The sequence below is a fragment of the Actinoallomurus sp. NPDC052274 genome (genome assembly GCF_040679475.1).
GTDB lineage: Bacteria > Actinomycetota > Actinomycetes > Streptosporangiales > Streptosporangiaceae > Actinoallomurus > Actinoallomurus liliacearum.
In genome coordinates this window covers 56,796-114,466 of the sequence record NZ_JBFAUT010000009.1, presented here as the reverse complement: position 1 = coordinate 114,466, position 57,671 = coordinate 56,796, and the positions used below count along the sequence as shown (strand labels likewise).

Below are 57,671 nucleotides of genomic sequence, written 5' to 3'. Positions count from 1 at the left end.
TACCTCGTCGCCGGCCGCGTCCTCGCCTGGCTCCTGCGCTGGTGACGGCCGGCCCTCCGGCCGGGGCCGTGGTCCGCAGCGGGCCACGGCCCCGGATTCGCGGAACTTGACCAATCCGTGTCAGGTTCGCCGGAAATCTCTGGCTCGGGGTGATCTGGCGCTGTTAGCTTCCCGGCCATGACCGTTACCGATGACTTCATCGACGCGCTGCCCAAAGTGGAACTTCACGTTCATCTGGTCGGTTCGGCGTCCGTGCCCACCGTGCTGGAGCTGGCCCGGCGGCACACCGGCCACGACGTGCCGACGAACGAGGCGCCCCTGCGGGAGTTCTTCGAGTTCCGCGACTTCCCGCACTTCGCCGAGGTCTACTTCGCGGTCAACGGCCTGATCCGGGAGCCCGAGGACGTCGCGACGCTGGTCACCGGCGTGGCCCGGGACCTGGCCGCGCAGAACGTCCGCTACGTCGAGCTGACCGTGACGCCGTACTCCCACGTGTCGGTCGGCATGACGATGCCCGCCGTGACCGAGGCGCTGGACCTCGCCGCCCGGGAGGTGGCGGACCGGATCGAGGTCGCCTACGTCTTCGACATCCCCGGCGAGTTCGGGGAGGACGCGGACCGCAAGACCCTCGACCACGCGCTGAACCACCCGCCGGAGAAGCTCGTCGGCTTCGGCATCGGCGGCGTCGAGCAGGATCGGCTCTCGCACCAGCAGTCGATCCGGGACGCGTTCCGGGCGGCGGTCGCCGCGGGGCTGCACAGCGTGCCGCACGCCGGGGAGATGAGCGGTCCGGAGACGATCTGGGAGGCGATCCGGGAGCTGAAGGCCGAGCGGATCGGGCACGGGATCAACTGCCTCGACGACCCGGAACTGGTGGCGTACCTGCGGGAGACGCAACTGCCGCTGGAGGTGTGCCCGACCTCGAACGTCTGCACCAAGCAGGTGCCGGACATCGCCGCGCATCCGCTCCCCCGGATGCTGGCCGAGGGCCTGTACGTGACGCTGAACAGCGACGACCCGCCGATGTTCAACACGACGCTGACCAACGAGTACCGCGTGGCGGCGCGGGACCTGGGGCTCGGCCGCGCGGAGCTCGCCGACCTGGCCCGGAGCGGCGTCCGCGCCTCGTTCCTGGCCGAGGACCGCAAGCGGGCGATCCTCGCCGAGATCGACGCCGTCCAGCCCGCCTGAGTCGTCGCCGTGGCGGGCCGCCGGCGGGCGCGGGTCCGCGCCCGCCGGCGGCGCCCGGAGCTCAGGAGTCGGTGAGGGTGTTCAGGCGCTCCATCGTCTCGACGTACTCCTCGATGAGGTCGTAGATCACCTGGGAGGCGGTCTTGACCTGGTTCATCGAGCCGACGATCTGGCCGACCGGGAAGGTCGTCAGCTCGCCCGCGCCGGCGCGGTTGATCCGCCGGAGCGCGTCGGAGATGAGCATGAACTGCATCGGCATCGGGAGGGTGCCGGGCGACTCCGGGGACTCCCAGGCGTCGGTCCAGGCGGTCTTGAGCATCCGCGCGGGCTTGCCGGTCCAGGAGCGGGAGCGGACGGTGTCGCGGGACGTCGCGGCGAGGAGCCTGTCGCGGGACGCCTCGGGAGTGTCGGCCTCCTCGACGGTGAGCCAGACGGAGCCGGTCCAGACGCCCTCGGCGCCGAGCGCGAGGCCGGCGGCGAGCTGGCGGCCGCGGCCGATGCCGCCCGCGGCCAGCACGATGGTGTCGGGGCCGACGGCGTCGGCGACCTCGGGGATGAGCACCATCGTCGCCACGTCGCCGGTGTGCCCGCCGGCCTCGGTGCCCTGGGCGACGATGATGTCGACGCCGACCTCGACCTGTTTGCGGGCATGGCGGGCGTTGCTGGCCAGGCCGGCGACCTTCACGCCGTGCTGGTGGGCCTGCTCGACGACGTCCGCCGGGGGCGGGCCGAGCGCGTTGGCCAGGAGGGCGATCGGGTGCTTCAACGCCACCTCGACCTGGGGGCGGGCGGTGGCGTCGGTCCAGCCGAGGAGGTAGTGGCCGGCGCCCTCCTCGGTGAGCGGGTCGACGCCGTGGCGTTCGAGCAGGTCGCTCACGAACCGCCGATGGCGTTCGGGGATCATGCCCTGGAGCTTGGCGAGCAGTTCTCCGGCGTCACCGAGGTCCGCGCCCTCGTACTTGGCGGGCATGACGACGTCGACGCCGTACGGCTTTCCGCCGACGTGCTCGTCGATCCACGCCAGCTCGGTCTCCAGTTGCTCGGGGGTGAAGTAGAGCGCGCCGAGGACGCCCATCCCGCCGGCGCGGCTGACCGCGGCGACGACGTCGCGGCAGTGGCTGAAAGCGAAGATCGGATACTCGATACCGAAGAGTTCCGTTACCCGTGTCCGCACAGTCCCGACCATAGGGGCCGAATCAGTCAACTGCAACATGTTCTAGTTAGGTTCTTCCAGAAGCCCAGGCCGCTTCTCGGTCGCGCACGCTGTAACACGTAGCAGCAGACTTTAGGTTTATATCCCGACCAGAGGTGTTGACGGCGGTATGGGCGGTTGTTAGCTTGCCCCCGGTCGGGGCTCTCACGCTGGGAGCGGTGCCCGGAGGCCAGCACAGATGACCGATCCGTTCGGATCAGCCAATGGAACGGCCGCCCGGCCGGCGGCAACGCGGCCACCGGTCAGGGGACCGTCTCCGCCTGCCCTGGTGCACCGCGAGCCCCTCCTCGCCCGTGCCCGCGCCCACCTCGCCGGGGGCGGCAGCGTCGTGCTGACCGGCCCGACCGGCATCGGCAAGTCCACCCTGCTGGCGACCCTGGCCGCCGAGTTCACCGACCACCAGGTGCTGCGCTGCTCGCTGTCGGCCACCGAACGGCACCTGCCGTTCCTCGGCCTCATCGACCTGCTCGCCGAGACCGAAGACGACCTCCTCCAATCGCTCCCGAAGCACCAGCGGGCCGTCCTGGAGGCGGCGCTGCTGCGGCGCGACGACCCGGTCGGCGAGCGCGACGTCCTCGGCCTGCGCGTCGCCGTGCTGGCGGCGTTCCGTACCCTCTGCGCCGCCGGGCCGGTACTCCTCGTCGTCGACGACGCGCAGTGGCTGGACGCGCCGAGCGCGGAGCTGCTCGCGTTCATCGCCCGGCGCGCCGGCGGGCTGCCCCTGCGCGCCCTGGCCGGCCTGCGCGCGGGCCCGGGCGAGCCGCAGGACCCGCCGGACCTCTGCCCGCCGCCCGTACTGACGCTGCCGGTGCCCGCGATGACCGCCGCGGAGGTCGGCGGGCTGCTCGGCGACCTGCGGCTGCCGCGCGCGGTCCTGGCCAAGGTGCACCGGGCCAGCGACGGCAACCCGTTCTTCGCCCTGGAGCTGGGCCGGGCACTCGCCGACCACCGCGAACCGCTCGATCCGGCGGCGCCGCTGCCGGTGCCCGACGGGCTGCGCACGCTGATGATGGACCGCCTGCTGGCGCTGTCCTCCGGCGCGCGGCGGACGCTGCTCCTCGCCTGCGCGGCGGCCCGGCCGACGCTCGCGCTGCTGCGCGCCGCGGGCCGGCCGGAGGCCGCCGCGGACATCGCCGAGGCGCGGCACGCCGGGATCGTCGCGCCCGGGGACGTCATCCGGTTCACGCACCCGCTGCTGTCGGCGGTGCTGTACGCGGAGTCGGCCGAGCGGGACCGCCTCACCGCCCACGCGGCCCTCGCCGACGTGGTCACCGACCCGGTGGAGCGGGCCCACCACCTCGCGGTCGTCGCCCCGGGCCGGGACGCCCAGGTCGCCGAGACCCTCGGCGAGGCCGCCACCGCCGCGCGCCGGCGCGGGGCCCGTGCCGCCGCCGCGCGGCTGGGGCTCCTGGCCGCCGAGCGCACCACCAAGCCGGAGGCGGAGCCGGGGCTGCGGCTCACCGCCGCCGAGGACGCGCTCGCCGCGGGCGAGTTCGCGATGGCGCGCCGCATCGCCGAGGACGTCCTGGCTGCGGCCGTACTGCCCGCCGAGCGGGTACGGGCGTGGATCGTGCTGCTGGACTCCTGCGGACAGGCCCTCGCCGAGCTCGACGAGGTGTTCCCGCGCGCGCTCGCCGACGCGCGGGACGATCCGGCGCTGCTCGCCCCGCTGCACTACCGCCTCGCCTGGCGGGCCTGGCTCGTCAAGGGCTCCGCGCCGAAGGCCCGCACGGAGGCGGCGACGGCGGCGCGGCTGGCGGCGGAGGCGGGCGACCGCAGCACCGAGTTGCTGGCCCTGACCAAACAGGCCCTGGCGGAGTTCCACATCGGGTCACCGGAGGCGGAGCGCACGATGGCGCGGGCGCTGGCCGGGCCTTATGATCCGGCGATCCGGCTCGGCCACAACGGCCCCGTGTACCTGCGCTACCGGCATCACCTCCTGCACGACCGGCTGGAGGAGGCGCGCGGCGAGCTGCGGTCGCTGACCTACGCGGTGCGCCAGCGCGGCGCGGTGGAGAGCCTGTTCATGTGCCTGTACGGCTCCGCGCAGGTCGAGACGGCGCGTGGCCGCTGCGACCGCGCCCTCGACCTGGCCTACCAGTGCCTGCGGCTGGCCCAGGACAGCGAGCTGAGCCAGGGGCCGGCCTGGTGCGCGGTCGCGTTCGCCGAGGCCGCGGGCGGCTCACTGGACCGTGGCCTGGCCGCCGCCGAACGCGGCGTCGGGCACAGCGAGGACGACGGGGACCTGCTGTTCCTGCCGACGACGCTGCACGCGCTGGGGCACATCCGGCTGCTGCGCGGCGACCCGGCCGGCGCCGCCGACGCTCTGCGCCGGGTGCGCGTCCTGGAGGCCGCGCAGGGCCTGGCCGAGCCCGGACTGCGGCGCTGGCACGCCGACCTCGCCGAGGCGCTCGCGGCGATCGGGGCGGTCGCCGAGGCGGAGGAGCTGATCGAGGAGACGAGGCGGCAGGCCACCCGGCTCGGCCGGCCGAGCGTGCTGGCCGGCCTGGACCGGGCCGCCGCTCTCGTCCTGGCCGCGCGCGGCGACCCGGCCGGGGCCGTACCCCTGCTGGCGCGGGCCGTCCGGGCGCAGGCGGCGCTTCCCTATCCGGTCGAGGAGGGCCGGACGCGGCTCGAGCTCGGCCGCCTGCACCTGCGCGCGGGAGACGTGCAGGCGGCGCGGGAGGCCCTGCACGGGGCGCGCCGGGTACTCCTGCACGCCAAGGCCGCGCCGTGGATCGCGGCGGTGACCGCCGAGCTCGACCGGCTGGACCTCGGCGTTCCGGCGACGGCCGGCGACGACGATCCGCTGCGGGCGCTGTCCGGCATGGAACGCCGGGTGGCCGCGCTCGTCGCCGACGGGGCGACGAACCGGGAGATCGCCGCCCGGCTGTTCGTGAGCATCAAGACGGTCGAGGCGGCGCTGACCAGGTCGTACCGCAAGCTCGGGGTGCGTTCCCGGGTCGGCCTCACCCGGGCCGTCACGAGCTCGCGCGCGGCGAACCGCTCGGCGTAGGGATTTCCCTACGGCTCCTTGAAGGGTCTTTTCAGCTTCCCTTCGGAACCGGACACTCTGCGCAAGGTCCTCCGAATCGGAAGGCCGAGACCCTGCCCCTTCCGCCTGCCCGCCACGCGCGGGCCCACCCCCTTGGCGAAAGGATTCCTCCGCCCATGTCCAAACGACGCATCGCGACGGTGTCGGCCACGGCCGTCCTCGCCGTCGCAGGCGGACTGCTGACGGCTCCGGCCGTCACCGCCGCCCCGTCCCAGGTCCCCGCCAAAGCCCCTGCCAAACCGCAGCCGGCGGGGCGTTCGGCGTTCACGCCGAGCGATTTCACGGTGAACCCCTCCCCCACCACCCGCAAGCGGGTCGTCGCCGACGCCCGCAAGGCCCTCGCGGCGCACAAGAGCGCCGGGCACGTGAAGTCGGGTGACGCCTTCACGCCGCGCACGGTCGTGGTCGACAAGAACGGCGCGGCCGACGTGCGGTTCGACCGGACGTTCCACGGTCTGCCGGTCTACGGCGGCGACCTGATCGTGCACCTCAAGCCCGGCGGCGCGTACCGCGCGCTGAACACGGCCACCCCCGCCGCGGCCGTGTCCACGACGCCGCACGTCGCCGCCGCCGACGCGGCCCGCGCCTCGCGCGGGCAGCTGGCCGGCACGGTGTCCTCGGTCGGCAGGCCGCACCTGGCCGTGTGGGCCACCGGCCGGTCCTCCCAGCTCGTCTGGGAGACCGTCGTACGCGGCGTGCGCGCCGACCGTACGCCGAGCGTCCTGCACGTCCTGGTGGACGCGACCAAGGGCAAGGTCGTGACCAGGCGGGACGAGATCGACACCCTCCTGTCGCCGGCCCAGCAGGCCGCCGCCGAAGCGCGGGTCAAGGCGGCGCCGAACGGGGGCGTCGGCCCGCTCACCGCGGGCACCGGGAACGCGATCTACAGCGGCACGGTGCCGATCGACCTCACGCAGTCGGGCAGCACGTGGTCGATGAAGGACCCCTCGCACGGCAACGGGTACACCACGAACCTGAACCACGCGACGAGCGGTACCGGGACGACGTTCAGCAACTCGACCGGGACGTTCGGCAACGGCACCAACAGCGACCCGGCGTCGGCGGGCGTGGACGCGCACTACGGCGCGGCCGAGACGTTCGACTACTACAAGAACGTCCAGGGCCGTAACGGCATCTTCGGCAACGGCGCGGGCGTGCCGTCCCGTACGCACTACGGCAACGCCTACGTCAACGCGTTCTGGGACGGCTCCCAGATGACGTACGGCGACGGCTCCGGCAACGCCCGTCCCCTCGTCGAGCTCGACGTCGCCGGCCACGAGATGAGCCACGGTGTCAGCGGCGCGCTCACCGGCTGGGACGAGACCGGCGAGACCGGCGGCATGAACGAGGGCACCAGCGACATCTTCGGCACCATGGTGGAGTTCTACGCGAACAACGCCAAGGACACGCCCGACTACACGATGGGCGAGCTGATCAACATCAACGGCGACGGCAAGCCGCTGCGCTACATGTACAACCCCTCGCTCGACGGCAACTCGCCGAACTGCTACACGAGCAGCAACGGCTCGCTGGACCCGCACTACTCCCTCGGCCCACTGACCCACTGGTTCTTCCTGCTGGCCGTCGGCAGCGGTGACCACGGCTACGGCAACAGCCCGACCTGCAACAGCTCCACGGTCACCGGCATCGGCAACGACAAGGCCGGCAAGATCTGGTACAAGGCGCTCGCGTCGTACGCCAACAGCAGCGAGAACTACGCTCAAGCGCGCACCGACTCGCTGAAGGCCGCCGCCGACCTGTACGGCACGCACTGCACCGAGTACAACACCGTGAACGCCGCCTGGGCGGCGGTCAGCGTCACCGGTTCCGACCCGGTCCCCGGCACCTGCCCCGGCCAGCCCGGCGCGCCGTCGGTGACCAACCCCGGCAACCAGACGAGCACGGTCGGCACCGCGGCCAGCGTGCAGATCCAGGCCAGCGACCCGAACGGGCAGACGCTGACCTACAGCGCGACGGGCCTGCCCGCCGGGCTGTCGATCAACGCCTCGACCGGCCTGATCTCCGGCACGCCCACGACGGCCGGCACGTCCTCGGTCACCGTGACCGCGAAGAACACCTCCAACCTGACCGGCAGCACGACGTTCACCTGGACGGTGAACCCGGTCGGCGGCGGGTGCTCCTCGCCGGGCAACAAGGTGAGCAACGGCGGGTTCGAGAGCGGCACCTCACCGTGGACGACGACCTCCGGCGTCGTCTCGGCCAACGGCAGCGGTGAGACCTCGCACTCGGGCAGCTACTTCGCCTGGCTCGACGGGTACGGCACCACTCACACCGACAGCGCCACCCAGTCGGTGACGATCCCGGCCGGCTGCAAGGCCTCGCTCAGCTTCTACCTGCACATCGACACGAGCGAGACCGGCAGCACGGTCTACGACAAGCTGACGGTCAAGGTCGGCAGCGCCACGCTGGCCACCTACAGCAACGTCAACGCCGCCTCCGGATACACGCAGAAGACCTTCGACGTGTCGTCCTACGCCGGCCAGACCGTGACGCTATCGTTCAGCGGCACCGAGGACTCGGGTCTGCAGACGAGCTTCGTGCTCGACGACGTCGCCATCAACGCATCCTGACCGTGATCCATCGGGGCCCCGCGCGTCTCCCGCGCGGGCCCCTCTTCGTCACCAGGAGTTCCTCTTGAAGAAGGCTTTGCTCGCGCTGGTCGCCTCGGCGGCGACCGCGCTGACCCCGGTGGGCGCGGCCCACGCCGCCACCCCGCACCCGGCCACCGCCGCCCTCGCGGACCCCGTACGGACGCCGGCGACGCCGTCGTACACGGTGAACCTGACCAGCAACTCCAGCGGTTCCACGTGGACCGGGCACGAGAGCGTGAGCTTCACCAACGCCTCGGCCACCCCGCTCACCGAGGTGTACCTGCGGCTGTGGGACAACTACCACGGCAGTTGCCCGTCGACGCCCATCACGGTCTCGAACGTGACGGGCGGCACCGCCGGCTCCCTGGAGGTCGGCTGCACCGCGCTGAAGGTCACGCTGCCGAGCCCGCTGAACCAGGGCCAGACCGGCTCGATCGGGTTCGACCTGAGCATCGTCGTCCCGGCCGGCGTCGACCGGTTCGGCCGCGACGGGTCGTACAACTTCCTCGGCAACGCCCTGCCGGTCCTGGCCATCCGGGACGGCTCGGGCTGGCACCTGGACCCGTACACCAACAACGGCGAGTCGTTCTACACCCTCGCCAGTGACTTCAACGTCACGCTCGACCACCCGAGCTCGATCAGCGTGCCGGCGACCGGGACGTCGGTGGACACGCCCGGCTCCTCCGGCCGGACCGTCACGACGGCGACCGCGAAGCAGGTCCGTGACTTCGCGTGGGGGGCCGGGCCGTTCGGCCTCGTCTCCGGCACGTCGCCCGGCGGCGTGAAGATCAACGTCTACCGGGTGAGCTCGATCAGCTCGAGCTCGGCGAACTCGATGCTGAGCGTGGCGGAGTCGGCGATCGACGCGCACAGCGGGCGGTTCGGCGCCTACCCGTACGGCGAGGTCGACGTCGTCCTGGACAACGGGTACTGGTTCGGCGGCATGGAGTACCCCGGCTTCGTCCTCGACCTGGTCAGCTCGACCGCGCTCGCGCACGAGCTGGCGCACCAGTGGTGGTACGGCATCGTCGGCGACGACGAGTACAACAGCCCGTGGCTGGACGAGGCGTTCGCCGACTACTCCACGGACCTGTACCAGGGCCTCAGCGGGACGGGCTGCTGGAACAACGTCTCCTGGGCGTCGTCCGCCGAGAAGATCACCAACTCGATGGCGTACTGGGACGCGCACTCGAGCCGGTACAGCACGGTCGTGTACTCCTACGGCAAGTGCGCGCTCCACGACCTGCGCCGGCTCATCGGCACGACGGCGATGACCAACCTGCTGCGCACCTACGCGCAGTCCCACTGGTACGGCGTGTCGACGACGGCGGAGTTCAAGGCGGCGGCCCAGGCCGCGACCTCGACCGACCTGACGTCCTTCTGGACGCAGCACCGCATCGACGGCTGATCAGTCACCGGAACGAGGGCGGGCGGCCTGGCGCAGGCCGTCCGCCTTCTTCGTGTTCCCGTTCTCCTCGGCGGAGTCGGGCAGCGGGATGATGGTCTGGCGTCCGGGGACCGCCAGCACGAGCCCGACGACGAGCAGGACCAGGCCGAGGGCCGCGCCCCCGATCGGGACGACCGTCCGGACCGCCATGATCTTCACCGCCTGGTCCTTGTTGACCTTGGCGAGGGATCTCTGGCTCGCGTCGGTCATCTTCAGGTCCAGGTCGGCGGCGACGAGCCGGTCCACGCCGTCCTTGGTGCGCAGCGTGGTCCGGACCTTCTGCTCCTGGTTCACCTGGCCGCCGGTGCGCGGGTCCACCCAGAGCGTGACGGTCGCGTCGTAGACGCGGTCGACGGCGACGTTCCCGGTCTTCTTGTCATAGCCCGGGAGCTTCTTGGGGTTCTTCACCTTCAGCAGCGAGGCCGGCAGGCCGCCCTTGACGGACTCGGTGGTGGTCGGGGGGACCCGCTGGACGAAGCGGTACACGGTGATGCCCTGGATCCGCTCCTCCCCGGCGAAGGCCGCGGGCCAGGTCCGCTTCGTCGAGAGGTCGAAGTACGGGTAGGAGCGCTTGTGCACGCCGATGGGCCAGAACGTCCCGATCCCGGACTGCCTGACACCGGTGTCGCTGCCGACCGACGCGCCCTTGATGTTGTAGAGCGTCCCGGTCCGGCGGTCGAAGGCGGCGCGCTGCTGCTGGATCTCGATGCTCTTCTTCGTCGCCGGGTCCTCGATGGAGGTGAAGGAGTCCCAGACGGCGATCTTCGTGGTGGCCGCCCGGGCGTCGCCGCGGACGGTGTTCACCGCCCGCAGGCGCACGCCCTTGCGCATCTTCAGGGTGGCGGTGTCGAGGTAGGAGGCGTCGGTCGCCTCCAGGGTGGACTGCTGGAAGAAGTTCGCCGGGGCGGCGATCACCTGGTCCGCGACGTAGAACCGCACCAGCGCGGCGAGTGCGAGGAAGAAGGCCGCGACCCCGACCAGGACCAATCCGACATTGCGCCGCACACTTGACCTCCCACTCGACGTGCACCGCATCGTAGAGGACAAAAAGGGCGATGCACCCTTGGCTGAACAGCCGTGATGAGTACGTTACCGAGGCGTAGGATTGCCGTCTCGCCGTCCCGGAGGTTCCCCCCTTGCCGCCCGTCTCCCACCGCGCGACGCTCACCCGCTCGGTACGCCTGCTGCGGGCGTTCCGCGAGGAGCAGTCCGACCCGGAGGGGTTCTACCGGCTGCTGGCCGCCGACACCGTCGCCCAGCTCGGCCGGTACACCTCCCTGGACGGCGCGTCCGTGGCGGACGTCGGGAGCGGCCCCGGGTTCTTCACCGCCGCGCTGCGCGAGGCGGGCGCCCGGTGCGTCGGCGTCGAGTGCGACGCCGGGGAGCTGACCCTCCACGGCCCGCCGCCGCCCGGCACCGTGCTCGGCACCGCGCTGAGCCTGCCCCTCGCCGACGGCTCCGTCGACGTGTGCTTCTCCTCGAACGTGCTCGAGCACGTGCCCGACCCGTGGCGGATGGGCGCGGAGATGATCCGGGTCGTACGGCCCGGCGGGGTCGTCTTCCTCGCCTTCACCAACTGGCTCTCCCCCTGGGGCGGCCACGAGACCTCGCCCTGGCACTACCTCGGCGGGCACCGGGCCGCCCGGCGGTACGAGCGGGAGCACGGCCGGCCGCCCAAGAACCGGTACGGCCACAGCCTCCATCCCGTTTCGGTCGGCGCCGCCCTCGCCTGGGCGCGCGGCCGCGACGACGTCACGATCCAGGCGGCGGCCCCGCGTTACCTTCCCGGGTGGGCCGCCCCGGTGGTCCGCGTCCCCGGCGTCCGGGAGTTCCTCACCTGGAACCTCCTTCTGGTGCTGCGCAAGACGCCATGACCACGACGCGCGCCGAGGAGCGGACGCCGGACCCGCCGGCCGAGCCGCCCAGGATCTCCGGCCACCAGGACGCCCTGGACGGCGTCCGGGCCGTCGCCGCGCTCGGGGTGCTCCTCTTCCACGTCGCCGCCGACACCGGCCACACCTTCCGGAGCGACCTGACGGCCTGGCTGCTGTCCGGGGCCGGGATCTGCGTCCCGGTCTTCTTCACCCTGTCCGGCCTGTTCCTGTACCGCCCGTGGGTCGCGGCGCTGCTGCTCGCCGGCCACGACCGGCCCCGTACGGTCCGCTACCTGTGGCGGCGCGCCGTCCGGATCCTGCCCGCGTACTGGCTCGTCGTCGCCTTCGTGATGGGCACCATCCTGACGGCCCACGCGGGCGACCCGTGGACCTGGCTGAAGCTGCTGACCCTCACCTACACGTACGACCCGCACCCGTGGTGGCACACCTACCTCGGCCCGTCCGGCCTCGGCCAGATGTGGAGCCTCACGGTCGAGGCCGCCTGGTACGCGCTGCTGCCCGTCACCGCCGCCCTCCTCGGCCGGTACGCCCGGCGCGGCGGCGCGGACACCGGCGTACGAGCCCGGCGCCTGCTCCGCGCCATCGCGGGATACGCGGCGGTCTCGTTCGTCTTCACGGTCTTCATGTTCACGCCGCGCATGTCCATCCAGCTCGGCGTGTTCGTGCCCCGCTACTTCGCCTGGTTCGCGATCGGCATGGCGCTGTCCGTGGTGACCGTCTGGGCCCGTACGGGCGCCGCGGCGCCGGTCCGGTTCTGCCGCACGATCGCGCACTCGTGGGGCACCTGCTGGGCCATCGCCGGGGTCCTCTACTGCGTCGCCGCCTCCCCGCTCACCGGCCCCACCGACCTGGTCACCCTCGACACGACCTGGACGGCGGAGCTGCGAATCCTGCTGTACGGCCTGGTCGCGGCCTTCTTCGTCGCTCCGGTCGCCCTGGCCGGGCCGGGCGACTCCGGTGTCGGCCGGATCCTCGGCAACCGCGTCGTGAGCTTCCTGGGCCGCGTCTCGTACGGCGTCTTCCTCTGGCAGCTCGCGGTCTCCGTCACCTGGTTCCGCGTCACCGGTCACGCCGCCTTCACCGGCGGCTTCCTGACCGCGTTCCCCGTCATCACCGCCCTGACCGTGGCGGTCGCGACCCTCGGCTTCTACGCGGTCGAGAAACCCGCCCTCCGCCTCACCCGCCGCTGAGCGACCCGCGACCGCCGGGAAAGGGCGCGGCTTGGCGCAGCGCCCTCCCCGGCCGGTGATCAGGCGGATTCGGTGGGGAGACCCGCCGCCACCCAGTCCTCGATGCCCTCGCGGTACTTGCGAACGTTGGTGTAGCCGAGGGCCGTGAGCCGGTCGGCGACCTGTCCGCTGTTGGGGCACGCCGGGTTGGAGCAGTAGGTGACGATCGCGGCGGCGCGGTCGGGAAGCAGAGCGGGCGCCTGGGCGTCGACCTGGTCGCGGGTCAGCGCGAGGGCGCCGGGCAGGTGCTGCTTCGCGTAGTACTCGCCGCCCAGCGCGTCGACGACGGTCACGGTGCCCGCGTCGATCGCGGCCTTCAGTTCGTCGCGGGTGATGAGTGCGGTCATGTCAGTACCTCCAAGAGTGGACTATAGTCCGGTTGTGGTCGATGACAGTACCGGACCGAAGTCCGCTTCTGCAATGCCGTTGGAGCTGCTGCGCACGCCGCCTCGCAAGGAGCGGGCCGACGCGGCGCGTAACCGGGCCGCGGTGCTGGAGGCCGCCGCCCGGCTGTTCGCCGAGCGGGGCGTCGACGCGGTCTCCATGGATCAGGTGGCGGCGGCCGCCGGCGTCGGCAAGGGCACCCTGTTCCGCCGGTTCGGCGACAAGTCCGGGCTGGCCGCCGCCCTGCTGGACGCCCGGGAACGTGTGTTGCAGGAGGCGATCCTGAACGGACCGCCGCCCCTCGGCCCCGGGGCGGCGGCCGACGAGCGGCTCGCGGCGTTCGTCAACGCCTACTTCGACTACCTGCTGGAGTACCGGGACCTGCTCCGGATGTCCGAGACGGCGACACCAGGTGCCCGCTACCGGATCGGCGCCTACCGATTCTGGCACCGCCACACGGCGATCCTGCTCGGCGCCGTACCCGACCCGGAGCACACCGCGCACGCCCTGCTCGCCGCCCTGTCGGCCGTGCACGTGTCCGCGCTCCTGCCGGAGCTGGGCGAGGAGCGGATACGGGCCGATCTCCTCCGCCTCGCCCGCTCGGCGACGCGACTGTCATGAGGCGGCCTGTCGCCGTCCGCGCGTCGAGCCGAGCACGTCCGCGACGGCCGCCAGCAGCGCCACGCCGACCAGGACGGCCGAGATGAACAGGCCGCGTCGGACGGCGAGGGAGGAGTCACCGTGGGAGGCGGCGAGCGTACCGAGGAACGCCGATCCGACGACGGCGAGCCCGAACGCCGATCCGATCCGTTGCGCGGTCTGCAGGACCGCCGCCGCGGTGCCGCCCTGGGTCGGAGGGACGCGCTGAAGGGCGAGTGTCAGGTTCGGTCCGATCACCAGCCCGCTGCCCAGGCCGGCGACCAGCAGGGGTCCGCAGAGCACGAGCCACATCGGAGCCCGGTGGTGGTGACGGACCAGGAGACCCATGCCGACCAGCGCCAGCGCCACGGTGAAGGTGCCCACGACGACCAGCGGACGACCGAAGCGGTGCGTCGCGCGGCCGCCGAACGCCGCGCTGATCGATGAGCCGATCGAGAACGGCGCCCCGGCCGCGCCCGCCGCGAGCGCGGAGTACCCCAGGCCCCGCTGGAAGTACAGCGACAGCACGAAGACGAGCCCGGTGTACCCGGCGAAGTAGACCACTCCGATGAGAGTGCCGATCGCGTAAGGCCGATGGCGCAGCAGGTGAAGGTCGACCAGCGCCGAGCCCTTCCTGCGGCGATGATGCCGCTCCCAGCCGACGAAGCACGCCAGCAGCACGGGACCGAGTCCGAGCAGGGACCACCGCACGTGCCCCCGCCCGTCCTCGGCCCGGATCAGCGGCAGGATGATCGCGGCGACTCCGGCCCCGAGCAGTACGACACCGGCCAGGTCGAGCCGGGCCGCCTGGCGCTGCCCGCCGTCCTGCGGGAGCAACCGGAACGCGAGCGCGAACGTCACCACGCCGATCGGCAGGTTCACGAAGAAGACCCAGCGCCACCCGTCCGCCGAGCCGGCGGCGCGGAGCAGCAGGCCGCCGACCAGCGGGCCGACCGCGGTGGCCGCCGCGACCATCGCACCGTAGAACCCGGCGGCCCTCCCGCGTTCGCGCCCCTGGAACAACTGCTGCATCAGCCCGACGACCTGAGGTGTCAGCATCCCGCCCGCGACGCCTTGGCCCAGCCGGGCGCACACGAGCCAGGTTCCGGAGACGGACACCCCGCACACCATGCTGAGGACGGTGAAGGCGGCCAGCCCGGCCAGGAACATGCGACGACGGCCGAGGCCGTCGCCGAGCCTGCCCGACGGCACCAGGGCCAGCCCGAACGCCAGCGTGTAGCCGGCCACCACCCAGGACAGCTGCGCCGACGACGTCCGCAGACCGGCCTGTACGGACGGCAACGCGACGTTCACCACGCTGACGTCGAGCAGCGTCATGAACCCGGCCAGCAGGCAGACCGCGAACGCCCGCCAGCGGTCCGGGTCGGCTCCCGGTACGGGCTTCGATCGAGGCATCGGCTCTCCTCCAGGCATCTCATCGACTCATGTGCGGTCCCAGTGCAGCGGCACGGGAGAGCAGCCATCAACGAGCAAGAACGCCGTGGAACAATCACCGATGGGAATCGGTGGAGGGCATGCGATGGAGATTCGCCAGCTTCGTTACTTCGTCGCCGTGGCGGAGATCGGCCACTTCGGCCGGGCGGCGGAGTCGCTGCACATCGTTCAGCCGGCCGTGAGCAAGCAGATCGCCGCACTCGAACGCGAACTGGGGCTCATGCTGTTCGACCGATCGCGCCGCCAGATCAGGCTCACCGCCGACGGCGAGGCGTTCCTCCCGCACGCCCGTCGTGCCCTCCGTGGCATCGACCGCGCCGAGAAGGCGGCCGCCGAACTCGCCGCCGGTGGAGCGGGCATCCTGCGCGTCGGCAGCGCCCGGGGACTGGGCAGGCGCCTGGAGGACATCCTCGCCGCCTTCCGGGGGACGCATCCGAACGTCACCGTCGAACTGACGAACAGGTCGTCCGTTCCCGGCAAGCTGGCCGCGGTCGCCGCCGGGGACCTGGACGCGGCGTTCGTCTCCGCCCCGCCGCGCACGCCGGGTGTCGCCGTCCACCACCTGTGGGATGAGCCGTTGCTGGTCGCCGTCCCCACGCGGCGGTCGGCCACCGCCGCCGACTTGGCCACGCTGGCCGACCTGCCGTTCGCTCGCGGGCCGCGCGAGGAGGACCCCGGAACCTTCGACCTGATCACCCGAGCCTGCCAGGCGGCCGGTTTCACGCCTCGGCCCGGCCCCACCCTCATCAACGCCCAGGACATCCTCGCCGGGCCCGTCGCGGCCGGGGACTGCTGGGCGCTGCTCCCCTCCGGCGCGCTCCGAGCGGACTCGGCGGCGGTGTCGTTCGTCGCACCGACCCCGCCGATCCTCGGGTCCACCGCACTCGCGGTCCCCCACCCCACCCGGCGCACGCTGGTGACCGCCCTGCTCACCGCCGCGAAGGCCGCCGTCCGCGGCCCGCTCTAGGCGCTCGAAGGACAGGAGCGGGTGGCCGGGCGCACCGCCCGGCCACCCGTTTCGTACGGCGGCGGCCTGGATCGGCCCGGCCATGACCGTCGGCCCGTGAAGACGAACTCCGGGTCCGGGCAATGACCGGTGACCTCGCAACCCCACGGAAGGCACCAGATGCATGGCCGTTGCACCCTCATCCGCGCCCGGAACCGCGCGAATGCCTGCTGAGCCCACCGACGCGGAAGTGATCGAGAGATCCCGGGACGAGCCCGACCGGTTCTCTGTGATCTTCGATCGGTACTACGCGCGGATCCACCGATACGTGTCCTCTCGGCTCGGCCCGAGCGCCGCCGACGACGTCGCCGCGGACACCTTCCTTGCCGCCTTCGACCAGCGCCGGCGATACGACCTGACACGACCGGAGGCGAGCGCCTGGCTCTTCGGCATCGCCACCAACCTCATCGGCCGTCATCGGCGATCCGAAGTACGCCGGTACCGGGCGATGGCGCGGATGGACGCCCATGACGACGGCGACTCCCACGACGACAGGGTCGCCGACCGGGTCAGCGCCGAACGCATGCAGCCACGGCTGGCCGCCGCGCTGGCCGCCCTGTCCAAGGGCGACCGGGACGTGCTCCTCCTCGTCGCCTGCGGGCAGCTCGCGTACGACGAGGTGGCCCGCGCCCTCGGCATTCCGGCCGGAACCGTCGGCTCGCGGCTCAACCGCGCCAAGAAACGACTCCGCACGATCCTCGGTAAGGAGATGTACGTCAATGGATGAGATGTCGATGCTGCGCGACCACCACGATGCCCAGCCGGCGCCCTCGCCCGCCGCGGTCCGCGTGGCCCGGGAACGGCTCGCGGCGCGTGCGCGCTCCCGCCGTCCGCTGGTGCCCCGTCTCGGCCGGCTCTCCCTGGGAGTCGGTGCCCTCGGCCTGGCGGCGTGCACCGGCCTCGTCGTCGTTCAGGCGATCGATGACGGGGATCAGGGACGCACGCTGAACGCCGCGCCGGCCGCGGTGCAGGTCCTGGATCGGGCCGCCACGGCCGCCCGCGGGCAGCGTGATCCGCATCCCCGCGCCGATCAGTACGTCTTCGCGGAGTCAGTGGATGGCGGCTACGCGTCCGGCCCCGGGTATTCGCCCAGGTGGCAGGGCATGCGACGTAAGGTCTGGCTTCCCGTGGACGGTAAGCGGAACGGACTCCTGCAGGAGCGTGAGACCGCCGGCGACGGACCCGCCAAGGGCGGATGGAACACCACGGTGCTGAAGCAGCCGGGCGGCGGGCCTCTGGGCGACCCGAACGACTACGCCTCGCTCGACCGGCTCTCCCGCGATCCCGACAAGCTGCTCGCGCAACTCCACCAGAGGTATCCAGCGCGGCACAGCTCCGATCCGGCTCGTGACCGGAGCGCCGACGAGCAGGTCTTCAACGGAATCACGGGAATGGTGGCGGAGAGCTACCTGCCGCCTTCACTGCGAGCGGCGCTGTTCCAGGCGACCAAGAAGATCAAGGGCATCACTCTGGTCGGCGACTCGACCGACGCGGCGGGGCGGCACGGCGTCGCCGTGGCCCTCAGCTTCCGGGAGGGCATCCGTGAGGAGATCATCTTCGACCGGACGACGTACGCTCCCCTCGGCTCCCGCACCGTGCTCGCCGACGCGGCCGCGTACAACCGCCTCTTCGCCGACATGAAGGGCGTCCCGCAAGGCCGAACGCTGTCTACGGCCGCCATGCTGAGCACCAGGATCGTCGACCGCCCCGGTCGCCTCTCCTGACGACGAGCCGCCCGGCAGGCGGTGGTGGTCCCGCCGCGTGCCGGGCAGGTGTTTCGCGGCTGATACGGACCGGCCCCCTGCCGTCCCGTCGGCCGGAGGGGGGTCAGTCGCGGCAGAGGCGGACGGCTCTCGGGTGGGACAGGCGGGCGTCGGCCGTGAAGCCGGGGAGGGCGTCCGGCTGGAGGACGGCACGGCCGCGGGTGACGATCGCGCAGGTCACGCCGTAGCGATCCGCGATGGCCAGCCGGTCCAGGGGCGCGGTCCCCGTGGCGAAGAAGGCGGTGGTGTCGCGGGCGCGGACGTCCTCATCGACGAAGGGGTACGGCCACCCCGGGGCGACCGTGTCGGCGCCGCGGGCGTTCACCAGGCGGGCGACGGTGAGGTCGTCGGCGATGACCACCTCGCCGGGGCGGATGCCCTTGAGCACACGGTCGTACGAGGGGGGCGGCGGCGGTGCTCCCCAGGCGCGGAGCGTGGCCGGGGTGACGTTCCCCCAGTAGGCGCGGATCAGGCCGCCCGACTCTCCGTACAGGCCGACGCAGCAGGCGACGAGGGTGATCGCCGCGTAGACCGTCCAGCCCTTGGCGCGCTCGGCGAGGTACGACGCGAGCGCCAGGTGGAGGGGGAACATGGCGACCGGGATCACCCGCGCCAGTCCGTACGAGCCGACGGCCGCGCCGACGGCGACGACCGCGACGGCCAGAACGAAGAGGATCTGCAACTCCCGGCCGAGCGGGCGGCGGCCCCCGGTGACGAGCGCGGGCAGGCCGACGAGGGCCAGGCCGTACGTGGCGAGGCCGCCGTCCTTGACCACGTCCGTGAGCAGCACCTTGTGGATGGCGTCGAAGCTGCCCGCCGCCCCGAAGAGGGTGGAGACGTCCGACCACGGCCACACCATCACGAGGACGAACGCCACCACGGCGCCGATGGCCAGGTGGAGGGGCCGGGCGCGAACCGTCGCCCGCGGATCGGCCAGCACGAACGCGACCAGGCCGATCACCATGTTCACGGCGGTGAACGGGTGGATGAGGACGACCAGCGTGCCGAGCAGCGCGACGGTGGCGACCGTGCCCACGCCTTCCGGCCGTGCTCGGTGGCGCAGGTAGGCGTCCCAGACCAGCAGCATGAGCGCCGTCCCGATCAGGCTCGGGTAGCTCATGGTGAAGGAGACGGAGTACAGCCCGAGGAAGCCGCTCCAGGCGACCGGGTCGATACCCCACAGGAGGAGGGCGAAGACCAAAGCCAGCGTCGCCACGAGCGGGCCGCGCCCGAGGTTGCGGCAGAAGCGGCGCAGGGCGAAGATCAGCAGCCCGACGTTGGCGAGCCCGGCGGCTTCGAGCACCGTACGGGCGGGCGCCCCCGTCGTCGCCTTGATCAGGCCCAGCAGGACGGTGTACGGGGAGTAGTAGGGGCTGCCGGAGGACGCGCCGACCATGGGATCGGACGGGCTCCACAGGTCGCGCGCCAGGGTGTTCACCGTCGCGAGGTGCAGCAGGAAGTCACTGACCCAGGTGTGCTGGAGCGTGACCAGGAGCGCCCAGAGCCCGACCGGTACGGCGACGATGAGGTACGGGTCGCGCCACCACCGGGCGCGGGCCGGCGGTCGGCCATCAGGGGAATCGGCCGGCTCCCGGCTCACCTGGTCGGATCCGGCGATAGGGGGACCGTGATACATGGGCGTCTTCTCGTGCGGGGGGAGGGAGGTTCTCTGCGACGGCTCGCGGGGTGCGGGCCACCGTGAGTTCCGATGGCCGGGGTCGCCGGACGACCGTCAGTGGCGGCGGCCGGTGAGGCTTCCCACGCGGTAGGCGACACCCCATCCGGTGACGCGGCGGAAGGCCTCGACGATGATGTCGCGGCTCATCTTGGAGTTGCCGCGCTCCCGCTCGACGAAGGTGATCGGCACCTCTGCCACCTGAAGGCCGCACCGGACCGTCCGCAGCGTCAGGTCGACCTGGAAGCAGTAGCCCTGGGAGGTGACGTCGTCAATACCGATCTTGCGCAGCGTGGTGGCACGGTAGGCGCGGAACCCGCCGGTCGAGTCGCGCACGGGGATGCCCAGCATCAGCCGCGCGTAGGTGTTCGCTCCTCGCGAGAGGACCTCACGGTTCTTCGGCCAGTTCTGGACCTCCCCGCCCCGTACCCAGCGGGACCCGATGGCCAGGTCGCTGTGCTCGAGGGCGCCGAGCAGTCTCGGCAGTTCCTCGGGCTGGTGGGAGCCGTCGGCGTCCATCTCGACCAGAACCTCGAAGCCGTGCTCCAGCCCCCAGCCGAACCCGGCGACGTACGCCGCGCCCAGTCCCTCCTTGCCCTGGCGGTGCAGCACGTGGACCTGCTCGTCGCGGGCGGCGATCTCGTCGGCGATCTCGCCGGTGCCGTCGGGGCTGGCGTCGTCGGCGATCAGGATGTCGACCGTCGGCACGGCCGCGCGGACCCGGTCGACAATGATCTCCAGGTTCTCCCGCTCGTTGTACGTCGGGATGATCACCAGAACCCGTTGGAGGTCGCCCACACTGTCCACCCTTCACTCCCGCCGACCGCCGTCCTCGACCTGGCGGACCGCCGCGAAGGATCGAGAGGCTCGCAAAGAATACGCGACATGCGGTGCGCAAGTGATGTTTGGGTCATAAGCATTACCCCAGGCGGAACTGGAAGAACTACCCGTCCAGGCGACCGTTTCGTTCATCGCCACTCGAGGTGGCCTGATCCGGATCGAGCTGCTGGATGACCTTGGTGAGCGCCGTTCGCAGGTGGCGACGTTCCTCTTCGGTGAGGGTGGCGGTCGCGTGCTCCTCCAGGCGGCGGCGGGCCTCCTGGATGGGCTGCCGGGCGGCACGGGCGCGGTCGGTCAGGTAGAGGCGGACCAGCCGGCCGTCGTTCGGGTCACGGCGGCGGGTGAGCAGGCCGGCGGCCTCCATGCGCGTGGCGGTGTTCACGATCGTCGGGGTGGTGATGGGCAGGCGCGCCCGTGCCGCCACCTCGCCCGGCGTCAGGCCGTCGGTCTCCCAGAGCGCCTCCAGGATGAGGTTCTGGCCGATCCGCACGCCGTGTCTGTTCATCGCCTCGTCGGAGGCGGCCTGTAGCAGCTTGTGCGTCCGGACCAGCAGCGTCAGGAAGTCGTCCACCTCTCGATCCTAAAGGTCGATTGCATGCTAACGAGTTGCCCGCTACCGTCTCATTAGCAAGCTAACGATCTTCTTGGAGAACCACGCATGATCCTGATCACCGGCGGGCTCGGCTTCATCGGCTCCCACACCACCCGCGCGCTGCTCGACCTCGGCGAGTCCTGCGTGCTCACCCGGCACCGTACGGCCCGGATCCCCGCCTTCCTCGAAGACGAGGTCGGCGGCCGCCTCTTCGTCGAGCCGCTCGACGTCACCGACGCCGACGCGGTCCTGGACCTCGGCAAGCGTCACCCCATCACCGGCATCGTGCACCTCGCCGCGGTGTTCTTCGGCACCCACTCCCCCGTGGACGAGGTGCGGGCCAACACGCTGGGGCTGCTGAACGTGCTGCGAGCGGCCACGGAGTGGGGGGTGCCGCGCGTGAGCCTCGCCAGCACGGTCGGCGTCTACCTCGGCGTGAACGAGACCGTGCTCCGTGAGGACGTTCCCCTTCCGATGACCGCCACGCACCCGATCCCCGCGGCCAAGAAGAGCACCGAACTACTGGCGGGCACGGTGGCCGAACGGGTGGGCTTCGAGGCGGTCAGCCTGCGCATCGGGGCGATCTGGGGCCCGCTCGGCCGCCCCGAGTCACCGTTCTTCCCGGTGCCCCGCCTCGTGCACGCGGCGGTGAAGGGCGAGGCGGCCGACTTCTCCCCGCCGCGCCGGCCCGCGTACGCCGACGACGGCGGCGACTACTGCTACGTCAGGGACTGCGGCCGCGCCATCGCCATGCTGCAGACGGCCGAGCGCCTGAACCACCGCACGTACAACATCGGCTCCGGCCAGGTGACGAAGCACACCGAGATCGTCGAGGCGATCCGCACCGTCATCCCCGACGCGGCGATCGACCTACCCGCCGGTCGCGGTCCCGGCGCTCCCGCCGAAGACCCGTACCTCGACATCACCCGGCTCCGCCAGGACACCGGCTTCACTCCCGCGTACGACCCGAAGCGCGCCGTCCACGACTACATTGCCTGGCTCAACGCCGGCCACGAACGCTAAGGAACGGCCCCCTAGGCGACGAAAGTGAACCGGCGGTCAGACGCTGCGCACGTCGCTGCAGTCGATCACGGCGACCTCGACGCAGGTACCACCCTCCTGGCCACTGTGGGTGCTCTTTCGCCAGCCAGGGGTTGGTGAGTCCATGTCGGGTCACGTCCCTTCCATGAGGGCTCGGATCAGATCGGTCGATGCGGCCGCAGACAGCGCGGCCGATCTGATCAGGTCGAACATCACCTTAAGACCCTCGATCGGCTTATGTTGCTCGATCAGGGGGCCGTGACCGTTAACGGCCTCGGCGTAGCCCAGGTCCGGTGCTTCGTCGAAGCTGAAGATCGTGAAACCCCCAGACGGATAGACCGGGGCGTCCTCCGGTAGTACGTGAATCGTGATGTTCGGCCGCTCTGCCAGCTCAAGCAGCCGCGCGTACTGCTCGCGCATCACGTCGGGGCCGCCCACGACGCGCCGAAGCGCCGACTCCGAAAGGACGAAGACCAGCCACGGCGCGTCCTCTCGATCGAGGATCTCTTGGCGGGCCAGCCGGGCGGCGACGAGTTGTTCCAACTTGTCGTCCGGCTGCCCTGCCCGCAGCACCTCCCGCGCGTAGGCCTCAGTCTGCAGCAGGCCCGTGATCAGTAGCGGGTCGAAGAGGCGGAGGGAGGCGGCGCGGGCTTCGGCGGCGACGTAGTCGCGGAACCAGCTTGGGGTCTGTTCGCGGCGGACCTGCCACCAGAGCTCTTCGAAGTAGGCGTCGAGGCCGAAGAGCTTGTCGAAGCCCTTGGACATCTCCGGGGTGGTCGGTCGTTTGGCGGTCTCGATGTGGCCGATCATCTGGCCGGTCACCCCGACTCGTGATCCTAATGCGTCTTGGGAGAGATTGGCCTTTTTCCGGTAATGCCGGAGGCGATACCCGTACTGCGCGATCGCCGAGACGCGCGGATCGAGTTCCCGTTCTCGTCCCATCGATTCGATCTCCCTTGTCGGTGGTTGTGATGTGTAGCGACGAAATCGTATCGACGGTAAACGCCCCGCGACACGCTGGGGAAGCGATCCCTTCAGCGACCCGCGAGGGGTAGGAGAAATCGTCGACCGCGGAGGAAGTCTCGTGATCGAATCGCGTCTTCCGTATGAAATATCTCTCAGCCCGAACACGGCGGCGGCGCCCTGCGCCCGTCTCGTGCTCAAAGACCGGCTGCGGGAATGGGGCCTGACGGACCTGCTGGACGATGCGAGCACCGTCACGGGTGAGCTCGTCGCCAACGCGGCCCGGCTCGGCCAGGTCTTCACGGTCCGGCTGATCCCCGAGGACGGCGCCCTGCTGGTCGAGGTGGTGGACTCCTCACCGGACGAGCCTCAGATCAGGGACGCGTTCGGCGACTCGGACGCGGAGGGCGGGCGGGGTTTGCTGATCGTGGCGGCACTGGCTGTCGGCTGGGGCGTACGCCGGGAGGGCCGGCGGAAGGTCGTCTGGGCGCGGGTGGCGCCATGACGACCGACCTATTCAGGCCGCCGTGAATAGGTGCAATATCGGACGATGCACCGCTGGCCACGCAGTCATCTTTTTTTGGGCTGTCTACTGTGGCGAGAATTTTCTCGCCACAGTAGACAGCCCAAAAAAGACGCCCCAGCCGGCGCCTCGGAAACTGAGGGCAGCGGCGGTCACTCGGAGGAGCACCCACGGCGGCCTTATGGCGATCTGCCCCATCTGCGACCTCGCCGCCGAATCTCGGGCGAACGGAACGCTCGGTATAGGCCGCATCTAGGCGGCGCTCTGCGACGTTATATCCGTGTTCACGACCGCGGTTACCGAGCATTTGGTACGCGTCCCCGGCGGGAAGCGGTTCCACGTCCGCTCGGCGGGCGACCGATCCTCGGTTCGGTGCCGGTACGGCCGCCGGGAAGGCTCCGCGAGCATAGTTCGGACGGCACACGCCGCCCGTCGACGGCGTCGGCACGTTCCGGCGCTTCGCCGGAGGGCCGGTCTCTGGAAGAATCACACCCGATCTGACAGACACTGGTGTTCTTTTCAGATGGGGCGCTCACCCATGGATCCTCTGCAGGTCGGCGATCCGCGACAGGTCGGGGCGTATCGCCTGCTCGGACGGCTGGGTGGCGGCGGGATGGGCCAGGTGTACCTGGCCCGCTCTCGCGGAGGCCGGCTGGTCGCGGTGAAACTCGTGCGTCCCGAGTTGGCGAGCGACGCGTCGTTCCGCCGCAGGTTCGCCCAGGAGGTCGCCGCGGCCCGCAGGGTCGGCGGCTTCTACACCGCTCCGGTGGTCGATGCCGATCCCGGCGCCGATCCACCGTGGCTGGTCACCGCCTTCATCTCCGGCCCGTCACTGCAACAGGCCGTCGACACCCATGGGCCGCTGCCCGCCCAGGCGGTCGGTGTGCTGGGGGCGGGGCTGGCGGAGGGGCTGGCCGCGATCCACGCCGCAGGGCTGGTGCACCGTGACCTCAAGCCCGGCAACATCATCCTCGCGGCCGACGGTCCCCGCGTCATCGACTTCGGCATCGCCCGGGCGCTGGACGCCGTCCAAGCCTCGACGACCGTGCTCGGAACGCCCGGGTTCATGTCTCCTGAGCAGGCGGGTGGGCTCCGAGTAGGGCCGCCCAGTGACGTGTTCGCGACCACCTGTTCGGCTTGGTCAGCGCCTGCCTGGCCAAGAGCCCGGAGGAGAGGCCGAGCCTCGCCGAGATCCTGAACCGGCTCGCGGGCCCCGCCGAAATGGGCGGTCCGTGGCTGCCGCCCGCCGTGACCGCGATGATCGGCGAACGCGACCGTGAACTGCGGCACCAGAACCAGGACCGTGGGCCGAGGCCCGGCACCAGGGCGCTGACCGCGAGGTCGGACGTTCGCGGGTGGCGTCCGAGCCGCCGCGACTTCATGGTGGCCGGGTTGGACGTCGCGGCCGTTCCGGCCGTTCCGGCGGCCTCCATGCTGCGCTCGGGGAACACACGCCGGAGCCCGGCTCCGAAGCCGAACGCCAGCGAAAGGCCCCTCCGGCCCGGACCTCCGGTGACGCTCCTCGACGGCGGCGGAGAGGTGCGATCGGTGACCTTCAGCCCCGACGGCACAATGCTGGCCGGTGTCGGCGACGACGGTAAGGCCAGGTTGTGGGAGGTGGCCGCCAGGACATCGGCCGGGACCTCTCACCACACGGTCACCAACCCGTGGGGCAGGCCCCTCGCGAAGGTCACCGCTTTCAACCATGAGTTCACGGCCACCCTGTCCGCGGCGTTCAGCCCGGACGGGGCGCGCCTGGCGGTGGGCAACGGCGACGGAACGATCAGTTTGTGGGACGTCGCCACCGGTGCCGTCGCCGCCCTTCCCCACCAGGACCCCGTCGAGTGGAACGGCTCCCTGAGTTGCGTGGCGTTCGACCCGGCCGGCGCGACGTTGGCGACCGCGTACGACGCCCCGGCCGTCCGACTGTGGGATCCGGCCACCCGGACGAACAGCGCGACCCTGCACACCGGCGACGGCCACTGGGTCGCGGCCTTGGCTTTCAGTCCCTCCGGAGGCGTCCTGGTCACCGCGAGCGGCAACTGGGACATCACCCGCCGCGAGAGCGTCGCCGTGCTCAGTACCGGCGACGACGCGAAGATCAACTGTGTCGCCGTCAGCCCCGACGGCACGACCGTTGCCGGCGGTGGGAGTCGTCTCACGATCTGGAAGATCGGCTGACCGCGCGGCAGCCGTCGACCTGAACCGGCTCGGTCGACGCGTAGGCGCCGGGGTCGTTCGAGCCGACGGCCGGCCGATGGTCACCCAGGGGAAGTCCTGCCTGTGACGCGCGTCATAGGCCGGTGCCGTCACAAAGGTCGCGGCGTCGGTGCCTTGTGGGCGAACGAACCACCGCAGCAAAGGAAACGTCATGAACCTCGCGCTCTGGATCTGCGCCGGACTGCTGGCCCTGGTCGCCCTGGCCGGCGGGATCAGCAAGACCTTCGTCCCCAAGGAGAAACTGGCCGCGGCCCACGGCGGGGGCTGGACCGACGCCGCCAGTGTCGGCTTCGTCAAGACCCTCGGCGTCCTTGAACTCCTGGCCGCGGTGGGCCTGATCCTGCCCGCCCTGGTCGGCGTCGCACCGGTCCTGGTGCCGGTGACCGCCGTCTGCTGGATCCTGCTGATGGTCGGCGCGATGGTCACCCACGGGCGACGCGGCGAATTCGCCCTCGTGGTGCTGAACCTCGCCTATCTCGCCTTGGCCGTGTTCATCGCGTGCGGCCGGTTCTGAGCCCTGGCCCGTCGGCTCAGGGTGATCCCGTCCGGTCGGTTCGCGGCCCGAAGGCGCCGGCCTCCCAGAGGCTGCGGACGTGGGCGATCACCTGCGGGCCGAGGGCGCTCAGCCCCTCGACGTCGTTGTCGGCGACCGCCCTGGTCACCAGGGTGCTGGTCGCCGCGACGACCATCTGGCAGGTGAACCGGCCCGCGTCGTCGGTGACCCCCATCAGGTCCGCGAACACGGCGGTGATGGCGTCCTGCAGCTCGCTGCGGCGCCGCATCGCCGCGGGACCGGCCGCGTACACCTCGATCAGGAACAGCCGCGTGTAGGGCAGTTCGATGGCGAGTGCCGCGAGGTAGGCGGTGAACGCCCGCTCGAAGCCCCCCAGCGGGTCCCCGGTCGCGTCCGGACCGGGCATGCGGTGTTCGTCGGCGCCGACCATCTCCAGCAGGTGCTGCAGCAGCAGGTCGGCGGCGACGTCGAAGGCGGCCATGAAGCAGTCGAGCTTGTCCTCGAACAACTGGTAGAAGCTCTGCCGCGACACGCCCGACCGCTGCAGTACGTCGGCGACCGAGGTGGCCACGTACCCTTTCTCGGCCATCACCTCGGCCATCGCCGCGCACAGCCGCGAGCGCTGGATGCGTCCCACTTCCTCCCGCGAGAGCGCGTAACGCCCGCGGGGCAGCCGACGCGGCGATGAATCCGACACCCGTTCACCATAGATGTTCACGGCACCGGCCGAGACGGGAGGAGCGCGAGGTCGAGCCGCCGGAGCCGCGCGGGATCGGCGACGATGTCGTACTCGGTGACCCGGTCGCCCGCCACCGTGATCACGAGCGCGAGCAGCAGCCGGCCGTGCGGGGCGATCACGACGCCGACCCTTCCGTCGACGAGCGCCGGTTCGGCGAATCTCGCGCGCCGCCCGAAGACCAGCGTCTCCCGCGCCACGGTGTCCGCCCCGCGCGCCACCGCCGGCCGGCCCGGCGTCAGCACGACCGCGTCGGCCCGCCGTACGACGTCCGGGGCGAGCACGGCGAGCAGCGCGGTGAGGTCGCCGTCGCGCGCGGCGGCGAGGAACGCCTCGACGACCCGTCGCTGCCGGGACAGCTCGGCGGTGGGGAGCGCCGTGGCGCCGCGTACCCGGTGCCGCGCCCGGCTGGCGAGCTTCTTGGCGGCGACCGGAGTGCGGTCGACGATGGGGGCGATCTGGTCGAACGGCACGGCGAACAGGTCGTGCAGCACGAAGGCGACGCGCTCGGCGGGCGGAAGCGTGTCCAGCACCACGAGCATGGCGCGGCCGACCGAGTCGATGAGCACGGCCTCGTCCTCCGGGTCGTCGTCCCCCGCCTGCGCGGACACCTCCCATTCGAGAGTGTCCTCCCGGCGCGAGGCGCGCGTCCGCAGCATGTCGAGGCAGAGCCGGGACACCACCGTACGGAGCCATGCCTCCAGGTTGTCGATGCCGCCTTCATCCGTGCGGCTGAGTCGCAGCCAGGTCTCCTGGACGGCGTCGTCCGCCTCGTTCGCCGAGCCCAGCATCCGGTAGGCCACCGCGCGCAACCGCTCGCGGTGCGCTTCGAAGCGCCGGGCCAACTCCTCGTGCTCGTTCATCGGTCACCTTCCGCCGTCGGGCTCCGTCTGTTTCGTGCCACCGAGCAGCGAGCCGACAGGAGAAGAGCGACCGATGATTCGACAGCAGCAGGATAACGAGTTCGACGAGGCCCGGCCGTTGCTGCGGCCGGTGGCCCTGGGGAACCTGCGGCTGCCCAACCGGGTGGTGATGGCACCGCTGACACGGTGCCGCGCCACCAACGAGGACCTGGTCCCGACCGACCTGCACGCCGCCTACTACGGCCAGCGGGCCGGCGCCGGCCTGATCGTCGCCGAGGGCGCCTGGGTGAGCGCGGAGGCGATCGGCCTCCCGAACGTTCCCGGGATCTACAGCGAACGGCAGGTCGCCGCGTGGCGCCGGGTGACCGGCCTCGTCCACGCCCTGGGCGGCCGTATCGTGCTGCAGCTCTGGCGCCCGGGCGACGACTCCCGCCCCGTCCGGGAGATGAGCGTCCCGGACCTCGACCGCCTGATCGCGGAGTTCGGCGCCGCGAGCGGGAACGCGCGCCGGGCGGGGTTCGACGGAGTAGAGATCGCCGCCAACGGCACCCATCTGCTCGCGCGGTTCCTGAACCGGCGGCTGAACCGGCGCACCGACGGATACGGCCTCCCCGGGCACCGGCTCCTCCTCGAGATCGTCGACGTGGTCACCGCCGCCTGGGACGGCCGGCGGGTCGGGGTGCGCCTGTCGCCGTACTGGAGCGTCGCCGACGCGCCCGCCGCCGACCGGTCGCGCGCGGACTACCCGTTCACCGGTGACGACCGGACGCTCGCGGGCTATGACGCGCTCGTGGCCGAGCTCGGCGAACGCCCGCTCGCCTACCTCCACCTGCGCGGCCCGGCGCCCGGCGGGCCCGTCCCCGACCTCGACGCCTTCGCCCGGTACCGCAAGCTCTTCGACGGTCCGCTGATCGCCAACCACGGCTTCGACCGGGACAGCGGCTCCGCGATCATCGACGCTGGACTCGCCGACGCCGTCTCGTTCGGCCGCCTCTTCGTGGCCAACCCCGACCTGGTGGCCCGGTTCGCGCTGGGCCACGAGACGGCCGCCGACGACCCGGGCACCCACTACACGGGCGGCGCACGCGGCTACGTCGACCACCCGATCTGGTCGGCGCCCTGAGGATCTCCACCGTCCGTGTCCGCCAGCGACTAGGCCACGGTGCCGCCGGTGTTCCGGATCATCTGCTGGAGCACCTTGAGGGCGATGACGTAGTCGGCGTCGTCGATGCCCTGGTGGATGCGTGCGCGGATCGCCGGGGCGTGCCGTTTCAGGCCGGTGCGGGCCTCCCCCCCGCCTCGGTGATCCACAGCCGACCCCCGTCGGGCGAGATCGTTCGTGAATCCGAGGTACCGCGCGAAGGACAGCACGAAGTTCTCGCTGCCCACCGTCTGACCTTGCTTCGACGGGACGAAGAGGGTCCGGTCGAGCTCGGAGCCCCACTCGTGGGCGATCGCGGGCTCCAGCCGCCGGCCCTGCGCGTCGACCGCCCCGTCGTGGAGACGACGGACGACGCGGGCCTCGGCGCCGCTCAGGCAGGTCGAGGAATCCTGGCCGGCCTTGCACAGCAGCGTCGCCGGGTCGAAGTGGCACTGTCGCGGGTCGCCGATCAGGCCGTCCTTCACACCGTCCAGCCCGTCACAGGCGGCCAGCACAGCGCGGTGGATCAGCGGCAGCCTGCCGGCGAGGAGGATGTAGCGGCCGTCGTCGAGGTTGGTCAGGACGTTCCACGCGTGGTGGAAGGTGTTCTGGACGACCATGTCGTTCGCCGGGGCTCCGGCGGCGATGCCGTCGAAGTCGCCGGGAAAGCGCTGGGCCTCCATCAGCGCCTCACGGCCGCCGTCGGAGCAACCGTCGAAGTAGGAGTGGGCGGGAGAACGACCGTAGAACCGGGCGATGACGGCCTTGGCGACCTGGTTCGTCACGTGGACGCCGCGGTAGGCGAAGTCGATCTGTGCCTGCGGGTTGTTCGCCGCCCAGGACCCGTCGGGGCTCCCCTGGTGCCCCATGTCGGTCGTCGCGCTGGCGATCGTGCCGTCCGTGACCGGCGTGCAGGTCGACGCGCGTGACTACCTCTCCCGCGTCCGCGACGGCGCCGCGACCAGGCGGGCGACGATGACGAGGCAGAGGAGCTGCGGCAGGGTCTCGGTGAACAGGTGCGCCGAGGTCTGCTGTGCCGACTGCAGGCGCAGGCCGACGAGCAGGGACACCGTCGCGGCGAGCATCGCCGCCGCCGGGAGCCACGGCGTGCCCAGCCGCGTACGCGCCGGGGCGAGGGCGAACGCCACCGCCGCGACCGCCGCCACGGCCGTCCCGCCGAGGCCATCGCTCCAGTAGCCGATGCCCGCCGCGGCTCCGGCCGTCAGGACCAGCGTGGAGACCATGACCACGCGGGACCTCTCCCGCTCGGTCTCCGGTCGCGGGGCCGGTTCGGCGGGGCGGTGGCGGGACGGCCACAGGGCGGCGATCACCAGGACGACCAGGAAGTTCAGGCCGATGAGGACGGCGGCCTGGTACGTGCCGTCGGGGGTGTACGACAGGCGGACGGTGCCGACGGTGCCCGCCGGGAGGGCCCACGCCTGGCGCCAGCCGTCGATCCGTACCGGGCGCAGGGTCCGCCCGTCGATCTTCGCCTGCCAGCCGGCGTTGTAGTTCTCGTTGACCACCAGGTACGAGGCGCGCCGCGCCGAGACCTCGACCTGCCGGTGCTCGGACGTCCACCGTGTCACGGTCACCGGCGACGGCTCGCCGTCCCCGGCCGCCGTGGCGCCGGCCGGGGCGAGCACGGCGGAGTCGACGCGGAAGGCATCGGACGGCGCCGAGGCGAGCCGGTCGTCGCCCGCCTTGACCGTGACCGTGCGGCACGCCTGGAACCGGAACGCCCGTCCCTCCAGGAGGTCCGTGTACGTGCCGGTCGCGCGGGTCGGCACGTCGACGCCGTTCAGCCGCAGGTGGGGGCCGAACCCGCACGGCAGTGGGACGCGCGCGCCCGGCAGCGTGCGGAACGGCTTGACGCCCGGCACGGTGACGTCGGTGATCTGCGGCAGGCCGGAGAACCGCAGCGTCAGCCGGCTCGTGCGCATCGGCTTGAACGACACGCGGCCCTTGTCGTCCAGCGGCGCCTCGCGCCACTGGCCGTCGTCCCCCTCCACGCGGACCTGGGTGAGGTAGGCCGCGCCCGCCGGACGCCGTACGGTGAGCTGCCCGACCTGGATCTTGCGGCCCCAGGACAGCGACAGCCACGGCGCGCGGTCCCCCGTCGCGGGCACCCATGTCGTCGCGGGGTCGGCGTCGAAGGCACTGCGAGGCAGGGTCGCGGGCTCCCGGGTCAGCGTCGAGCTCGCCGTGACCTGGAGACGGGGGTCGGTGCTCGTGTACCGCTGGATCAGGTCCGGGTCGGTGAGGGCGGCCGTTCCGGTCAGCTTCGCGGTGTCCGTACGGGCGGCGGTGAAGACGCGGTCGAAGGCGTACGGCTCCTCCCCTCGGCGTTCGAGGTACGGCGAGCAGACCCAGCGGATCGAGCCCCGCAGGCACGCCGGCATTCCGTCGGAGGTCCGGGCCATGACCACCGTCGCGCCGGCCGGGACGTTCGGCAGGCGGTACTCCCGGCCCGCGCGCACGCCGTCGACGTGCAGTTCGGAGATGGCGACGCGGGCGGCGGCGGGGACGGCGGGCCGCGCGGTCAGCGACCGGATCCGGACGCGCAGCCAGCGGGTCCGCCCGGCGGGGACGCGGAGCGACTGCGCGGCGGAGGTACGGGCGAGGTGCTGGACGACCCGGCCGGTCTCGGTCTCGACGGCGATCTCGTCCGGCGGCGGGCCGAGGCCGTCGTCCTGGGCGAACGCCACCGTGACGTTCCGGGGCGTCAGCGGGTGGTCGAAGTCGACGCGGAGCCACTGGCCGACGGGGCCGGTCCAGCCGCCGCTCTCCCACCGGGTGCGCGGGTCGCCGTCCACGGCGGCGTACGGGAGGGCGCCGGGCTGGTCGAGTTCGGCCGGCGAGGTGATGTCGGACGCGGAGGCGGAGGCCGTGACGTCCTTGACGCCGGTGTAGGCGGCGACGGTGGAGTAGCGGTCCCAGCCGGATTCGAGGACGTCACGGCGGGTGGCGGGCACGCTCCCTTCCGCTGCCGCGGTCAGCGTGGGCGAGGTGTGGCCGCGCAGTTCACCGAAGTCGCGTTCGACCTTGCGCAGGGAGTCCGCGACGACGGGCCGGCCGGTCGCCTTGGGATCGTCGGCGCCGAACAGGACGGGCCGGCCGGCAGGCAGGCCGTCTTCGGCCATGGTGAGCAGGGCCTCCGGCGAGCCGTACAGCCGCAGGGCCCGGTCGGCGTCGAGCAGGCCGACGGTGTCGTCCGCGCCGTCGACCTCGTAGATCTCGACCGGGGCGTACGGCTGGTCCGGTGAGCTCACGGCGTCGTCCGGCAGGATCGAGCCGGCCGGCACCCCGCCGAACCAGGCGACCCGCCGGATGCCGGGCGAGGAGTCCAGCGCCTGGTGCACGCGGGCGGGCCACGCGCCGCGCAGGTCGTCGCGGCGCAGGTCGTTGCGGACGAGGAGGTAGCGGATGCCCATGCGGGCCAGTACCTCGGTCAGCCCCGCGGAGCCCCGGCCGGTGGTGATCCGCTGGTCGATGGCGTCGAGCAGCCGCGTGAAGCCGGCCGAGCCGGCGGGGACGAGCTGCCGCTCGCCCCAGCGGACATTCAGCAGCGGCTGGGTGACGTCGTCCATCGGGCGGCCCCACAGGTACTCGCCGAAGCGCGCGCCCGGAACGGCCAGGACGCCCTGCTCCCCGGCGCGCCCGTTCAGCCAGGCGGCGGCCTCGCGCCAGTACTGCGGGACCTCGCGGAAGTCGCCGTCGGCGGACAGTCCCGTGCCCAGCGCGGACAGCAGCACCCCGGCCAGGGCGGCGGCCGCTCCGGCGGCGGTCTGCCTCCGCCATCGGAACGGCGACGACAGCAGGTGCGCGAGACCGAGGGCCAGCGGCAGCCGGACCAGGCCGTCGAACTTGTAGAGATTGCGGAGCGGCGCTAGCGGCCCGTCGATCAGGTCCCGTACGGCGGGCGCGAGCGGGCCCGCGTGCCCGGCGACCATGACCACGAGACCGGTCAGCAGCGTGAGGACGAGGAAGGTCCGCTCGGGGAGCCGGGCCCGTACGAGACCGGCCAGGCCGAGGGCGGCGACGAGACCGGTGCACAGGACGGGGAGCGTGGCGGTCGCGAAGGCGTGGCCGAGGGGCCACCAGGGACGGCCGTCCACGACGAGGAGGTTCAGCCAGCGTTCCGAGCCCCGCAGCACGTTGGCGGGGCCGGTCGTCGCGGTGGTCGTCGCGGCCTTCTCGGTGTAGAGCAGCCACGAGTAGGCGTACCGGCCGAGCAGGAGCAGCGGCACGGACCACCAGGCGGTGGCGCAACCCACCGCGACCGCCCACCAGGCGAGGAGGCGCGTCCGGAACAGGCGCGGACGCCCCCGGGGGCTCCGGGTGAGCACGTACAGGACCGGGACGACGAGGACGGCGAGGACCGCGGTGGCGTTGATGCCGCCGCAGCAGGCGACGGCCAGCCCGGACCGGGCGGCCGCGCGGACCCGGCCGCCGCCGTGCGCGGCGGTGACCAGGGGCAGCACCATCCAGGGCAACGTCGCCAGGGGCAGGTACTCCGAAGAGTTCGTGCCGAGGGACGCCAGGCCGTGCGGGCCCAGCGCGTACGCGAGGGCGCCGATCAGCCGCGTGTCCGGCGTGCCGATCCCGAGGCGGCCGGCGAGACGGCGGGCGCCGAGGAACGCGACGCACAGCAGCGTCGCCAGCCACAGCCGCTGGACGATCCAGGACGGCATGCCCGCCAGGTGGCCGAGCGCGTAGAACGGGCCCATCGGGAACAGGTAGCCCGACACCTGGTTCTGCAACTGCCCGAACTGCTCGATGTCCCACAGGTGCAGCGCCCGGCCGAGGAAACCGAGCGGGTTCACCGCCATGTCGATCTTGGTGTCGGCGATGATCCGGCCCGGCCGGGTCGCCGTCGCGAGGAGGGTCAGCAGCGCGCAGCCCAGGAGGGTCCGCAGGCGGTCCCGCAGCCGCTCGTCGAGACGGGGCGGCTCGGTGTCGGGGGACGGTTCGGCGCGGGTCAGCGCGGCCATGGGAACGACTGATCCTCCAGACCGTGCGCCGTCCCGCGCCGGACGGCCGCGTCGAGCAGCGCCGCCATGCGTTCGCCGCTGCGCGCCCACGTGAACTCGGCGGCCCAGGCCCGGCAGGCGGCGGCCGTCTCGCGGCGTCGCTCCGGCCCGGTCAGCTCCTTCAGCGCCCGCTCGACGACGTCCGCGAGGTCCTCGCCGTCGCGCACGAGCCGGCCGGTCACCCCGTCGACGACGGCGTCGCGCAACCCGTCGACGTCGTACGCGACGGTCGGCACGCCGAGCGCCGCCGCCTCGGCCACGCTGAGGCCCCAGCCCTCGCCCCGGGAGGCGCTGAGGTGGAGCCGGGCGCGGGCGACGAGCGCGACCTTGTCCTCCTCCGGCAGGTAGCCGTGCAGGACGACCAGGTCCGCCAGACCGCGCGCGGCGATCCGGGCCCGCAGCCCGGCCTCCTCCGGTCCCCGCCCGATGACGTGGATTCGCACGCGGAGGCGTTCGGCGACGTCGAGCAGCCGGTCGACGCGCTTGTGCGGAACGAGCCTGCTCACGCACACCAGCTCCGGGTCGCACTCCGCCGGCTCCGGGACCGAGCCCGGCGGCGTGACGCCGTTGGGGACGATGTGGACGGGGCCGGTCCAGGCGAGGCGTTCCCGCATGGCGGCCACCGTGGACGGGGAGACCGCCACGCAGGCGTGCCGCCGGTACGTCCACCGGGCCACCGGCCCCTCGAGGAACCGGCCGATCCGCGCCAGCCACGCCGGGAAGTAGACGCCGAACTGGTCGTCGTGCACGTGGTGGACGACGCACAGCACGGGCACGCGGCGCGGCAGCACCCACGGCGTGAAGAACGGGATGCCGTTCTGGCAGTCGAGGACGGCGTCGAACGCCCGCCGGTGCCGCAGCGTCCAGGCCAGGACCAGCGGATAGACGCCGAACCGGCCGCCCAGGCGCACCACCTCGACGCCCTCGACCCGCTCCCGCCGGGCCTGGCCGGGCGCCCGCCCGGTGACGAAGCACACTCGTGTTCCCCGCGCGGTGAACCACCGGGCCATCTCCCAGGCGTAGCGCTCGGCGCCACCGGCCTCCGGATGCCAGGGGTCGCGCCAGTTCACGATCGCGAGCGTACGCAGTTCCCGCTCGGCCGTCATCCGGCGCCAAGCTCGTCGGCGACGGTGATGGGGCGCTGCGCGGCCGGGGTGCGGCGGGCCTCGGCGTGGATGCGGAGCAGGTCGCGCAGGCAGCCGACCGTGTGCCGTCGTACGGAGAAGGTCGAACCGGGTACGTCACGCCACACGACGGGGATCTCCACGGGTTCGGCGCCCCGGCGCCGGCAGTGCAGCAGCAGTTCCACGTCGAAGGCGAAACCGGACGTGCGGAGGTCGGCGGCGGCGGCCCGGGCCAGCGGGCCGGTGAAGAACTTGAACCCGCACTGCGTGTCGGCGACGCCTCCCGTGAGGTCGTGGACGAGGCGGTTGAAGGCGAGCGCGCCGACACGGCGCAGCGGATGCCCGTACACCTCGACGATCGAACCCGGATGCCGCCGCGAGCCGATGACGACCTGGTGCCCGGCCCGCAGCAGGACGAGGACCTCGTCGAGGGCGGCCAGGTCGGTGGCCATGTCCGCGTCACAGAACCCGGCGTACGGGGCGGTGGTGGCCAGCAGTCCGGCCCGGACCGCCGCGCCCTTGCCGGGCACCGGGCAGTGGACGAGGCGCACCGGCACCGGCCCGGACCAGCGCTCGGCGATCCGCGCGGTGGCGTCAGTGCTGGCGTTGTCCACGACGACGATCGAAGCGCTCAGCGGCAGCCCGGCCAGCTTGGCGGACAGCCGTTCCAGGCCGTACGGGAGCCGCCCGGCCTCGTTGCGCGCGGGGATGACGACGTCCAGCGCGGGGGCGGGCGGGCACTCCGGGTGCACGGCTCACCGAGAGCCGTAGTTGTACAGCGGCTTCACGACCGGGTCCTGCTGCGAGGTCGTGACGACGCGCACGACGCCGAACGAGGCGATGAGGGCCAGCACGATTCCGGCCAGCATGGCGACGGCGATCCGCATCATGGCTCCTTCGGCGACAACGATCTGAAGAGGCTACCGACCGGTAGCCGCATTGACCACACAAGCGCCGCAAAAGTAGTGAACGACGCTATTGCCGTAGGCCATTGCGAAACCGGCGTCTCTCTGCTCCGGGCGGCACCGGGGATGCGGTAGAGGGTCAGGTCGGGTCCGGTGACGACGCGTTCCGTCCCGGGGAGCCGGGCCGCCCACGTGCCGAACTCCTCGGGCGCGTCGACGGCGACGTAGCGGATCCCGTGGGCGCGCAGCGCGTCGGTGAGCGGCGCGCCGGAGCGGACGAGCGGGTCCAGCGCCCGGGCCCGCGGGTCCTCCACCGCCATCCGGAGGTCCCGCCGCCCGCCCGTCCCGACCCGTACGGCGTCGTTGAGGACGACCCGGCCGGGCAGGTAGCGGGGCAGCGGATCGAGCACCCGGCGTCCGCCGTTCCAGGCGTAGGTCCGGTACGCCTCCCACGGCAGGACGAGCACGGCACCGGGCTCGGCCGCCACGACGGCGCGCGCCCGCGACCAGTCGGCCGGATAGCGCACCGCCGCGAGCCGGCCGCCCGCGCCCCAGGCGAGGCCGGGCAGCAGGGCCACCGGGACGAGGAGGGCCAGAACGGCCAGTTCGGGACGCCCGCCCGTGATGCGATCGACGGCCGGACCGGCCCCGACCGCCTCCGGGCCGCTGCCCGCGACCCGGCCGACCGCCGGGCCGACCGCGACCGCCTCCGGATCCCTGCCCGCGACCCGGTCGGCCGCCGGGCCGGCCCCATCCGCTTCCCGACGTCCGCCCGCGACGCGGTCCACGGCCAGGCCGACCCCGACCGCGACGACGACGGCGAGCGGCGCGACGTACTGCTGGCCGTCCCGCAGCACCGCGAACCCGGGCCACAGCCCGATCGCCCAGCGCAGGAGGCCGGGGACGACCGCGCCGAGGGCGGCGAGGACGAAGCCGACGAGCGCTGCGACCCCCAGCCCCCGCGTCCCGGCCGCCCGGCCGCCGCGCGCGTACGCGACCAGGGCGAGCAGGACGACGCACAGCCACGGCACGGCGGTGACGACGGCGCCGTACCCGGGCGGCACGGTCTCGGCGTTCCAGCCGCCGCCGAGGAGCAGCAGGCTGCCGAGCGCGCCGAACGGCGTGTCCGCGCGGGCGGCGAACGCCGCCACCCCGGCCGGGTCCGCCGGGACCCCCGAGAACCGCGTGAGGGAGGGAACGAGCCACGGCAGGCTCATCACGAGCAGCCCCGCGAGCAGCCACGGCAGCTCTTGCCCCGACCGACCGACCCCGACCGACCTTCCGGCCCCCGACCAACCGACCCCGACCGACCTCCCGGGGCGCGGCCGGTGCAGGCCGATCACGAGGACGACCAGGCCGGACACGGCCATCGCGGCGAACCCGCCGATCGCCGCCGGCACCAGCGCGAGGACCAGCCGCCGGGGCTCGCCGCGCGCGGCCGCCCGCACGACCCACGGCAGCGCGGCGTACCCGAGGAGCAGCGCCCACTGGCCGAGGAGCAGCCGTTCGGCGACGAAGGGGTTCCAGGCGTAGACGACCCCGCCGGCCAGCCGGGCCGTGAGCCGCTCGGCGGGGACCAGCGCGGACGCGGACACGCAGGCGATCACGAAGACGGCTAGCAGGATCGCCTTCTGCACCACGTCCGCGGGCGCGACGTGGGCCAGCGCCGTGACGACCGCGTCGCTGGGCACGTGCCGCGGCAGCATCCCGGCCAGCCCGAACGTCTCCCGGTCGAACGTCGGATGCGGCACGAACACCATGTCGTACGCGAGCGTGAACCCCGGGGCCAGCGCGGGCCCGAGCGCCAGCAGCCCCAGGACCAGCCCCGTCCCGGCGGCGACGACGGAGCCCCGGGACACGCGCTAACGCCCTGGTTCGGGGTCCCGGGGCAGCCCGAGGAGGCGTTCGGCGATCACGTTGAGGTTGACCTCGGTGGTGCCTCCGCCGATGGTCATCGCGCGGGAGGCGAGCAGCAGCCTGGCCCAGTCCGCGCGCGGTCCCGAACCGGGCGGGCCGGTCAGCGCGCCCTCGGCGCCCAGCAGCCCGAAGCCGTACTCGGTGACCCGCTGGCCGTGCTCCATGCCGACCAGCTTGCTGACGTTCGCGGTGGCGCCGGCGTCCACGCCGGACAGCCGCTTGAGGGTGGCGCGCAGGCCGAGCAGCGCGAACACGTGCGCGTCGGCGACCAGCCCGCCCACGCCGTCGCGGGTGACCGGGTCGCCGGCGAGGCCGAGGTCGCGGACCAGGTCCAGCAGCCGGGGCACGTCCGCGCCGAGCTGCCAGCCGGTCGACAGGTTCACGCGTTCGGCGGTGAGCGTGACCCGCGCGACCTGCCAGCCGGCGTTCACCGGGCCGACCACGAGGGAGTCGGGCACGAAGACCTCGTCGAGGAACACCTCGTTGAAGACCTCCGCGCCGGTGAGGTCCTTCAGCGGCCGGACCCGCACGCCGGGTGAGGTCATGTCGACGAGGAAGTAGGTGATGCCCGCGCGCTTGGGCGCGTCCGGGTCGGTGCGGGCGACGCAGATCCCCCACTGGGCGTACTGGGCGAGCGACGTCCAGATCTTCTGCCCGGAGATCCGCCACCCGCCGTCACATCGGTCGGCGCGGGTGCGCAGACCGGCCAGGTCGGAGCCGGCGCCCGGCTCGCTGAAGAGCTGGCACCACACGATCTCGCCCCGGAGGGTGGCGGGCAGGAAGCGCTCCTGCTGCTCCGGCGTGCCGTACGCGGCCAGCGACGGCACGACCCACGCGCCGATGGCGAGCTGCGGGCCCTTGATCGCGGCGGCCCGCAGCTCCTGGTGGATGACGACCTGCTCGAGGGGCGAGGCCGCCCGGCCCCACGGCCGGGGCAGGTGCGGCTGCACCCAGCCGCCCGCCGCCAGCTCCGCGATCCGCTCCCGCTCGTCGAGCGCGGCCAGTTCGGCGACCCGCGCCCTGATGTCGCGCCGCAGCGGCTCGGCCTCGGGCGGCAGGTCCAGCTCGCGTTCCCGCGTCTCCCCGGCCAGGGCGAGCCCGGCGATCGACGCCCGCTCGTCCGCCGCGCGGCCCAGCGCCGCCCGCAGGGTCAGCGCACGCCGGTAGTACAGGTGGGCGTCGTGCTCGAAGGTGTAGCCGATGCCACCGTGCACCTGGATGCAGTCCTCGGCGCAGGCCACGGCCGCGTCGGGGGCGACGACGGCCGCCACGCCGGTTGCGTACGGGACCTGGTCTCCGGCCACGACGGCCTGGGCGGCGTCCCAGACGGCGGCGCGGGCCTTCTCCAGCTCGATCAGCATCCGCGCGCACTTGTGCTTGACGCCCTGGAACTGCCCGATCGGCCGGCCGAACTGCTCACGGGTCCGGGCGTACGACGCCGCGGCCTCGACCGCCCACCCGGCGACCCCGCACGCCTCGGCGCCGAGGATCACCGCCGCGAGGGCCCGCACGTCCTGCACGGTGACCCCGGTCAGCACGCGGTCGGCGGGCACGACGGCGTCACGCGCCGCGACGCGCGCCGACCCGCGTACGGCGTCGACGGCGTCCGGCGTCTCGACGTCGCACTCCCGGCGGTACAGCGCGACCCACTCCTCGGCGCCGTCACCGACGGCGACCGGGACCACGAGGACGTCGGCCGTCGGGCCACCGAGGACCGGTCCGGCGCCGCCGCCCACGATCAGGGCGTCGCCGCTTCGCCGCCCCGTCAGCCCGGTCGCCAGGCACACCGCGCCGGTCAGCGTCCCCCCGGCGAGGCCGGGCAACAGCTCCCGGCGCGCCTTCGGTGCCTCGGCGGCGGCGATCACCGCGCTCGCCAGCACCGTCGGGACGTACGGCCCCGGAGCCAGGGCCCGGCCCATCTCCTCGACGGCCACCGCGAGCTCCAGGACGGAGAAGCCCTGGCCGCCGTGCTCCTCCGGGAGGTGCAGGCCGAGCAGCCCCTGCTCCGCGAGCTCCCCCCAGTGGGCGGGCCGCGACGCGTGTACGCCCTGCTGCCCACCTCCGTGGCCGCGGCCCACCGCCCCCTTTCCACCCCCGTGGCTTCCGTCGTCCGCGACGGCCGCCCGGACCACCGCGCGGGACGCGTGCCGCTCGGTGAACCGGCGCACGCTCGCGGCCAGCTCCTCGTGCTCCTCGGTCAGCCCGATGCCCATCCGGCGCTCCCCCGTGCCGCTACTTGCCGGGCTCCGGGTCGCGCGGCAGGCCGAGCATGCGTTCGCCGATGACGTTGAGCTGCACCTCGGTGGTGCCGCCGTAGATGGTCATCGAGCGGCTGAACAGCATGTACCGGGCCCAGATGCCGGTGGCCTGACCGGGCTCCTCCACGGTGGCCACCGCGCCCTGCGCCTCCCAGATGAAGTCCGCGACCTCCTGGTTGAACTGCACGCCGAGCAGCTTGCGGACGCTCGCCTCGGCGCCCGGCTCGTGGCCCGAGATCTGCTTGAGGGTGAGGCGCAGGCCGAGCAGGTCGATCGCCTGCCCCTCGCAGAGCAGCCGGCCCAGCTCGATCAGCGTGGCCGGGGACAGGTCCTTGCCCTGGAAGAAGTTCAGAAGCTCCCGCGTGCCCGCGCCGAGGCCCTGCCCGCTGGACAGTTGCACGCGCTCGTTGCTGAGGGTGTTGCGGGCGACCTTCCAGCCCTGGCCGACCTCGCCGACGACCTGGTCGTCGGGTACGAACACGCCGTCGAGGAAGACCTCGTTGAACATCGCGTCGCCGGTCAGCTCGCGCAGCGGCCGCACGTCGACGCCCTCGGCCTTCATATCGACGATGAAGTAGGTGATGCCGTCGTGCTTCTTGGGCTCGACCGAGCTGCGGGCGACGCAGATCGCCCACTTGGCGTGCTGGGCGAGGGACGTCCAGATCTTCTGACCGGTGAGCCGCCAGCCGCCCTCGACCTTCTCGGCCCGCATCTGCAGCGAGGCCAGGTCGGAGCCCGCGCCGGGCTCGCTGAACAGCTGGCACCACACCATCTCACCGCGCAGCGTCGGCGCGAGCCACCGCTCCTGCTGCTCCGGCGTGCCGTACGTGACGAGCGACGGCACGACCCACGCGCCGATGGCGAGCTGCGGCCCCTTCACCTTGGCGGCGCGCAGCTCCTGGAGGATGAGCACCTGCTCCATCGGGGAGGCGGCCTTGCCCCAGGGCTCGGGCAAGTGCGGGAAGACCCAGCCCTCGTCGCCCATCTTCGTGAACCGCTCCCGCTCGTCGGTGATCGCGGCGAGCTGCTCGACCTCCGCGCGGATGCGGTTGCGCAGCGGCTCGGTGTCCTCGTCCAGCTCGACCTCGACGGCGCGGCGTACGCCGTCGAGCGCCAGCCGCGCCACCGAACCGGCCCAGTCCTTGCCGGGCCCGAGCAGGACGCGCAGCGTCGAGGCGCGGCGCAGGTAGAGGTGGGCCTCGTGCTCCCAGGTGAAGCCGATGCCGCCGAGCACCTGGATGCAGTCGCGGGCGCAGCGCAGCGCGGCGTCCGGCGCGATGACGGCGGCGACGCCCGCCGCGAAGCCGGACTCCTCGGCGGGGTCGTCGGAGGCGCGGGCGGCGTCCCAGACGGCGGCGCGGGCCTTCTCCAGCTCGATCAGCATCCGCGCGCACTTGTGCTTGACGCCCTGGAACTGCCCGATCGGCCGGCCGAACTGCTCGCGGACCTTGGCGTACTCCGCGGCGGTGGTCACGCACCAGTCGGCGAGACCGGCGGCCTCGGCGCCGAGGAGCAGCGCGGCCAGGTCGAGGACCTCCGGGCCCGTGAGGCCGGTCAGGATCCGGTCGGCCGGAACGGCGACGTCCTCGGCGGAGACCCGGGCGACGCGGCGGGTCCGGTCCAGGCTCTTCAGGGGCGCGACCGTGAGCCCGGCGGCGTCGACGGCCACCCACTCCTCGCCCTCGTCGGTCGTGACCGGCAGCACGATGACGTCGGCGAGCCCCGCGCCCAGGACCGGCTCGACCGTACCGCTGATCGTCAGGCCGTCGTCCGTACGGCGGCCGGTGAGGCCGGTCGCCAGCGACAGCGCGCCGATCAGGGAGCCGTCGGCGAGGCCGGGCAGCAGCGCGGAGTGCGCCTTGCCCGCCTGTTCGGCGCGCAACAGCGCGGCGCTGGCCAGCACGGTCGGCAGGAACGGCCCCGGCACGACGGCGCGGCCGAGGGACTCCAGGGCCACCGCGAGCTCCAGCAGCCCGGCGCCCTGCCCGCCGTGCTCCTCGGGCACGTGCAGACCGAGGAGGCCCTGCTCGGCGAGGCCGGCCCAGAAGGCCGGACGGACCTCCTCTTCAGCGTCGAGCGTCGCGCGTACGACGTCCACGGACGCGTACCGCTCCGCCCAGCCGCGCACCGCGTCGGCGAGCGCCTCGTGCTCCTCGGTCAGCCCGATCGCCATGTCCCCACCTCATCCCGCAACGTCCCGTCGCGGCCTACCTTAGATGGCCACGGACACGGATTGGAATGGGATTCGGTATGTGACCCGGCTCTCGGGCCGAGGACCGGATCAGGACACCTTGATCGAGTGCATGACGTAGTTGACGTCCGGCCAGAGCTTCTTGTCGGTGTTCGGCACCGTCATCAGCAGCACGCCCGGGGCCTTCTTGCCCGTGTCGACCACCGCCACCGTGAAGAGCTCGCCGGTGGTCTTCACACCATGCTGGTGGTAGGTCAGGTAGTAGCCGACCAGCCACCCCTTGTGGCCGTCGACGTCCAGCGACTGCGAGGCCAGCACCCTCTTGTGGTGCGTGTAGCCGTACAGCTTCGCCTCGTAGGCGTCGGCGACCTTCGTCGCGGCGGCGCGCTCGGTGCCCGGCCCGCCGTAGGCGGCCTTGTTCGCGCCGCCCAGTTCGGCGCTCAGCAGCCGGCCCCAGCGCTTGGGCTCGCTCACCGCGAACTGGCCGGCGCTGAACCCGAGCTCGGCCATGGCGCTCTTCTGGGTCTGCATCTGCCACGGCTTGCCGAGCTTCGGGTAGGTCAGGCCGGCCCGCGCGTCGGAGATGTGCCCCACCGGTCGGGTGTGGGCGCCCTTGAACTGCGTGAGCGGCTTCTCCGGCTGGTCGTCCGCCGGCTGACCCGCCTTCTTCGACGAAGACGCCTTCGGCTTATGACTCGGGCTCGAGCTCGTGGTGTCGTCCGACTTCTTGCCGGCGGTCAGGAAGTACGCGCCGCCCGCCGCGACCAGGCCGACGACGAGCACGCCCACCACGGCCAGCAGCGGCCGCTTGGACCGGCCCTTCTCCTCGAAGTCGTCGTAGCCGTCGTAGCCGCCGGTCGGCGGAGCCGTCGGTCCCCCGGCGGGGCCGTCGCCGTTCTGCTCCCGCATCCAGTCCGGCAGCCGCAGGTTGCCGCTGCTCGGCTTGCCGGGCTGCGGCGGCGGGCCGGACGGGCCGAGCGGCTTGTCCCACATCGCCGGGTCGTCGCCGTGGGAGAAGAAGTCGTTCTCCGCGGCCTGGTCCTCGGCCGACACCGGGCCGCCCACCGGGGACGGCGGGACTCCGGGCACGCCCTGGAACGCCTCGGGACCGTGGAACGGCCGGGACGGGGCGGCGTCGGCGTACGGCTGCGGGCCGGCGGGCGGCGGTCCGGCCGGCGTCGCCGGGCCCGCCACGCCCTCACCGGGGCCGAGCAGCGACTCGAACGAATAAGGCTCGGACGCCGGGCCCGGCCCCGGGCCCGCGCCGTCGGCCGCGGGTCCGGTGTCGAGGCCGGCCGTACGCGTCGGATGAGCGGGGGCGAACCCGAACGACGGGTCCGCCACCTCGTACCCGTACGTGGCGTCCCGCGCGTCGTACGGGGCGACCTGCGGAGTCTCCGCCCCGAAGGGCGGCGTGGAGCCGGTGGGCTCGGTCTCGGGCCGGACGGGCTCGTTCGGGCCGGAGGAGGAGCCCGCCGCCGTCCGGTGGCCGAACGGCGGCGGCTCCTCCTCCGGCACGGACGAGAACGCCGTCGTCGGCTGGAAGGAGACTTCCGGGTCGGCCGGCGGCTCGGCGCCGGAGGAACCGCCGCGCTCGGCCGGCGGCTCGGCGCCGAAGGAACCACCGTTGGAGAAGGAGCCGGTCTGCTCGGCGGACGGGCCGGCGCCGAACTCGGCGGGCGCGCCGAAGCCGCCGTACCCACCGGCCGCGCCGGACTCACCGGAGCCGTCGGGTTCGGGCGTCGCGGGGGCGTCGGCCGGACCGTGCGGAGGGTCGGCGGGCTCGAACGGCGCGCGCTCCCGGCGCGCCGCCTGCGGGGCCTGCTCGGACGCCGAGACCGTGGGGAACCCGCCCGTCGGCGCGTCGTCGTCCGCCATGGGGCCGGGCCGGCCGCTCGCCGGCGGGAACGCCGACGCCGCGAAGTCTCGTCCGCTGACCTCGGGAAGCGGCCCTGTCGGCTCATCCTGTTCGGAATACGGGCCGCTGTGGCTGTTCGCCGGACGCCACTGCCCGGCGCTTCCCTGATCAGACATGCCGCACAGGTTACGTGAAGATCAACAATTCTCGTGTCGAACACTAATTACGGCCAGGCCACAGCTTGTTAGCCGCAGCATGGCGTCACCGTGACGTCCGTCTCACGCCTGAGTGTCCGCGAGAGCACCGCGATCGGGCGGAATTCCCGGCCTGGCAAGCCTTTCGCGCGCCAGCAGCGTACCGCCGGCCACCGCACCGGGCATCGCCAACACGGAACCGAGCGGAATGAGGAAGGTCACGAACACCGCCACGCCGAATCCCAGGGACAGCCCCCGGTCGCGGCGCAGGAGCGCGAAGCGTTCGCGCCGCCGTACCCCGCGGCGCTCCAGCGCGATCGACGTCAGCTCGAACGTGAGGAAGTAGCCCGACACGCACGCCGCGAGGACGGGGACGACCGTCTGGCCGACGACCGGCAGGAAGCCCAGGACGAAGAACAGCACGGCGAAGAGCGTGGTCACCGTCCCGACGACGACCGCGTCCGCGATGGCGCGCGCGAGCTGCCGCAGCAGCGGAACCCGGACCTCCCGAGGCAGCCCGCCCGCGCTCTCCTCCACCCGCCCCGACAGGCTCTCGTAGAAGGGGTCGCCGACGACCAGGGTCACGGCGGTGAACGTGACGATCGCGATCATGACCGCGGCGCCGAAGACGAGGACGGCGATCAGCCCGCGCGTGGCGCCCCGTGCGGCCTTCGACCAGTGATCGGCGAACGGGCTCATCGCCTTCGCCAGGTCCCAGTCGTAGTGGGCCAGGACCACGAGGCCGGCGACGTAGACGGCGAGAACGATCAGCGCCGGAATCAGGCCGAACAGCCATTGTTTCGGGCGCCGCGCGACCCATGCCATGCCTCGCAGGAAATACCGGACCCCGGTCGCCAAATTCCGCACGCGCCCACATTAGAGCCCGAACACCGTCTGACACCCTCACCGCGCGTACGTGGCGGATCTCGGCGCGCGCGTCGCCGCGCGTTCGGCCGCGCGCCGGACACCCCGCAGCATCCCGCCGAAGACGATCTCGTGGCACGGCCGGATCGCCCACCAGTAGAGATGGCCGAACAGGCCGTGTGGACGGAAGATCGCGCGCTGCCGGAACCAGGTCCGCCCGCCCCGCTCCTCGACGCCCAGCTCCAGCCAGGCGAGGCCCGGCAGCCGCATCTCCGCCCGCAGGCGGAGCGACGCGCCGGGGACGAGTTTCTCGACCCGCCAGAAGTCCACCGCGTCGCCGACGCGCAGCCGGTGCGGGTCGCGTCGCCCCCGGTGCCTCCCGACGCCGCCGACCAGCCGATCGATGCCGCCCCGGACCGCCCAGGCCGTGCGCCAGGAGTACCAGCCGGCGTCCCCGCCGATGCCCTCGATGACCCGCCACAGCACGTCCGGAGGCGCCGCGACCGGCGACTCGCGGACGTCGGCGTACACGGTGCCGCCCGCCCACACCGGGTCGGCCGGCGACGGGTCGCTGGGCGGCGCGGCGGCCGAGTCCGGGGTCGTGGCCTCGGCCTCGCGGGCACGCCGGAGCGCCAGGCCCACCGCGTCGTCGAAGCCGGTCGGCCCGCCCGGCGGGTCGGGCACGAACCGCCGGATGTCGCGCTCCCGGCAGACGACCTCGTTGGACTGGGACTCCACCAGGGGCCGGGCCAGGCCGCCGGGCACCGGGGTGACCAGGCCGACCCACAGGCTCGACAGGTGCGCGGTGAGCACGGGGACCCGCACGACGAGGCGGCGCGGCAGCCCGGCCAGCGCCGCGTACCGGCGCATCATCTCCTCGTAGGTCAGCACGTCGGGGCCGCCGATGTCGAAGGTCCGGTTCACCGCCGGCGGCAGCGCCGCGCATCCGACGAGGTACCACAGCACGTCGCGCACGGCGATGGGCTGCGTGCGCGTGCGCACCCACCGGGGGGTCACCATCACCGGCAGCCGCTCGGTGAGGTACCGCATCATCTCGAAGGAGGCCGAACCGGAGCCGATCACGACCCCGGCGCGCAGCACGGCCGTCGGCACGCCGGACGCCAGGAGGATCGCGCCGACCTCCGCCCGGGACCGCAGGTGCTCCGAGAGATGCCCGCCTTCGGCCGGGGCCGGCCCGCCCAGGTAGACGATCCGGCCGACGCCCGCGTCCAGGGCCGCCGCCCCGAACGTCCGCGCCGCCCGCCGGTCCCGCTCCGCGAAGCCCGGACCCGATCCGAGCGCGTGCACCAGGTAGTACGCGACCGAGACCCCCTCGAGGGCCGTCCGGACCGCGGCCGCGTCCAGGACGTCCGCGCGGACGACCTCCACCCGCCCGAACCACGGCCGGGCGCGCAGCCGCTCGGGAGAGCGGGCCAGGCACCGCACCCGGTACCCGGCGCCGAGCAGTTCGGGCACCAGCCGGCCGCCGATGTACCCGGTCGCCCCGGTCACCAGGCACAGTCCCCGGTCCTCGCCGCTCACCGCTCACCCCCGGACCGCGCCCGGTGGAACCGTTCCCGTCCCTCGTCGAGATCGATCACGGGATCCGGGTAGTCCAGTCGACGGCGCACCTCCGCGGGCAGGAGCCACGGGCGGTGCACGGCGGCGCCCTCGATCTCGGCGAGCTCCGGCACCCACCGGCGCACATAGTCGCCGCGCCGGTCGAACCGCCGCGCCTGCACGAGCGGGTCGATCACCTGGTTCGGCCGGGTGCTGGCGCCGGTCCCGGCCACCCACTGCCAGTTGAGCTGGTTGTTCGCCACGTCCCCGTCGACCAGCAGGTCGAGGAAGTGCCGCGCGCCGACCCGCCAGTCGACGTACATGATCTTGGTCAGGAAGCTCGCCGTGATCAGCCGCCCGCGATTGTGCATCCAGCCCTGCTCCGCAAGCTGCCGCATCGCCGCGTCGACCAGCGGATATCCGGTGCGCCCCCGCCGCCAGGCCGCGACCGCCGCCTCCTCGGTCCGCCAGCGGTCACCCCGGGGCCGGTAGTCCTCGCGCGCCGCCTCCGGGCGGTCCGCGAGCAACTGCCGGTTGAAGTCCCGCCAGGCCACCTGCCGTACGAACGCCGTGGCGCCGGGACCGCCCACCGCGGTCGCCCGGCGCACCAGTTCGACGGCCGACAGGCACCCGAAGTGGAGGTACGGCGACAGCCGGGACGTGGCGTCCCCGGCCAGATCGTCATGCCGGTCGGCGTACCGCGTGACCGGCCCGTCCAGCCAGGCGGCCGCCCGCCGCCGCCCCTCGTCCTCCCCGCCGCGCGGCAGTACGGGCGAGGGCGCGCCGTCGGCCAGGTCGGCGCCCGACGGCAGGCGCTCGGACCGTACGGCCGGGACCGGCACCTTGTCCGGGGCGGCCAGCGGCTCGCGTACCGGAACATCGCTCCACTTCCGGAAGTAGGGAGTGAAGACCGCGAAGTGCCCACGGGACGCCGGAGTGATCGCGCCCGGCGGGACGACGACGGTGACGGAGTCGTGGACGCACAGTCTCCGACGGGAGGATTCCAGCACGCGCCCCAGTCGCGCCTCGCGCCGCTGCGCGTACGCGCTGACGTCCCGCGCCAGGTGCACCGAATCCGCCCCGGTCTCCTCGGCCACCCGCGCGACCTCGGCCACGACGTCACCCCGGCGCACCACGAGGCGACCGCCCCGGCCGCGCAGCGCGCCGTCCAGATCCGCCAGGCAGTCGGCGAGGAAGGCCGCCCGGTTGGGAACCGCGAACCCGGCGTCCCGCACCCCGTCGTCGACGACGAACAGCGGCACCACCTGATCCGCCGCGTCCAACGCCGCGCGCACCACCGGATTGTCGTGAACCCGCAGGTCGGCCGTGAAGAGACAGATCGCAACGGACATCACTTGTGGGCATTCCCCGCCCAGCCCCGCCCCAACGCGCGAATCGGGACGACCGAGCGGCGGGGAGGGGCCCCGGCACGTGCCGGGGGCGCCCCGCGGTCAGATCACCGCGCGAGTCGGCGGCGTCGGCTGAGGACCGAGTGCCCCCAGCCCACCACCAACGGGATGAGACACACCACCTCGACCACGGAGCCGATGGCCGGCAGCCACAGCTCGATGACCCAGGCGACGCTGAGGAGCCCGAGGCTCCAGTGTGCCGCGGAGGGCAGGTAGGGCAGCTCGTCGAGCTTCTCGACGAGGCTGACCGTGAGGATCCGCATGACGAGGACGCCGACGAGCACGCCGAGCACGATGTCGGCGAGGTGACTTGTGGCCGAGTACGTCCCGACCCACATGTCGATCGACAGCGCGGCCTCGAACATCTCGACTCGCGCGAACCCCTTCCCTCCCCCGGCCCCGGGCTCCTGCCCGAGGTCCTCACTCCTGCGCTCACTGAACTTGATCGCCCCGAAGGCCGCCATGCCCAGCACGCCGAGGAGCAGGAACGTCCAGGAGAACTTGAGGGATCCGATGACGAGTACGAGCAGGACCCCACCGAGCGCTCCGGCCTTGTAACGCCGGCCGTGGCGCTTGATGTGATTTTCCATCCCCAGCCACGCGAGGTTCCCCTTGTCGACGAAGAACCACATCACGGCAAGGGCGATGAAGCCGAGCCCCAACGCGACGATCTGCGGGTGAACGCTCTCCAGCAGGGTGGAGTAGCAGAGCCGCTTTTGTGCTCGCGCCGAAGACTGTGCGCGTGGGAGACCCATGGGCAAGTCCGGTTGTGGCCGCCCGCGTTCCCAACAGAAACGCTTGGACGAGCACGGTCGTGCGGGAGAATCGGCCCGCAACGGCGGCCGAGAGCCGGGGGTTAGGCTGGTGGGGTGCCCGACTCGCCGCTCCCCCCGGCGGACCTCGACCTGCGGCTGTTGCGGTGCTTCGCCGTCGTCGCCGAGCACCGGCACTTCGGCCGCGCCGCCGAGACCCTCCACACGACCCAGCCGTCGTTGAGCCGGCAGATCCGCCGTCTGGAGCGGCAGGTGGGCGCGCGCCTGTTCGATCGCGGCCGACAGGGCAGCCGGCTCACCGCGGCCGGGGAGGCCTTCCTGCCGCTCGCGAACGAGTTGCTGCGCGCGGCGGCCCGGGCCGCCGCGACCGCCCGAGCCGCCGCCCGGCCCAGCCGGATCACCATCGGCCATACCAGGGGTCTGTACATCACCCCGGCGGTGCGCGCGTTGCGCCACCGCGATCCGGACGCCGACGTGCGCACCCTGAACGTCGACTGGAACGAGCCGCACAAGGCACTGCTCGATCACCGGGTGGACGCGGTCGTGGCCCGGCTGCCGTTCCCGACCGACGGGCTGCGCGTCACGGTCCTGTACGACGAGCCTCGCTATCTCGTGGTCTCCCGCGACCACCGCCTGGCCGGTAAGGAATCGGTCACCCTCGACGACATCGCCGACGAACCCGTGCCGCGGGTCCGGCAGTCTCCCCCGGTCTGGGGCGCATTCTGGCGCATCGACCCGCGACCCGACGGACGCCCGGTCCCCGACGGCCCGCTCGTCGAGACCGTCGAGGACAAGTTCGAGGTCATCGCCGCCGGCGAGGCCGTGGGCATCCTGCCCAGCCGGCACGCCACCCAGCACCCCGACCTCACCACCATCGCCCTGGAGGGTGTCGAGCCGTGCCAGGTCGCGCTCGCCACCCGCGCGGGCGACCGCAACCGGCTGGTGGCCGCCTTCCGCGAGCACGCCCGGGCCCACCTCACCGGGACGGTCGAACCGCGCCCCGGCGACTGACCGGGGCGTGGCAGGGCGGCGATGAGCCGCGGACATACGCGAGGCGTATCAACGCATGCGGAACATTCATTGGATCTTCGGTGCCCGGCGGGGCCACGGTGGAAGGACCGGCCCGGACCTTCCATCCAACGAGCGCATTCGGAGATCGACATGACACGGTTGCAGGGGCGCCACGCCCTCGTCACAGGTGGTACCGGCGGGATCGGGCGGGCGATCGCCGAGGCGCTGGCGCGCGAGGGCGCGCTCGTCGTCGTGACCGGCCGGGACGCCGTACGCGGCGCCGAGGTCGTCGGCCGCGTCCGCGAGCAGGGCGGGCGCGCCGAATTCGTCAAGGCCGACCTGGCCACCGGTGAGGCCGTCCGGGGCCTCGCCGAGGACGCGCTGGTCGCTGCGGGCGGTCGCATCGACATCCTGGTCAACAACGCGGCCCACATCCTGCCCGGGCAGTCATTCCTGGAAGCGACCGAGGAACAGATCGACGCGGCCCTCGGCCTCAACGTCAAGGCTCCGTTCCTGCTCACCGCCGCCCTGGCGCCCGGCATGGTCGAACGCGGCGCCGGCGCGGTGGTCAACATCGGCTCGGTCAGCGGCGTCCACGGCAAGGAGGGCACCGCGCTCTACGGTGCGAGCAAGGCCGCGCTGCACTCGCTGACCAAGTCGTGGGCCGCGGAGCTCGGCCCCAGGGGCATCCGGGTCAACGCCGTCGCGCCGGGGCCGACCGCCACCGAGTTGAACGCGGCGCAGATGCCGATGTGGGAAGAGATCACCGCGAGCGGCTACCCCGCTCGGCGCCCCGGCACCGCGGCCGAGATCGCCGCCGCCGTGGTCTTCCTCGCCGGGGACGGGGCGTCCTACATCCACGGTGTGCTGCTCCCCGTCGACGGCGGCGCCCTGACCCGCTGAACCCCGCACAGACAGCCGAAGGGCCACCGACAAGGGGCCGTGAGGGGCGGAGCCCGGGACCGTGGGAGGCGGAACCCGGGACCGTGGGAGGCGGAACCCCCACCTCGGGGGGTTCGGGGGGTCGCCCCCCGAAAGAAATGACGAAGGGCCGGCGGGGAAGGAAGCCACAAGGCTTCCGACCACACCGGCCCCAGGCCCGAGTGGAGGTGGCGGGAATCGAACCCGCGTCCTTCAGTACCAAGACAGGGCTTCTCCGGGCGCAGCCTGCTAGTCGTTTTCTCAGCCCCGGCGCTCACGCAGGCGTGTCGCCGACGGGCTCAGCCACTGTTAGGTTTCCCTGTCACTCCCGCGGCCGGAGTGGCAGGTTGAGTCTCCTAGCGATGCCAGGTCCCGGGCCGGAGACAGTCCCGGGCTGACAAGTTCGCTACCTAGCCTCAGGCGGCGAGGGCGAACTGAGTGCGCTTAGAGTTGGCACTTATTGTTTTGCGGTTACAGGATTTACGAGGTCACAACCGCAACCCTCGGCCCGCTTCCCCGTGTCTCGACATACCGAAGTCGAAACCGGTCACCCCCTCTTGAGTTGTCAACCGGGCACCGAGGCACCCGTCGCGTCGACCGTACCTCTTCAACACCGGCGATGCCAACGTGATTCCCGCCGGCGGACTCCTGGCGGGCGGTGGAGGTTCGACCGGGCCATGACAGGGGGCCGGAAAGATGAGACCCCCGTGGGTGTGGACTAGGCACACCCACGGGGGTGACCGGCAGGGTCGGGCCGGTCCGGACGACAGAGCCTCCCCCGAGACGAGGCTCTGGTCTCATCACGGCGACTGAGTCCGCAACCCCCCAAGCGGTGTCTCAGTCACTTGTTAAGACGCCCGGTCACGCGCGGATGGTTGCGGCCCGAGAGTCAAGAAATGACAAAGCCGTCACGCCGGTCACAACGGCCTGCCGGCGCACCTCACGTCGATGCAGCGTCCGTGGCCACGAGTCAGTGCTTCGCCTTCAGGAACGTCGCGGCCAGGCTCGCCGCCGACCTATTGCCCTCGACGGCGATCGCGAAGGCCACGTCCTGCCGGTATCCGACGAACCACGAGACGACCTTGCCGTTGCCGTACGGCACCGTCGCCGTGACACCGGCCACCGGTCTGCCGGCGACCTTCGCCTGCTGGGCGGCTCCGCTCCGGACGGACGTGCTCATGAGGCTCTGCAGCATCGTGAACCCGTCGGAGGAGGCGTCCAGCGGCTGGGCCGGCATCCGCTGGGGGGAGTCCTGCAGGAGCTGCGGCGGCCGCCAGGTGCCGGTCGCGACCGCGCCGGCGACCAGCGCCATCGACAGCGGACTGACCTCGATCTTGCCCTGCCCGACCATCTCGGCGGCACGCTCGGCGGTGCTGGAGGCCGTCGGCACCGAGCCGGAGAACGACGGCACCGGCAGGGTCCACGGCGCGCCGAGCCCGAAGCGCGCCGCACTGGTACGCAGATCCTGCGGGGCGATGTTGCGGTACAGCGCGGCGAACGCCGTCGTGCAGCTCACGGCGAAGTTGGAGTTGAAGGTCCCCCGGCCCACCCTGCCGCGGTAGGTGAAATTCTCCCCGCCGATGTTCTGCGTACCCTGCTTGCACGGCGGCGAGTCGATCTTCTGGCCGTACTGCAGGAGCGCCCGGGTCGTCACGATGCTGAACGTCATTCCCGGCGGATAGTGGCCGTTCAGGGCGGCGCTGCTCGGCTGTGAAGGCTCACCGGACTGACCGGCGTCGCTCTTGTGCTGCGCGGCGGTGTTGTCGGCCGCCGCGAGGATCTTGCCCGTGGACGGGTCGATCGCGGCGAGGGACGCCGCGTAGGGGACCTTCCTGAGGGTGTTCTCGGCGGCGACCTGCGTCGTGCGGTCGATCGTCGTGGCGACCGGCTGACTCGGGTTGCCGAGGACCTCCTTCAAGATCTTCCCATTGGACCCCGAGGGGTCCTGCGCCACGACCTTGACGGTGGGAGTGCCGGCGAGCTTCCGCTGTTCCAGCACCTGCAGCCCGGACACGCCGATCGTGTCGCCGGGCTGGTACGGCGCGCCGACCTGCTGGAGGCGTTCGGCGGTGGCCGGTCCCAGCTTTCCGACGACCTCGTCGGCGACCGCCGGCGCGACGTACGCCATCTTGGTCTGCCCCTCGACGCCCGGCACCTGCCGGAGCTGGGCCGCGTCGCCGGCCTGGGCGGGGATCTGAAGGGTGACGAGCGGCAGGAACTTCTGCGGCGGCGCGGACCGCACGTGGGCGATCACGCGGTCCTTGTCCAGATGGGTGATCTTCGACAACTGGCCGAGCGTCTGATCGGGGTTCGCGAGCCTGCCGGGCGTCACACCGAAGACCTCGACCTGGACCTTCTTGAGCAGCGTCTTGGCCTTGTTGTCGACGATGGGCTGACGCGTCGGCGTCTCGGTCACGATCGCGAGCCGCTGACCCGGGCCGAGCTGCGGGTGGATGATCGACGGACTCCAGGTGACCTTCCACTCGCCGTTCGTCCGGTGCAGCCGCATCGAGCTGCCGTAGCTCCACGGCTGGCCGCCGTCGCCCAGGTCGATGCTGACCGAGAACTGGGCGGTCGCGTCCTCGCCGTTCTGCCGCACGCGGCCGAGCGCGAGGTGCAGCGACGCCAGGTCGAGCTGGGACGGCACGGCGCCGAGGACCGCCGCGACCTTGGTCCGGTCGCCGTCGGTCTGCTTCGCGGCGGTGCCGTAGTTGCCGTTCTGCCAGGCCACGAGGAAGTCGCGGATCGTCGGCAGCGGCGAGGGCTCGGCGAAGCAGCCCGCGCTCGTGGTCGTGACCAGCAGGGCCGCGGCCAGTCCGGCCGCCGACCGGAGCCGTCGGATAGCCACCCTCAGCGCCTCCGCAGCCGTGCGGCGCGGGCCCGCTCCATCTCCCGGGCGGCGTCCCGCTTGGCGATGTCCTGTCGCTTGTCGTACTCGCGCTTACCGCGCGCGACCGCGATCTCCACCTTGGCCTTGCCGTCCTTGAAATAGAGGGCGAGCGGGACCAGCGTACGGCCGGGCTCGTTGGTCTTGGCGATCAGCTTGCCGATCTCTCGCCGGTGCAGCAGCAGCTTCCGGGGACGACGCGCCGCGTGGTTGGTCCACGTCCCCATCGTGTATTCGGGAATGTGCACTCCCTCGAGCCAGGCCTCTCCGTCGCGGATCAGAGCGTACCCGTCCGTGAGGTTGGCCCGTCCGGCGCGCAGCGACTTCACCTCAGTGCCCATGAGCACGAGGCCCGCCTCGTAGGTGTCTTCTATGTGGTAATCGTGACGCGCGCGCTTGTTCTGCGCGATCAGTTTGCGTCCCTCTTCGCGTGGCAATGACTCAGCCTCGGTCCTTCTTCGGCAGGGTGGCCGACAGCCCGCGCACGACCGTGAGCGCGCGTCGCTCGGCCTCCCGGGGTGGGCGGTTCGCGTTCACCGCGACGTCGGGGTCGATCCCGGACCCATCGAGGTTACGGCCACTCGGAGTCCGGTATCGACCGACGGTTACTTCGATCGCGGATCCGTCGGCCAGCCGCAACGGCTCCTGCACCGACCCCTTTCCGAAGGTACGCGATCCGACGATCACTGCGCGATCTCGATCACGCAATGCGCCCGCGACGATCTCGGCCGCGCTGGCCGTGCCGCCGTCGACCAGGACGACGAGCGGCACCGCGGTGTCACCGCCCGGATCCGCCATGAGCCGCTCCGGCGGGGTCCCGGCGCGTTCGAAGGTCGCCACGAGGCCGCCCGGCAGGAACACCGACGCGGTGTCGACCGCCTCGTCCAGCAGACCGCCGGGGTTCGCCCGCAGGTCGAGCAGCACACCGCCGGGGCGCCTGGGCCGGCCGGTCACCGCCGCGCGCACCTCACGTCCGACTCCCCGCGTGAACGCCTCGATCCGGATCACCACCACACCGTCGGCGGTGAGGGAGGCGCTCACGTCGTGAGAGGCCAGGGCCGTCCGGACGAGCGCGAACCGCAGGGGCGCGCCGTCGCGGCGCACCGCGAGGCCCACCCCGGTGGCGGGCCGGCCGCGCAGCGCCGCGGCCACGGTGGCGACCGTCAGGTCGCGGGTGGCGATGCCGTCGACCGCCGAGACCACGTCGCCGGGGCGCACGCCCGCGCGCTCGGCGGGCGAGCCGGGCTGGACCCCGACGATCCGGATGTCGTTCCCCATCTTCTCCAGCCACAGGCCCACGCCGCTGTACCAGCCGTTCAGGGTGGCCTCGAGGCCGCTGAACTCCGCCGCCGAGTAGAACCGCGCCCACCGGTCGCCGAGACGGCGCAGCGCCCGCTCGACCACGGCGCGTTCCCGCTCCGGGTCCGAGTCCCGATCCGATCCGGCCCGCGCGGGATCGGCCATCGCCGGCTCGACCGCACGCGCGGCCGGCCAGGAGCCCCGCCGGAGCGGATCCCGCCGTGCCGACGCGTGGGTGCGCGTCCCGCCCGACCCGGCGCCCAGGACGTACGCGAACGCCAGAGCGGCGACGGCGGCCGCCCCGCGGAGCACACGACCGGTCAGCCGGGGCATGCGAGGATTCTACGAGCGGCCTGATCACCGGACCGGCATATCGCCGGCAGCAGCGTCAGATCTTGAGGTACCGGCGCAGGGTGAGGAACGACGCCAGGGCGCAGAGCAGGATGCCGAAGCACATCGAGGCGACGATGACCCCCGTCACGTCGACCCAGCCCAGTGGCGTCGCGAACTGCAGGTTCTTCTGCAGCCTGCCGAGCAGGAAGACCTTCGAGAAGCTCAACAGGATCGCGGCGAACACGCCGCCGACGAGGCCCGCGATCGCGCCCTCGAGGACGAACGGCAGTTGGATGTAGATGTTCGAGGCGCCGACCAGCCGCATGATGCCGGTCTCCCGCCGCCGGTTGAACGCCGACAGGCGGATGGTGTTGGCCACCAGGAGCACCGCCGCGATGAGCTGGATCGCGGCGATCGTCAGCGCCGCCCACTGCAGGCCACCGAGGATCTTGAAGAACTTCTCCAGGATGGCGCGTTCGTTCACGACCTGATCGACACCAGGCCGGTTGCTCATCTGCGCGACCACCGCCGCGAAGTTCTTCGGGTCCTTGAGCTTCACCCGGAAGGAGTCGGGGATGTCACCGGGCTGGATCGAGCCGGCGATGCCCGGGCTGTCCTTGAACTGCTCCTTGGCGCGCTCGTACGCCTCCCGCGCCGTCTCCTGCTGGACCTTCGCGACCTGCGGCATGCCCTCGAGCTGCTTCTTGATCTCGGCCTTCTGATCGGCCGACGGCTCGCTCTTGTGGCAGTTCGTGTTGGCGCTGAGCTTGTTGCACAGGTAGATCGATACCTCGACCTTGTCCGACCAGTAGTTGTTGGACTTGTCGACCTGCATCTTCAGCAGCACACCGGTGCCGAACAGCGCCATCGCGATCGCGACGGTGACGACGAGCGCGATGGTCATCGTGAGGTTCCTACGGAGACCGATCCAGATCTCCTGAAAAACGAACTGTACCCGCATGCCTCGCTGTCCTTGGTCGTCCGGGTGTTGGTCGTGTCGGCGCGGCGGCGCGATCTACCGAACGCCGCCGTGCGCCTGGCCGGGTCTGCTACGCCTGGCCGACGGTCGGCTCAGACGCCGCCGTACGCCTGGCCGTAGACGCCGCGCGACTGGTCGCGCACGACGCGGCCGTCCTCCAGCTCGACCACTCGCTTGCGGAACGCGTCGACGATCGCCGCGTCGTGCGTCGCCATCACGACGGTCGTGCCGGTCCGGTTGATCCGGTCGAGCACCTTCATGATGCCGATGCTGGTCGCCGGGTCGATGTTCCCCGTCGGCTCGTCGGCCAGCAGGATCATCGGCCGGTTGACGAACGCCCGCGCGATCGCGACGCGCTGCTGCTCGCCGCCGGACAGCTCGTCGGGCATCCGGTGGCCCTTGCCCTCGAGGCCGACCAGGTCGATGACCTCCGGGACCACCTTACGGATGAAGCGCCGCGGCTTGCCGATCACCTCGAGGGCGAACGCGACGTTCTCGTAGACGTTCTTGTTGGGGAGGAGCCGGAAGTCCTGGAACACGCAGCCGATGCGGCGGCGCAGGTGCGGGACCTTCCAGTTGCTCAGTCGGCTCAGATCCTTGCCGGCGACCTGGATACCGCCCTGGGTCGGCCTCTCCTCCTTGAGGATCAGGCGCAGGAACGTCGACTTGCCGGACCCGGAAGGCCCGACGAGAAAGACGAACTCGCCCTTCTCCACGGCCACGTTGACACCCTGCAGGGCCGGTCGACTCTGGTGCGAATAGACCTTGGTGACGTTATCGAAGTGGATCACGGCTGCATCACGACGTGCCAGTCTAGGGGCTGGGGGACGGCGACGACTGTCTTTTCGTCGACAGACGTCCTGCCGCGGCTTCCCGGCTTGGCGGGCCGATTGGCCAAGCAGCAGTCTAGGGGGGAGACTGGCATGGATCGTCCAACTTGGGTACACCGAGGAAAAGCAACCAGGCATCACGGACACCCGCCGCCGAAGACGGCGGGCCACCGGCCAGGAGCGCTTAGGCTGAACGGATTCCCGCCGAACGTTCAGGAAGGAGCCGGATGAGCTGCGAACATCTGATCTGCGCGCGATGCTCGGGCCCCGTCGTCGAGGGGCGCTGCCCCGCGTGCCGCGCGGCGCGGGCGGAGGTGCACCGTACCGG

General features: G+C 72.4%; 48 protein-coding genes, 1 other RNA gene and 1 pseudogene (2 of these 50 cut by a window edge). 20 read left to right on the top strand and 30 right to left on the bottom strand.

What is annotated here, in order from left to right:
- Together AB0K82_RS10855 and add are read left to right on the top strand one after the other, a co-directional pair.
- Positions 1 to 45, top strand: partial view of a hypothetical protein gene (locus AB0K82_RS10855; RefSeq protein WP_364395241.1) — the 3' end only. The gene continues 345 nt to the left of window position 1, outside the view; 45 of the gene's 390 nt are visible here — the last part of the coding sequence; its start codon lies off the left edge, out of view; its stop codon occupies positions 43 to 45.
- Positions 46 to 177: 132 nt separating this feature from the next.
- Positions 178 to 1,191, top strand: coding sequence for an adenosine deaminase (gene add / locus AB0K82_RS10850; RefSeq protein WP_364395239.1), 1,014 nt, complete (start codon positions 178 to 180; stop codon positions 1,189 to 1,191).
- A 61-nt stretch (positions 1,192 to 1,252) separates the two neighbouring features.
- Here add and AB0K82_RS10845 read toward each other — a convergent pair whose 3' ends face one another.
- The gene (locus tag AB0K82_RS10845; RefSeq protein WP_364395237.1) at positions 1,253 to 2,365 is read right to left on the bottom strand and encodes a nitronate monooxygenase family protein; all 1,113 of its coding nucleotides are present in this window, start codon (positions 2,363 to 2,365) and stop codon (positions 1,253 to 1,255) included.
- Between the two features lie 307 nt (positions 2,366 to 2,672).
- Here AB0K82_RS10845 and AB0K82_RS10840 point away from each other — a divergent pair, with 307 nt between their 5' ends.
- The 3 genes from AB0K82_RS10840 to AB0K82_RS10830 all read left to right on the top strand — a co-directional run bounded on the left by AB0K82_RS10840 (position 2,673) and on the right by AB0K82_RS10830 (position 9,479).
- Positions 2,673 to 5,420, top strand: a complete 2,748-nt coding sequence (locus tag AB0K82_RS10840) for an AAA family ATPase (protein ID WP_364395235.1) — start codon at positions 2,673 to 2,675, stop codon at positions 5,418 to 5,420.
- A 155-nt stretch (positions 5,421 to 5,575) separates the two neighbouring features.
- Entirely contained in the window at positions 5,576 to 8,050 is a 2,475-nt protein-coding gene (locus AB0K82_RS10835) for a M4 family metallopeptidase (RefSeq protein WP_364395233.1), read from the top strand.
- Between the two features lie 64 nt (positions 8,051 to 8,114).
- Entirely contained in the window at positions 8,115 to 9,479 is a 1,365-nt protein-coding gene (locus tag AB0K82_RS10830) for a M1 family metallopeptidase (RefSeq protein WP_364395231.1), read from the top strand.
- Here the strand turns inward: AB0K82_RS10830 and AB0K82_RS10825 are convergent, their stop codons facing one another.
- Positions 9,480 to 10,523, bottom strand: coding sequence for a DUF3068 domain-containing protein (locus AB0K82_RS10825; RefSeq protein ID WP_364395229.1), 1,044 nt, complete (start codon positions 10,521 to 10,523; stop codon positions 9,480 to 9,482).
- A 131-nt stretch (positions 10,524 to 10,654) separates the two neighbouring features.
- Between AB0K82_RS10825 and AB0K82_RS10820 the strand changes: the two genes are divergently transcribed.
- A complete protein-coding gene (locus tag AB0K82_RS10820) occupies positions 10,655 to 11,392 on the top strand; it encodes a class I SAM-dependent methyltransferase (protein WP_364395227.1) in 738 nt (245 codons plus the stop codon).
- Positions 11,389 to 12,603, top strand: coding sequence for an acyltransferase (locus AB0K82_RS10815; RefSeq protein ID WP_364395225.1), 1,215 nt, complete (start codon positions 11,389 to 11,391; stop codon positions 12,601 to 12,603). Before AB0K82_RS10820 ends, AB0K82_RS10815 begins: the two co-directional genes overlap by 4 nt.
- A 59-nt stretch (positions 12,604 to 12,662) precedes the next feature.
- On the opposite strand, the gene AB0K82_RS10810 is transcribed toward AB0K82_RS10815, so the two are convergent.
- Positions 12,663 to 12,989: a rhodanese-like domain-containing protein gene (locus tag AB0K82_RS10810; RefSeq protein ID WP_364395223.1), complete on the bottom strand. Its 327-nt coding sequence runs from the start codon at positions 12,987 to 12,989 to the stop codon at positions 12,663 to 12,665.
- Between the two features lie 34 nt (positions 12,990 to 13,023).
- On the opposite strand from AB0K82_RS10810, the gene AB0K82_RS10805 reads away from it, so the two are divergent.
- A complete protein-coding gene (locus AB0K82_RS10805) occupies positions 13,024 to 13,647 on the top strand; it encodes a helix-turn-helix domain-containing protein (protein WP_364395221.1) in 624 nt (207 codons plus the stop codon).
- On the opposite strand, the gene AB0K82_RS10800 is transcribed toward AB0K82_RS10805, so the two are convergent.
- Complete coding sequence (locus AB0K82_RS10800) at positions 13,642 to 15,081, bottom strand: MFS transporter (RefSeq protein ID WP_364395219.1); 1,440 nt, start codon at positions 15,079 to 15,081, stop codon at positions 13,642 to 13,644. The two genes, AB0K82_RS10805 and AB0K82_RS10800, sit on opposite strands and share 6 nt — an antisense overlap.
- Positions 15,082 to 15,205: 124 nt before the next feature.
- Between AB0K82_RS10800 and AB0K82_RS10795 the strand changes: the two genes are divergently transcribed.
- The 3 genes from AB0K82_RS10795 (at position 15,206) to AB0K82_RS10785 (ending at position 17,850) form a co-directional block, all read left to right on the top strand.
- A complete protein-coding gene (locus AB0K82_RS10795) occupies positions 15,206 to 16,087 on the top strand; it encodes a LysR family transcriptional regulator (RefSeq protein ID WP_364395217.1) in 882 nt (293 codons plus the stop codon).
- Positions 16,088 to 16,316: 229 nt separating this feature from the next.
- Positions 16,317 to 16,853, top strand: a complete 537-nt coding sequence (locus tag AB0K82_RS10790; protein WP_364395215.1) for an RNA polymerase sigma factor — start codon at positions 16,317 to 16,319, stop codon at positions 16,851 to 16,853.
- The gene (locus AB0K82_RS10785; protein ID WP_364395213.1) at positions 16,846 to 17,850 is read left to right on the top strand and encodes a CU044_5270 family protein; all 1,005 of its coding nucleotides are present in this window, start codon (positions 16,846 to 16,848) and stop codon (positions 17,848 to 17,850) included. Before AB0K82_RS10790 ends, AB0K82_RS10785 begins: the two co-directional genes overlap by 8 nt.
- Positions 17,851 to 17,953: 103 nt before the next feature.
- Here AB0K82_RS10785 and AB0K82_RS10780 read toward each other — a convergent pair whose 3' ends face one another.
- From AB0K82_RS10780 to AB0K82_RS10770, 3 genes are all read right to left on the bottom strand, one after another.
- Complete coding sequence (locus AB0K82_RS10780; protein WP_364395211.1) at positions 17,954 to 19,525, bottom strand: hypothetical protein; 1,572 nt, start codon at positions 19,523 to 19,525, stop codon at positions 17,954 to 17,956.
- A 96-nt stretch (positions 19,526 to 19,621) separates the two neighbouring features.
- Complete coding sequence (locus AB0K82_RS10775) at positions 19,622 to 20,362, bottom strand: polyprenol monophosphomannose synthase (RefSeq protein WP_364395209.1); 741 nt, start codon at positions 20,360 to 20,362, stop codon at positions 19,622 to 19,624.
- Between the two features lie 145 nt (positions 20,363 to 20,507).
- Positions 20,508 to 20,975 (bottom strand): MarR family transcriptional regulator, encoded by a 468-nt coding sequence (locus AB0K82_RS10770; protein WP_364395207.1) that lies wholly within the window; start codon positions 20,973 to 20,975, stop codon positions 20,508 to 20,510.
- A gap of 87 nt (positions 20,976 to 21,062) precedes the next feature.
- Between AB0K82_RS10770 and AB0K82_RS10765 the strand changes: the two genes are divergently transcribed.
- Positions 21,063 to 22,019, top strand: a complete 957-nt coding sequence (locus AB0K82_RS10765; RefSeq protein WP_364395205.1) for an NAD(P)-dependent oxidoreductase — start codon at positions 21,063 to 21,065, stop codon at positions 22,017 to 22,019.
- Positions 22,020 to 22,055: 36 nt separating this feature from the next.
- Here AB0K82_RS10765 and AB0K82_RS10760 read toward each other — a convergent pair whose 3' ends face one another.
- A complete protein-coding gene (locus AB0K82_RS10760; RefSeq protein ID WP_364395203.1) occupies positions 22,056 to 22,163 on the bottom strand; it encodes a DUF397 domain-containing protein in 108 nt (35 codons plus the stop codon).
- 6 nt (positions 22,164 to 22,169) lie between these two features.
- Positions 22,170 to 22,979 (bottom strand): helix-turn-helix transcriptional regulator, encoded by an 810-nt coding sequence (locus tag AB0K82_RS10755; protein ID WP_364395201.1) that lies wholly within the window; start codon positions 22,977 to 22,979, stop codon positions 22,170 to 22,172.
- Positions 22,980 to 23,121: 142 nt separating this feature from the next.
- Between AB0K82_RS10755 and AB0K82_RS10750 the strand changes: the two genes are divergently transcribed.
- The 4 genes from AB0K82_RS10750 to AB0K82_RS10735 all read left to right on the top strand — a co-directional run bounded on the left by AB0K82_RS10750 (position 23,122) and on the right by AB0K82_RS10735 (position 26,257).
- Positions 23,122 to 23,505: an ATP-binding protein gene (locus AB0K82_RS10750; protein ID WP_364395199.1), complete on the top strand. Its 384-nt coding sequence runs from the start codon at positions 23,122 to 23,124 to the stop codon at positions 23,503 to 23,505.
- 556 nt (positions 23,506 to 24,061) lie between these two features.
- On the top strand, positions 24,062 to 24,721 hold the full coding sequence (locus AB0K82_RS10745; RefSeq protein ID WP_364395197.1) for a serine/threonine-protein kinase: 660 nt from the start codon (positions 24,062 to 24,064) through the stop codon (positions 24,719 to 24,721).
- The gene (locus AB0K82_RS10740) at positions 24,661 to 25,704 is read left to right on the top strand and encodes a hypothetical protein (protein ID WP_364395195.1); all 1,044 of its coding nucleotides are present in this window, start codon (positions 24,661 to 24,663) and stop codon (positions 25,702 to 25,704) included. Before AB0K82_RS10745 ends, AB0K82_RS10740 begins: the two co-directional genes overlap by 61 nt.
- Before the next feature lie 190 nt (positions 25,705 to 25,894).
- Positions 25,895 to 26,257 carry a DoxX family protein gene (locus tag AB0K82_RS10735; RefSeq protein ID WP_364395193.1) on the top strand — a complete coding sequence of 121 codons (363 nt, stop codon included), beginning with the start codon at positions 25,895 to 25,897 and terminating at the stop codon, positions 26,255 to 26,257.
- A gap of 16 nt (positions 26,258 to 26,273) precedes the next feature.
- Here the strand turns inward: AB0K82_RS10735 and AB0K82_RS10730 are convergent, their stop codons facing one another.
- Positions 26,274 to 26,954 carry a TetR/AcrR family transcriptional regulator gene (locus AB0K82_RS10730; RefSeq protein ID WP_364395191.1) on the bottom strand — a complete coding sequence of 227 codons (681 nt, stop codon included), beginning with the start codon at positions 26,952 to 26,954 and terminating at the stop codon, positions 26,274 to 26,276.
- Between the two features lie 17 nt (positions 26,955 to 26,971).
- Positions 26,972 to 27,856: a sigma-70 family RNA polymerase sigma factor gene (locus AB0K82_RS10725; protein ID WP_364395189.1), complete on the bottom strand. Its 885-nt coding sequence runs from the start codon at positions 27,854 to 27,856 to the stop codon at positions 26,972 to 26,974.
- A 73-nt stretch (positions 27,857 to 27,929) separates the two neighbouring features.
- On the opposite strand from AB0K82_RS10725, the gene AB0K82_RS10720 reads away from it, so the two are divergent.
- The gene (locus AB0K82_RS10720; RefSeq protein ID WP_364395187.1) at positions 27,930 to 28,979 is read left to right on the top strand and encodes an alkene reductase; all 1,050 of its coding nucleotides are present in this window, start codon (positions 27,930 to 27,932) and stop codon (positions 28,977 to 28,979) included.
- A 29-nt stretch (positions 28,980 to 29,008) separates the two neighbouring features.
- Here the strand turns inward: AB0K82_RS10720 and AB0K82_RS10715 are convergent.
- From AB0K82_RS10715 to AB0K82_RS10655, 13 genes and pseudogenes are all read right to left on the bottom strand, one after another.
- A pseudogene (locus AB0K82_RS10715) lies at positions 29,009 to 29,902 on the bottom strand (tannase/feruloyl esterase family alpha/beta hydrolase); the annotation flags it as partial.
- A 24-nt stretch (positions 29,903 to 29,926) separates the two neighbouring features.
- Positions 29,927 to 33,991 carry an alpha-(1->3)-arabinofuranosyltransferase family protein gene (locus AB0K82_RS10710; RefSeq protein ID WP_364395185.1) on the bottom strand — a complete coding sequence of 1,355 codons (4,065 nt, stop codon included), beginning with the start codon at positions 33,989 to 33,991 and terminating at the stop codon, positions 29,927 to 29,929.
- On the bottom strand, positions 33,979 to 35,136 hold the full coding sequence (locus AB0K82_RS10705; RefSeq protein ID WP_364395183.1) for a glycosyltransferase family 4 protein: 1,158 nt from the start codon (positions 35,134 to 35,136) through the stop codon (positions 33,979 to 33,981). The genes AB0K82_RS10710 and AB0K82_RS10705 overlap by 13 nt, the downstream gene beginning before the upstream one ends.
- A complete protein-coding gene (locus AB0K82_RS10700) occupies positions 35,133 to 35,906 on the bottom strand; it encodes a glycosyltransferase (protein WP_364395181.1) in 774 nt (257 codons plus the stop codon). Before AB0K82_RS10700 ends, AB0K82_RS10705 begins: the two co-directional genes overlap by 4 nt.
- Positions 35,907 to 35,909: 3 nt before the next feature.
- Positions 35,910 to 36,041, bottom strand: a complete 132-nt coding sequence (locus tag AB0K82_RS10695) for a hypothetical protein (RefSeq protein ID WP_364395179.1) — start codon at positions 36,039 to 36,041, stop codon at positions 35,910 to 35,912.
- Positions 36,041 to 37,918, bottom strand: coding sequence for a hypothetical protein (locus tag AB0K82_RS10690; RefSeq protein WP_364395177.1), 1,878 nt, complete (start codon positions 37,916 to 37,918; stop codon positions 36,041 to 36,043). Before AB0K82_RS10690 ends, AB0K82_RS10695 begins: the two co-directional genes overlap by 1 nt.
- A gap of 3 nt (positions 37,919 to 37,921) precedes the next feature.
- On the bottom strand, positions 37,922 to 40,189 hold the full coding sequence (locus AB0K82_RS10685; protein WP_364395175.1) for an acyl-CoA dehydrogenase: 2,268 nt from the start codon (positions 40,187 to 40,189) through the stop codon (positions 37,922 to 37,924).
- 19 nt (positions 40,190 to 40,208) lie between these two features.
- Positions 40,209 to 42,407 carry an acyl-CoA dehydrogenase gene (locus tag AB0K82_RS10680; protein WP_364395173.1) on the bottom strand — a complete coding sequence of 733 codons (2,199 nt, stop codon included), beginning with the start codon at positions 42,405 to 42,407 and terminating at the stop codon, positions 40,209 to 40,211.
- 108 nt (positions 42,408 to 42,515) lie between these two features.
- On the bottom strand, positions 42,516 to 44,459 hold the full coding sequence (locus AB0K82_RS10675; protein ID WP_364395171.1) for a hypothetical protein: 1,944 nt from the start codon (positions 44,457 to 44,459) through the stop codon (positions 42,516 to 42,518).
- 102 nt (positions 44,460 to 44,561) lie between these two features.
- Complete coding sequence (locus AB0K82_RS10670; protein ID WP_364395169.1) at positions 44,562 to 45,344, bottom strand: EI24 domain-containing protein; 783 nt, start codon at positions 45,342 to 45,344, stop codon at positions 44,562 to 44,564.
- Positions 45,345 to 45,380: 36 nt separating this feature from the next.
- Positions 45,381 to 46,883 (bottom strand): SDR family oxidoreductase, encoded by a 1,503-nt coding sequence (locus AB0K82_RS10665; RefSeq protein ID WP_364395167.1) that lies wholly within the window; start codon positions 46,881 to 46,883, stop codon positions 45,381 to 45,383.
- Complete coding sequence (locus AB0K82_RS10660) at positions 46,880 to 48,253, bottom strand: deoxyribodipyrimidine photo-lyase (RefSeq protein ID WP_364395165.1); 1,374 nt, start codon at positions 48,251 to 48,253, stop codon at positions 46,880 to 46,882. The genes AB0K82_RS10665 and AB0K82_RS10660 overlap by 4 nt, the downstream gene beginning before the upstream one ends.
- 104 nt (positions 48,254 to 48,357) lie before the next feature.
- Complete coding sequence (locus tag AB0K82_RS10655; RefSeq protein ID WP_364395163.1) at positions 48,358 to 49,065, bottom strand: DUF475 domain-containing protein; 708 nt, start codon at positions 49,063 to 49,065, stop codon at positions 48,358 to 48,360.
- Positions 49,066 to 49,179: 114 nt separating this feature from the next.
- On the opposite strand from AB0K82_RS10655, the gene AB0K82_RS10650 reads away from it, so the two are divergent.
- Both AB0K82_RS10650 and AB0K82_RS10645 read left to right on the top strand, forming a co-directional pair.
- The gene (locus AB0K82_RS10650) at positions 49,180 to 50,094 is read left to right on the top strand and encodes a LysR family transcriptional regulator (RefSeq protein ID WP_364395162.1); all 915 of its coding nucleotides are present in this window, start codon (positions 49,180 to 49,182) and stop codon (positions 50,092 to 50,094) included.
- Between the two features lie 150 nt (positions 50,095 to 50,244).
- Positions 50,245 to 50,997: a glucose 1-dehydrogenase gene (locus AB0K82_RS10645; protein WP_364395160.1), complete on the top strand. Its 753-nt coding sequence runs from the start codon at positions 50,245 to 50,247 to the stop codon at positions 50,995 to 50,997.
- Between the two features lie 198 nt (positions 50,998 to 51,195).
- On the opposite strand, the gene ssrA is transcribed toward AB0K82_RS10645, so the two are convergent.
- The 6 genes from ssrA to ftsE form a co-directional block, all read right to left on the bottom strand.
- Positions 51,196 to 51,570: a transfer-messenger RNA gene (ssrA, locus tag AB0K82_RS10640) on the bottom strand.
- 415 nt (positions 51,571 to 51,985) lie between these two features.
- On the bottom strand, positions 51,986 to 53,863 hold the full coding sequence (locus AB0K82_RS10635; protein ID WP_364395158.1) for a penicillin-binding transpeptidase domain-containing protein: 1,878 nt from the start codon (positions 53,861 to 53,863) through the stop codon (positions 51,986 to 51,988).
- A gap of 2 nt (positions 53,864 to 53,865) precedes the next feature.
- Positions 53,866 to 54,339 carry an SsrA-binding protein SmpB gene (gene smpB, locus AB0K82_RS10630; RefSeq protein WP_364395156.1) on the bottom strand — a complete coding sequence of 158 codons (474 nt, stop codon included), beginning with the start codon at positions 54,337 to 54,339 and terminating at the stop codon, positions 53,866 to 53,868.
- 4 nt (positions 54,340 to 54,343) lie between these two features.
- A complete protein-coding gene (locus AB0K82_RS10625; RefSeq protein WP_364395154.1) occupies positions 54,344 to 55,534 on the bottom strand; it encodes a S41 family peptidase in 1,191 nt (396 codons plus the stop codon).
- Positions 55,535 to 55,589: 55 nt separating this feature from the next.
- Positions 55,590 to 56,495, bottom strand: coding sequence for a permease-like cell division protein FtsX (gene ftsX / locus AB0K82_RS10620; protein WP_364395152.1), 906 nt, complete (start codon positions 56,493 to 56,495; stop codon positions 55,590 to 55,592).
- Positions 56,496 to 56,605: 110 nt separating this feature from the next.
- Complete coding sequence (gene ftsE, locus AB0K82_RS10615) at positions 56,606 to 57,304, bottom strand: cell division ATP-binding protein FtsE (RefSeq protein WP_364395150.1); 699 nt, start codon at positions 57,302 to 57,304, stop codon at positions 56,606 to 56,608.
- A 266-nt stretch (positions 57,305 to 57,570) separates the two neighbouring features.
- Here ftsE and AB0K82_RS10610 point away from each other — a divergent pair, with 266 nt between their 5' ends.
- Positions 57,571 to 57,671, top strand: partial view of a hypothetical protein gene (locus AB0K82_RS10610; RefSeq protein WP_345353540.1) — the 5' portion only. It continues 85 nt past the right edge of the window; the window shows 101 of its 186 coding nt (coding positions 1-101); it begins with the start codon at positions 57,571 to 57,573; its stop codon lies off the right edge, out of view.

Excerpts from the sequence above, each read along its gene's own strand:
- add (WP_364395239.1), top strand. The coding sequence starts at position 178 with ATGACCGTTACCGATGACTTCATCGACGCGCTGCCCAAAGTGGAACTT.
- AB0K82_RS10835 (WP_364395233.1), top strand. The coding sequence starts at position 5,576 with ATGTCCAAACGACGCATCGCGACGGTGTCGGCCACGGCCGTCCTCGCC.
- AB0K82_RS10815 (WP_364395225.1), top strand. The coding sequence starts at position 11,389 with ATGACCACGACGCGCGCCGAGGAGCGGACGCCGGACCCGCCGGCCGAG.
- AB0K82_RS10810 (WP_364395223.1), bottom strand. The coding sequence starts at position 12,989 with ATGACCGCACTCATCACCCGCGACGAACTGAAGGCCGCGATCGACGCG.
- AB0K82_RS10800 (WP_364395219.1), bottom strand. The coding sequence starts at position 15,081 with ATGCCTCGATCGAAGCCCGTACCGGGAGCCGACCCGGACCGCTGGCGG.
- AB0K82_RS10795 (WP_364395217.1), top strand. The coding sequence starts at position 15,206 with ATGGAGATTCGCCAGCTTCGTTACTTCGTCGCCGTGGCGGAGATCGGC.
- AB0K82_RS10785 (WP_364395213.1), top strand. The coding sequence starts at position 16,846 with ATGGATGAGATGTCGATGCTGCGCGACCACCACGATGCCCAGCCGGCG.
- AB0K82_RS10780 (WP_364395211.1), bottom strand. The coding sequence starts at position 19,525 with ATGTATCACGGTCCCCCTATCGCCGGATCCGACCAGGTGAGCCGGGAG.
- AB0K82_RS10765 (WP_364395205.1), top strand. The coding sequence starts at position 21,063 with ATGATCCTGATCACCGGCGGGCTCGGCTTCATCGGCTCCCACACCACC.
- AB0K82_RS10760 (WP_364395203.1), bottom strand. The coding sequence starts at position 22,163 with ATGGACTCACCAACCCCTGGCTGGCGAAAGAGCACCCACAGTGGCCAG.
- AB0K82_RS10755 (WP_364395201.1), bottom strand. The coding sequence starts at position 22,979 with ATGGGACGAGAACGGGAACTCGATCCGCGCGTCTCGGCGATCGCGCAG.
- AB0K82_RS10745 (WP_364395197.1), top strand. The coding sequence starts at position 24,062 with ATGGATCCTCTGCAGGTCGGCGATCCGCGACAGGTCGGGGCGTATCGC.
- AB0K82_RS10735 (WP_364395193.1), top strand. The coding sequence starts at position 25,895 with ATGAACCTCGCGCTCTGGATCTGCGCCGGACTGCTGGCCCTGGTCGCC.
- AB0K82_RS10725 (WP_364395189.1), bottom strand. The coding sequence starts at position 27,856 with ATGAACGAGCACGAGGAGTTGGCCCGGCGCTTCGAAGCGCACCGCGAG.
- AB0K82_RS10720 (WP_364395187.1), top strand. The coding sequence starts at position 27,930 with ATGATTCGACAGCAGCAGGATAACGAGTTCGACGAGGCCCGGCCGTTG.
- AB0K82_RS10710 (WP_364395185.1), bottom strand. The coding sequence starts at position 33,991 with ATGGCCGCGCTGACCCGCGCCGAACCGTCCCCCGACACCGAGCCGCCC.
- AB0K82_RS10705 (WP_364395183.1), bottom strand. The coding sequence starts at position 35,136 with ATGACGGCCGAGCGGGAACTGCGTACGCTCGCGATCGTGAACTGGCGC.
- AB0K82_RS10695 (WP_364395179.1), bottom strand. The coding sequence starts at position 36,041 with ATGCGGATCGCCGTCGCCATGCTGGCCGGAATCGTGCTGGCCCTCATC.
- AB0K82_RS10685 (WP_364395175.1), bottom strand. The coding sequence starts at position 40,189 with ATGGGCATCGGGCTGACCGAGGAGCACGAGGAGCTGGCCGCGAGCGTG.
- AB0K82_RS10680 (WP_364395173.1), bottom strand. The coding sequence starts at position 42,407 with ATGGCGATCGGGCTGACCGAGGAGCACGAGGCGCTCGCCGACGCGGTG.
- AB0K82_RS10675 (WP_364395171.1), bottom strand. The coding sequence starts at position 44,459 with ATGTCTGATCAGGGAAGCGCCGGGCAGTGGCGTCCGGCGAACAGCCAC.
- AB0K82_RS10660 (WP_364395165.1), bottom strand. The coding sequence starts at position 48,253 with ATGTCCGTTGCGATCTGTCTCTTCACGGCCGACCTGCGGGTTCACGAC.
- AB0K82_RS10655 (WP_364395163.1), bottom strand. The coding sequence starts at position 49,065 with ATGGGTCTCCCACGCGCACAGTCTTCGGCGCGAGCACAAAAGCGGCTC.
- AB0K82_RS10645 (WP_364395160.1), top strand. The coding sequence starts at position 50,245 with ATGACACGGTTGCAGGGGCGCCACGCCCTCGTCACAGGTGGTACCGGC.
- AB0K82_RS10625 (WP_364395154.1), bottom strand. The coding sequence starts at position 55,534 with ATGCCCCGGCTGACCGGTCGTGTGCTCCGCGGGGCGGCCGCCGTCGCC.
- ftsX (WP_364395152.1), bottom strand. The coding sequence starts at position 56,495 with ATGCGGGTACAGTTCGTTTTTCAGGAGATCTGGATCGGTCTCCGTAGG.